At 54.9% G+C, this 57,231-nt stretch carries 56 protein-coding genes and 3 tRNA genes (1 of these 59 only partly in view); 25 read left to right on the plus strand and 34 right to left on the minus strand.

Going from position 1 to position 57,231, the window contains the following annotated elements; translation table 11 throughout:
• Positions 1–89 precede the first annotated feature (89 nt).
• Together ACTQ34_RS03695 and ACTQ34_RS03700 are read right to left on the minus strand one after the other, a co-directional pair.
• Positions 90–833, minus strand: coding sequence for an N-acyl homoserine lactonase family protein (locus ACTQ34_RS03695; protein WP_441362559.1), 744 nt, complete (start codon positions 831–833; stop codon positions 90–92).
• A gap of 47 nt (positions 834–880) precedes the next feature.
• Entirely contained in the window at positions 881–2,086 is a 1,206-nt protein-coding gene (locus ACTQ34_RS03700; RefSeq protein WP_441362560.1) for an ABC transporter substrate-binding protein, read from the minus strand.
• 439 nt (positions 2,087–2,525) lie between these two features.
• Here ACTQ34_RS03700 and ACTQ34_RS03705 point away from each other — a divergent pair, with 439 nt between their 5' ends.
• The 9 genes from ACTQ34_RS03705 (at position 2,526) to ACTQ34_RS03745 (ending at position 12,598) form a co-directional block, all read left to right on the plus strand.
• Positions 2,526–3,422, plus strand: coding sequence for a branched-chain amino acid ABC transporter permease (locus tag ACTQ34_RS03705; protein WP_441362561.1), 897 nt, complete (start codon positions 2,526–2,528; stop codon positions 3,420–3,422).
• Between the two features lie 11 nt (positions 3,423–3,433).
• Positions 3,434–4,453, plus strand: a complete 1,020-nt coding sequence (locus ACTQ34_RS03710; protein WP_441362562.1) for a branched-chain amino acid ABC transporter permease — start codon at positions 3,434–3,436, stop codon at positions 4,451–4,453.
• The gene (locus ACTQ34_RS03715) at positions 4,450–5,208 is read left to right on the plus strand and encodes an ABC transporter ATP-binding protein (RefSeq protein WP_441362563.1); all 759 of its coding nucleotides are present in this window, start codon (positions 4,450–4,452) and stop codon (positions 5,206–5,208) included. Before ACTQ34_RS03710 ends, ACTQ34_RS03715 begins: the two co-directional genes overlap by 4 nt.
• Entirely contained in the window at positions 5,201–5,938 is a 738-nt protein-coding gene (locus tag ACTQ34_RS03720) for an ABC transporter ATP-binding protein (RefSeq protein WP_441362564.1), read from the plus strand. Before ACTQ34_RS03715 ends, ACTQ34_RS03720 begins: the two co-directional genes overlap by 8 nt.
• A 74-nt stretch (positions 5,939–6,012) precedes the next feature.
• Positions 6,013–7,530 carry a UxaA family hydrolase gene (locus ACTQ34_RS03725; protein WP_441362565.1) on the plus strand — a complete coding sequence of 506 codons (1,518 nt, stop codon included), beginning with the start codon at positions 6,013–6,015 and terminating at the stop codon, positions 7,528–7,530.
• A gap of 148 nt (positions 7,531–7,678) precedes the next feature.
• Complete coding sequence (locus ACTQ34_RS03730) at positions 7,679–8,617, plus strand: 3-hydroxyacyl-CoA dehydrogenase family protein (protein WP_441362566.1); 939 nt, start codon at positions 7,679–7,681, stop codon at positions 8,615–8,617.
• Between the two features lie 21 nt (positions 8,618–8,638).
• Entirely contained in the window at positions 8,639–9,595 is a 957-nt protein-coding gene (locus ACTQ34_RS03735) for a D-2-hydroxyacid dehydrogenase (protein WP_441362567.1), read from the plus strand.
• Between the two features lie 18 nt (positions 9,596–9,613).
• Positions 9,614–10,846: a glycerate kinase type-2 family protein gene (locus ACTQ34_RS03740; protein ID WP_441362568.1), complete on the plus strand. Its 1,233-nt coding sequence runs from the start codon at positions 9,614–9,616 to the stop codon at positions 10,844–10,846.
• A gap of 204 nt (positions 10,847–11,050) precedes the next feature.
• Positions 11,051–12,598 carry a nitrite/sulfite reductase gene (locus ACTQ34_RS03745; RefSeq protein WP_441362569.1) on the plus strand — a complete coding sequence of 516 codons (1,548 nt, stop codon included), beginning with the start codon at positions 11,051–11,053 and terminating at the stop codon, positions 12,596–12,598.
• Positions 12,599–12,681: 83 nt separating this feature from the next.
• Here ACTQ34_RS03745 and ACTQ34_RS03750 read toward each other — a convergent pair whose 3' ends face one another.
• The 4 genes from ACTQ34_RS03750 to iolC form a co-directional block, all read right to left on the minus strand.
• A complete protein-coding gene (locus tag ACTQ34_RS03750) occupies positions 12,682–13,518 on the minus strand; it encodes a sugar phosphate isomerase/epimerase family protein (protein WP_441362570.1) in 837 nt (278 codons plus the stop codon).
• Positions 13,519–13,583: 65 nt separating this feature from the next.
• Positions 13,584–14,375: a 5-deoxy-glucuronate isomerase gene (locus tag ACTQ34_RS03755; protein WP_441362571.1), complete on the minus strand. Its 792-nt coding sequence runs from the start codon at positions 14,373–14,375 to the stop codon at positions 13,584–13,586.
• The gene (locus tag ACTQ34_RS03760) at positions 14,372–15,211 is read right to left on the minus strand and encodes a class II fructose-bisphosphate aldolase (RefSeq protein ID WP_441362572.1); all 840 of its coding nucleotides are present in this window, start codon (positions 15,209–15,211) and stop codon (positions 14,372–14,374) included. The genes ACTQ34_RS03755 and ACTQ34_RS03760 overlap by 4 nt, the downstream gene beginning before the upstream one ends.
• Positions 15,208–16,239: a 5-dehydro-2-deoxygluconokinase gene (gene iolC, locus ACTQ34_RS03765; RefSeq protein ID WP_441362573.1), complete on the minus strand. Its 1,032-nt coding sequence runs from the start codon at positions 16,237–16,239 to the stop codon at positions 15,208–15,210. Before iolC ends, ACTQ34_RS03760 begins: the two co-directional genes overlap by 4 nt.
• A 156-nt stretch (positions 16,240–16,395) precedes the next feature.
• Here iolC and ACTQ34_RS03770 point away from each other — a divergent pair, with 156 nt between their 5' ends.
• Positions 16,396–17,145, plus strand: a complete 750-nt coding sequence (locus ACTQ34_RS03770) for a DeoR/GlpR family DNA-binding transcription regulator (RefSeq protein WP_441362574.1) — start codon at positions 16,396–16,398, stop codon at positions 17,143–17,145.
• 66 nt (positions 17,146–17,211) lie between these two features.
• Here ACTQ34_RS03770 and ACTQ34_RS03775 read toward each other — a convergent pair whose 3' ends face one another.
• The 7 genes from ACTQ34_RS03775 to uxaC form a co-directional block, all read right to left on the minus strand.
• Positions 17,212–20,760: an S-layer homology domain-containing protein gene (locus tag ACTQ34_RS03775; protein ID WP_441362575.1), complete on the minus strand. Its 3,549-nt coding sequence runs from the start codon at positions 20,758–20,760 to the stop codon at positions 17,212–17,214.
• Between the two features lie 355 nt (positions 20,761–21,115).
• Complete coding sequence (locus ACTQ34_RS03780) at positions 21,116–22,732, minus strand: mannitol dehydrogenase family protein (RefSeq protein WP_441362576.1); 1,617 nt, start codon at positions 22,730–22,732, stop codon at positions 21,116–21,118.
• 105 nt (positions 22,733–22,837) lie between these two features.
• Positions 22,838–24,139, minus strand: a complete 1,302-nt coding sequence (locus ACTQ34_RS03785; protein ID WP_441362577.1) for a TRAP transporter large permease — start codon at positions 24,137–24,139, stop codon at positions 22,838–22,840.
• A 3-nt stretch (positions 24,140–24,142) separates the two neighbouring features.
• Positions 24,143–24,637 carry a TRAP transporter small permease gene (locus ACTQ34_RS03790; protein WP_441362578.1) on the minus strand — a complete coding sequence of 165 codons (495 nt, stop codon included), beginning with the start codon at positions 24,635–24,637 and terminating at the stop codon, positions 24,143–24,145.
• 15 nt (positions 24,638–24,652) lie between these two features.
• A complete protein-coding gene (locus ACTQ34_RS03795; RefSeq protein ID WP_441362579.1) occupies positions 24,653–25,681 on the minus strand; it encodes a TRAP transporter substrate-binding protein in 1,029 nt (342 codons plus the stop codon).
• 60 nt (positions 25,682–25,741) lie between these two features.
• Positions 25,742–26,791, minus strand: a complete 1,050-nt coding sequence (gene uxuA, locus ACTQ34_RS03800; RefSeq protein ID WP_441362580.1) for a mannonate dehydratase — start codon at positions 26,789–26,791, stop codon at positions 25,742–25,744.
• Positions 26,792–26,812: 21 nt separating this feature from the next.
• Entirely contained in the window at positions 26,813–28,219 is a 1,407-nt protein-coding gene (gene uxaC / locus ACTQ34_RS03805; RefSeq protein ID WP_441362581.1) for a glucuronate isomerase, read from the minus strand.
• Between the two features lie 185 nt (positions 28,220–28,404).
• Between uxaC and ACTQ34_RS03810 the strand changes: the two genes are divergently transcribed.
• Positions 28,405–29,265, plus strand: coding sequence for an AraC family transcriptional regulator (locus ACTQ34_RS03810; RefSeq protein WP_441362582.1), 861 nt, complete (start codon positions 28,405–28,407; stop codon positions 29,263–29,265).
• Between the two features lie 110 nt (positions 29,266–29,375).
• On the opposite strand, the gene moaC is transcribed toward ACTQ34_RS03810, so the two are convergent.
• From moaC to ACTQ34_RS03835, 5 genes are all read right to left on the minus strand, one after another.
• Positions 29,376–29,861: a cyclic pyranopterin monophosphate synthase MoaC gene (gene moaC / locus ACTQ34_RS03815; RefSeq protein ID WP_441362583.1), complete on the minus strand. Its 486-nt coding sequence runs from the start codon at positions 29,859–29,861 to the stop codon at positions 29,376–29,378.
• A 120-nt stretch (positions 29,862–29,981) separates the two neighbouring features.
• The gene (locus ACTQ34_RS03820; protein WP_441362584.1) at positions 29,982–30,536 is read right to left on the minus strand and encodes a sugar O-acetyltransferase; all 555 of its coding nucleotides are present in this window, start codon (positions 30,534–30,536) and stop codon (positions 29,982–29,984) included.
• A gap of 264 nt (positions 30,537–30,800) precedes the next feature.
• Positions 30,801–31,862: a hypothetical protein gene (locus ACTQ34_RS03825; RefSeq protein WP_441362585.1), complete on the minus strand. Its 1,062-nt coding sequence runs from the start codon at positions 31,860–31,862 to the stop codon at positions 30,801–30,803.
• 3 nt (positions 31,863–31,865) lie between these two features.
• Positions 31,866–32,678 carry a hypothetical protein gene (locus ACTQ34_RS03830; RefSeq protein WP_441362586.1) on the minus strand — a complete coding sequence of 271 codons (813 nt, stop codon included), beginning with the start codon at positions 32,676–32,678 and terminating at the stop codon, positions 31,866–31,868.
• Positions 32,679–32,684: 6 nt separating this feature from the next.
• On the minus strand, positions 32,685–33,293 hold the full coding sequence (locus tag ACTQ34_RS03835; protein ID WP_441362587.1) for a hypothetical protein: 609 nt from the start codon (positions 33,291–33,293) through the stop codon (positions 32,685–32,687).
• Between the two features lie 440 nt (positions 33,294–33,733).
• Between ACTQ34_RS03835 and ACTQ34_RS03840 the strand changes: the two genes are divergently transcribed.
• The gene (locus ACTQ34_RS03840; protein WP_441362588.1) at positions 33,734–34,066 is read left to right on the plus strand and encodes a cupin domain-containing protein; all 333 of its coding nucleotides are present in this window, start codon (positions 33,734–33,736) and stop codon (positions 34,064–34,066) included.
• A gap of 17 nt (positions 34,067–34,083) precedes the next feature.
• Positions 34,084–34,272 carry a ferredoxin gene (locus ACTQ34_RS03845; RefSeq protein ID WP_441362589.1) on the plus strand — a complete coding sequence of 63 codons (189 nt, stop codon included), beginning with the start codon at positions 34,084–34,086 and terminating at the stop codon, positions 34,270–34,272.
• Positions 34,273–34,461: 189 nt separating this feature from the next.
• Here the strand turns inward: ACTQ34_RS03845 and ACTQ34_RS03850 are convergent.
• The 13 genes from ACTQ34_RS03850 to ACTQ34_RS03910 all read right to left on the minus strand — a co-directional run bounded on the left by ACTQ34_RS03850 (position 34,462) and on the right by ACTQ34_RS03910 (position 44,903).
• A tRNA-Val gene (locus ACTQ34_RS03850) sits at positions 34,462–34,537 on the minus strand.
• A gap of 3 nt (positions 34,538–34,540) precedes the next feature.
• Positions 34,541–34,615 (minus strand) — tRNA-Glu (locus ACTQ34_RS03855).
• 8 nt (positions 34,616–34,623) lie between these two features.
• Positions 34,624–34,700: transfer RNA gene (locus tag ACTQ34_RS03860), tRNA-Met, on the minus strand.
• Between the two features lie 88 nt (positions 34,701–34,788).
• Positions 34,789–35,568, minus strand: coding sequence for a transglutaminase domain-containing protein (locus tag ACTQ34_RS03865; RefSeq protein ID WP_441362590.1), 780 nt, complete (start codon positions 35,566–35,568; stop codon positions 34,789–34,791).
• Between the two features lie 64 nt (positions 35,569–35,632).
• Positions 35,633–36,415: a hypothetical protein gene (locus ACTQ34_RS03870; protein ID WP_441362591.1), complete on the minus strand. Its 783-nt coding sequence runs from the start codon at positions 36,413–36,415 to the stop codon at positions 35,633–35,635.
• Positions 36,416–36,440: 25 nt separating this feature from the next.
• Positions 36,441–37,166, minus strand: coding sequence for a 16S rRNA (uracil(1498)-N(3))-methyltransferase (locus tag ACTQ34_RS03875; RefSeq protein WP_441362592.1), 726 nt, complete (start codon positions 37,164–37,166; stop codon positions 36,441–36,443).
• Positions 37,167–37,232: 66 nt separating this feature from the next.
• Entirely contained in the window at positions 37,233–38,195 is a 963-nt protein-coding gene (gene prmA / locus ACTQ34_RS03880; protein WP_441362593.1) for a 50S ribosomal protein L11 methyltransferase, read from the minus strand.
• Positions 38,196–38,250: 55 nt separating this feature from the next.
• Complete coding sequence (locus tag ACTQ34_RS03885) at positions 38,251–39,291, minus strand: hypothetical protein (protein ID WP_441362594.1); 1,041 nt, start codon at positions 39,289–39,291, stop codon at positions 38,251–38,253.
• 33 nt (positions 39,292–39,324) lie between these two features.
• Entirely contained in the window at positions 39,325–40,809 is a 1,485-nt protein-coding gene (locus tag ACTQ34_RS03890) for a S41 family peptidase (RefSeq protein WP_441362595.1), read from the minus strand.
• Positions 40,810–40,857: 48 nt separating this feature from the next.
• Positions 40,858–42,555: an arginine--tRNA ligase gene (argS, locus tag ACTQ34_RS03895; RefSeq protein WP_441362596.1), complete on the minus strand. Its 1,698-nt coding sequence runs from the start codon at positions 42,553–42,555 to the stop codon at positions 40,858–40,860.
• A gap of 24 nt (positions 42,556–42,579) precedes the next feature.
• Complete coding sequence (locus ACTQ34_RS03900; protein WP_373165934.1) at positions 42,580–43,017, minus strand: DUF1934 domain-containing protein; 438 nt, start codon at positions 43,015–43,017, stop codon at positions 42,580–42,582.
• 25 nt (positions 43,018–43,042) lie between these two features.
• A complete protein-coding gene (murI, locus tag ACTQ34_RS03905) occupies positions 43,043–43,840 on the minus strand; it encodes a glutamate racemase (protein ID WP_441362597.1) in 798 nt (265 codons plus the stop codon).
• Entirely contained in the window at positions 43,833–44,903 is a 1,071-nt protein-coding gene (locus ACTQ34_RS03910) for a D-alanine--D-alanine ligase family protein (protein ID WP_441362598.1), read from the minus strand. The genes murI and ACTQ34_RS03910 overlap by 8 nt, the downstream gene beginning before the upstream one ends.
• A gap of 216 nt (positions 44,904–45,119) precedes the next feature.
• On the opposite strand from ACTQ34_RS03910, the gene ACTQ34_RS03915 reads away from it, so the two are divergent.
• The 7 genes from ACTQ34_RS03915 to ACTQ34_RS03945 all read left to right on the plus strand — a co-directional run bounded on the left by ACTQ34_RS03915 (position 45,120) and on the right by ACTQ34_RS03945 (position 49,202).
• Entirely contained in the window at positions 45,120–45,437 is a 318-nt protein-coding gene (locus tag ACTQ34_RS03915; RefSeq protein ID WP_373165929.1) for a PadR family transcriptional regulator, read from the plus strand.
• On the plus strand, positions 45,434–46,093 hold the full coding sequence (locus ACTQ34_RS03920; protein ID WP_441362599.1) for a DUF1700 domain-containing protein: 660 nt from the start codon (positions 45,434–45,436) through the stop codon (positions 46,091–46,093). The genes ACTQ34_RS03915 and ACTQ34_RS03920 overlap by 4 nt, the downstream gene beginning before the upstream one ends.
• A complete protein-coding gene (locus ACTQ34_RS03925) occupies positions 46,090–47,124 on the plus strand; it encodes a hypothetical protein (protein WP_441362600.1) in 1,035 nt (344 codons plus the stop codon). The genes ACTQ34_RS03920 and ACTQ34_RS03925 overlap by 4 nt, the downstream gene beginning before the upstream one ends.
• Positions 47,125–47,204: 80 nt before the next feature.
• A complete protein-coding gene (locus ACTQ34_RS03930; RefSeq protein ID WP_441362601.1) occupies positions 47,205–47,402 on the plus strand; it encodes a PspC domain-containing protein in 198 nt (65 codons plus the stop codon).
• Positions 47,403–47,432: 30 nt separating this feature from the next.
• Positions 47,433–47,843, plus strand: coding sequence for a hypothetical protein (locus ACTQ34_RS03935; protein WP_441362602.1), 411 nt, complete (start codon positions 47,433–47,435; stop codon positions 47,841–47,843).
• Between the two features lie 103 nt (positions 47,844–47,946).
• Positions 47,947–48,363 (plus strand): flavodoxin family protein, encoded by a 417-nt coding sequence (locus tag ACTQ34_RS03940; protein ID WP_441362603.1) that lies wholly within the window; start codon positions 47,947–47,949, stop codon positions 48,361–48,363.
• Complete coding sequence (locus tag ACTQ34_RS03945; protein WP_441362604.1) at positions 48,360–49,202, plus strand: GIY-YIG nuclease family protein; 843 nt, start codon at positions 48,360–48,362, stop codon at positions 49,200–49,202. Before ACTQ34_RS03940 ends, ACTQ34_RS03945 begins: the two co-directional genes overlap by 4 nt.
• A gap of 113 nt (positions 49,203–49,315) precedes the next feature.
• Here the strand turns inward: ACTQ34_RS03945 and ACTQ34_RS03950 are convergent, their stop codons facing one another.
• Positions 49,316–50,032 carry a GntR family transcriptional regulator gene (locus ACTQ34_RS03950; RefSeq protein ID WP_441362605.1) on the minus strand — a complete coding sequence of 239 codons (717 nt, stop codon included), beginning with the start codon at positions 50,030–50,032 and terminating at the stop codon, positions 49,316–49,318.
• 387 nt (positions 50,033–50,419) lie between these two features.
• Between ACTQ34_RS03950 and ACTQ34_RS03955 the strand changes: the two genes are divergently transcribed.
• The 5 genes from ACTQ34_RS03955 (at position 50,420) to ACTQ34_RS03975 (ending at position 54,979) form a co-directional block, all read left to right on the plus strand.
• On the plus strand, positions 50,420–51,817 hold the full coding sequence (locus tag ACTQ34_RS03955) for a sodium:solute symporter family protein (protein ID WP_441362606.1): 1,398 nt from the start codon (positions 50,420–50,422) through the stop codon (positions 51,815–51,817).
• Between the two features lie 69 nt (positions 51,818–51,886).
• Positions 51,887–52,882: a ComEC/Rec2 family competence protein gene (locus ACTQ34_RS03960; RefSeq protein ID WP_441362607.1), complete on the plus strand. Its 996-nt coding sequence runs from the start codon at positions 51,887–51,889 to the stop codon at positions 52,880–52,882.
• A gap of 3 nt (positions 52,883–52,885) precedes the next feature.
• A complete protein-coding gene (locus ACTQ34_RS03965; protein ID WP_441362608.1) occupies positions 52,886–53,362 on the plus strand; it encodes a hypothetical protein in 477 nt (158 codons plus the stop codon).
• Complete coding sequence (locus tag ACTQ34_RS03970; RefSeq protein ID WP_441362609.1) at positions 53,343–54,314, plus strand: CehA/McbA family metallohydrolase; 972 nt, start codon at positions 53,343–53,345, stop codon at positions 54,312–54,314. Before ACTQ34_RS03965 ends, ACTQ34_RS03970 begins: the two co-directional genes overlap by 20 nt.
• Before the next feature lie 5 nt (positions 54,315–54,319).
• Positions 54,320–54,979 carry an MgtC/SapB family protein gene (locus ACTQ34_RS03975; RefSeq protein WP_441362610.1) on the plus strand — a complete coding sequence of 220 codons (660 nt, stop codon included), beginning with the start codon at positions 54,320–54,322 and terminating at the stop codon, positions 54,977–54,979.
• A 528-nt stretch (positions 54,980–55,507) separates the two neighbouring features.
• Here the strand turns inward: ACTQ34_RS03975 and ACTQ34_RS03980 are convergent.
• Positions 55,508–56,065, minus strand: a complete 558-nt coding sequence (locus ACTQ34_RS03980; protein ID WP_441362611.1) for an ECF transporter S component — start codon at positions 56,063–56,065, stop codon at positions 55,508–55,510.
• Between the two features lie 118 nt (positions 56,066–56,183).
• Positions 56,184–57,231 carry the 3' portion of a uridine kinase family protein gene (locus ACTQ34_RS03985; RefSeq protein ID WP_441362612.1) on the minus strand. 29 nt of this gene lie beyond the right edge of the window, so the window shows 1,048 of its 1,077 coding nt (coding positions 30–1,077); its start codon lies off the right edge, out of view; the stop codon is at positions 56,184–56,186.

Here is a 57,231-nt window from a genome sequence, read left to right on the forward strand (position 1 = left end):
CCCCCCGTTTTTTCAAGCAGAAGACGGCATACCAGATACCTTACGCAGTCTCGTGGGCTCGGAGATGTGTATAAGAGACAGCTTTTGTGTTACATCATATCACCGTATACCTGTCGGCGCAATACATAATCGTCGTGTCCCGGCAAAACATAGTCCGCCAGTTTCAGCACTTTCTTATGACTGTCGTACCATTGATACAAGCTGGTATGGCTTCCTGCAGGAATGCCTTTTTCGAAATTCTCGATCAGAGGATAATGATCGCTCGCCAGCATATACCGGCCTTCCGCCGTATCTACCAGCAGGCCGTGTAAACCTGGACTGTGGCCGGGCAGTGTCACGATTTGCAATCCATCCGCCAACTGAAAATCACCCTCCAGCTGCACCATTGCCTCGAAACCGGCCAGCCATTGCGGCAAACCGTTTCCATCCTTGACATTGTAATTATGCTCCTCACAGGGTATGGGCGTTAATGCCGCACGCACTTCTTCCGTCTGCACATAAATCGGCTTGTCCGGAAAGAGTTCCAAATTGTAAGAATGGTCCCAATGCAAATGGGATAATACCACCGCATCCACATCTGAAGGCTTTAAGCCATGCTGTTCCAGCTGCTGCTGCAGCGAAACATGCTCTGTAATCTGCCGATGCGTTTTCAACGGCGCCAGTTCCGGACTTTCCGGCCCACAGTCAAACAAAATGTTTTTTCCGCCGCCCTGCACCAAAAATGTAAACAATGGTGCGTTTAATCCAACGCCATAATCCTTCTTGTAGGTAAATGCCGATTTTTCATGTCCTACAAATCGTCCCATCAACATCGGCGTAATCGTATAATTCAACTTACAGCCTCCTTCTCGCCAACGCGGTCAATCACACAGAATCGCTTTTACTCGACTACACTAATCATAACAGCCAGACCGTCCTTATTCTGTACAAGCATCTGATTGGAGGCCAGGCAATGATTTTCATGATAATTATACGTGGTCATGACGCCTTCAAAATCCTTGATTTGCTTGAGCGCCTCATTGATGGCCTCGCGATCCGTCGTGGTATTGGCAATTTCACATGCTTCCTTAAACAGAAGGATCGCATCATAGCAGGTTGCGGAAATGTAATCCGACGGAGCGCCATACGCTTCGCGATAGGCATCCTCAAATGCTTTACCGTTCGGAGTTGAAACCTCGCTTGTCCAGTCTGCAATTGCATACCAGCCGTTAGCCGAACTGCCTGCATTGTCGCGGCAGACCGCCGTACAGAAAGAGTTGCCGCCAATCATCGGCAAATCCAAGCCGGCAGCATCCACTTGCTGACAGATCATCGCTGCCTGCAGCTGGCTCATAGAAACACCAATCAGTCCATCCACGTCCGAATTTTGAATCTGTGTAATGATCGGAGCAAAGTTCTTATCATCCGTAGTATAACCATACAGATTGCTTTCCGGCACCGTAATGCCAAGTTCTTTCAGGCCGGCAACAATCTGATCCTTCAGGCCTGTGCCAAAGCTTTCGGTCGAGAACATGATCGCCGGATTTTTCATGCCAAGCTCATTGACCGCAGCCTGCGCGATGCGCGCGCCCGACTTATCATCTGTTGTTCGCACCTGCCACATATAATCGTTTTTCTCGTCCGGAATATTGGCCGACGAGCCCGCTGCAAACATAGTTACCTTTTTCTCTGCCACGATAGGGGAAACGCCGATATCATTGGAAGACGATGAGGAACCAAAGAAGGCCATGATATCCGGATTGTTGACCAGCTTGGTCATTGCGTTGACCGATGCCTGCATATTGTCTACTTCATCTTCCGCCACCAGCACCAATTCTTTACCGAGAATGCCGCCCTCCGAATTGATCTTATCTGCCGCCAGATTCGCAGCATTCATAATATAATCACCATTCATTTTATTCGTGCCGGACAGTGGTGCCGTAATACCAAACGAAACCGTCCCCTCTGCGGACGTTGTAGTTTGCTCCTGTGTAGTCTGCGTGGTATCCTCTGTGGCATCCTCCGGCGCTTTCGTGCTCACGCAGGCAGTTGTCCCCAGCAGAATAGATCCCATACACAGAATTGCCAACATTTTCTTCTTGTTCATTATATAATGCCTCCTTTAAAATAAAAATACGGGTCTATGGCAGCCTTAACCACCCTCCGATGCAGGCTGTTGCCCTTGTATAAAGCAAGACCAATGCCATCTTGCAGCTTTTTTTGAAATTCGTTGTTTTTTACATAGAAAACCAAAAAAATACGGCAAAACGTCCATTCGTGACCAAATTTCCCGGACCGCCCTGCAATCACGCGCAAAGAATGTTTCGCGTTTCATTTCGATGTTTCATTCTTTTGAAGCATCTTTGGACTGATTCTCCAAATCCCCCATTTTCTTCAGCGTCTTCACTGCACAAAATCAACAAAAAACATCAGTCCAGCTGGAAAGCCTGTCGTAAAAAACAGGCACCTCCTATGGTGGCATGCTATTTGCTCTCCATACAAATTGGAAGCTGATAAAAATATGTAGAAAGGTAAAAGGTGAAACAATGAATGTAAATACGCTAATTTCCTTAACCGTGAACGGATTCGCCATGGGTATGATTTACGCACTTATGGCTATGGGCATCATCCTGCTGATCCGTGCCGTCGGAGTGATGAATTTTGCGCAAGGTGATCTTTTAATGATGGGCGCTTTCATCACCTGCTGGCTGACCATTGATTTGGAGCTTCCACTCTATATCATGGTTCCTTTTTCGCTGATCTGTTTTGCTGTGCTTGCACTGGTATTCATGTTTACCACTTACTGGCCGCTCCGCAACGCTTCCTATCCAGCTGCGACCATCATTTCAACCATGGGTGCATCTATGGCGCTCAAAGAACTGGCAACGCTGATTTGGGGCAGCTTACCCCGCAGCATGCCTCCGCTGATAACCAATGCCGAGACCGGCAAAGCCTCGGTTCTTCGCATCGGCTCCGTTTCGCTGCAATGGCAATATGTCCTTACTATTATTGTTGGCGCCGTGCTGATTGTGTTGGTTTTCATCCTGTTTGAACGTCTATACGCCGGACGCATGATGCAGGCTGCCGCACAGGACAGCTATGCTGCGGAACTGCTAGGCATCCCGACCATCCTGACCACCGCCGCCACCTATATCATCGTCGTTATTCTTTCCGGTGTAGGCGGTTATATGATTTCCCCTATTTTTATGGTCAGCAATACCCTTGGTTCCCTGCAACTCCGTTCTTTTGCCGGTGTTGTTCTGGGCGGTTTCGGCAATATCAAGGGCGCCATCATCGGCTCACTGTTCATCGGTCTGGTGGAGTCATACAGCTCTATCCAGTTTTCACAATATAAAGATGCAGTCGTCTTCTTGGTGCTGATCGCCGCGCTCCTGATTCGTCCTCAAGGGCTGTTTGGCGAAAAAATTTCGGACAAGGCATGAGGTGAAACTTTATGAAAGACAAAAATGCAAAAAGATTTACCATGAAGCCCTCTCTGCTTCTGCTGCTGATTGGGGTTATACTTTTTATCGTTCTTATCCCGCGTGCCACGACCGGCTACTCGATGATGATTGTAAATCTCGCGCTTATCTACTCCATTTCTACATACGGCGTTTCCGTCATGCTCGGTTTGGGTGGACAGCTCTCTTTTGCCGCAACAGCATTTATGGGCGTAGGTGCATACTTTGCAGCCAATCTGTGCTCTGGCCGCTGGGGCTTTTGGGTGGATTCCTTCGCTGTGCTTCTGCTCACACCGGTGTTTGCCGGTATCGTCGCTTTCGCCATCGGCATGGTATTGTTTCGCCTCAAAGGCACGTATTTCACCTTTGCAACCGTCGGCTTGGTTCAGGTTGCCTGGTGCTTCTTCCTCAACTATCGTCCTCTGTTCGGCGGCCCGGACGGTATCTCCGGCGTATCATCCATTCAGATTTTCGGTTGGACCCCTAAGGATTATAACGAATGGTTCTATTTGCTTGCCGTCATCGTTCTGCTGACCGCCATTCTGGTGGAGCGCATCCGCCGCACCCAGCTTGGCCGTTCTCTCGCTGCGGTGCGTGATAACGAAGTTGCCGCACAAACGCTTGGCATCAATGTATTTATGACCAAAGTTATTGCTTTTACCATTGCAGGTATTTTTGCCGCTGTAGCCGGTGCACTATACGCCATGCACAGCCAGTTTGTTTCTTCCGATATGTTCACGTTTGAACGTTCCACCACGTATATCATCATGGGCATGCTCGGCGGCATCAATAATACGGCCGGCGTCTTTGTTGGTTCGGTATTGGTAACCCTGCTGCCCGAATGGCTGCGCGGCATGCAACAGTATTTACAGCTGATTTACGGCATCGGCGTTATCCTGTTAATGATCTTCATGCCGATGGGTCTTGCCGGACTGTCATCCAGCATCTGTAAAAGCATCAAGCGTGCGCTGGGCAAAAAAACGTCTTCTGCACATAAGGAGGAGCAAAAATGAACCCTATTCTTCGTCTGGATCACGTCTGCAAGCGGTTTGGCGGCGTTGTCGCCGCAGAGGACGTCACCTTTTCCGTTATGCCCGGCACGGTTCATGGTCTGATAGGTCCTAACGGCGCCGGTAAATCCACACTGATGAATCTCATCAGCGGCATTTACACCGCCGATGAAGGCACTATCTTTCTGGATGAACAGGACATCACACAAAAGCCCTCCCACCAGCGTGCACGCATGGGAATTGGCCGCACCTTCCAAACCCCCCGTTTTCTTCAACGCTCCAACATCCGCGACAATCTGCTGCTGGGCACGGATCTGCATCGACAAGTCGGGTATTTGCGCAGCTTTTTCGGCCACGGCAACGCCTCATTCGATGAAGAACTCAACGAGCTGCTGCAATTCCTTGATTTCTCGTTTGACTGGGATGACGATATCAGCGCGCTCGCCTACGGTCAGCGCAAACAGCTTGAAATCGTTCGCGCCATGCTGGCGCATCCCCGCATAATGCTGGTTGACGAACCCGCAGCCGGCTTAAACAACAAGGAAATTGATGACATCATGGAATTGCTTCGGTTTGCCGCTCAAGAACGTAATATCGGAGTACTGTTAATCGAACACTCAATGGACATGATCATGAACATCTGCGAGGAAATCGTCGTGTTATGCTTCGGCAAAGTGATAGCGCAAGGCACGCCAATGGAAATCTCCTCCAACGAAGCGGTCATTGAAGCATACTTAGGGAGGGATAACAATGCTTGATATCAAAGGTCTTCACGCATACTATGGGCCCATCGAAGCACTGAAAGGGATCGATATGCAAGCGGCTGCCGGCGAAATCACCTGTCTCATCGGCGCAAACGGCGCCGGTAAAACCACCCTGCTCAAATCCATCTCCGGCATGATTCACCGCACAGGGGAGATTAACTTTGCCGACACCGGCTCCATTATCGGCAAGCGGCCAAGACAAATCGCGCACATGGGCATCATCCACGTGCCGGAAGGTCGTCATATCTTCCCCGGCTTGACGGTGCGGGACAATCTGGAAACCGGCACAATCAACTGGCACGGTTTTTTCGGCAGCAAATCTTACGCCAATGAGCTGGAAGAGGTTTTCACTCTGTTTCCGCGTCTGAAAGAACGCGAAAAGCAGCTTGGCTGGAGTTTATCCGGCGGCGAACAACAGATGCTGGCCATTGGCCGCGCATTGATGGCACGTCCCAAAATGCTCATGCTGGACGAACCCTCCATGGGTCTTGCTCCGTTGGTCATTGCCGAGCTGTTTGAAAAAATTGTGTCCATCAACCGCACACAGGGCATCCCCATTCTGCTGGTGGAGCAAAATGCCCGCCTTGCGCTTGAGATCTCACATCAGGCTTATATCATCGACGGCGGACGAGTTATTTTAGGCGGCAAAGCATCCGAATTGCGCAATGATGAGCGCGTTATTCACGCATATTTGGGTAAATTTGCCACCCAAAAAGCACAATAAGCCGCCACTTACATAGTATAACAGAAACAACGCGCCGGTCAAACCCGGCGCGTCTGTAATAAGGAGTGAAAAATATGCCGCACACTTGCATTCAAGTCAATCCCGCTGATAATGTCGCCATCGCCGTTCGCCCGCTTGCGCCAGGTGAGCTGCTTTTGGACGGTATCCCTGTACAGCAGCCGATTCCACAAGGACACAAAGCCGCACTGACCAACCTGCATCAGGGAGATGCCGTTATCCGATACGGCGTATGCATCGGTTATCTGCGATGCGATGTACCTGCCGGCGGATACATTGGTCAACACGAACTGGAACAGGCACCGCCCCCTGCACTGGAGAGCTTACGCTGGGGCACCAATCTTCTCTCGCTCAAAGCCTTGCCCACACCTCCCGTTGATACGTTTGACGGCTATGACTGCGGCAACGGCACTGCCGGCACGCGTAATCTGCTGGGTATTATCACCACCGTGCAATGCGCCGCCGGAGTAACCGAGCGTGCCGCCGAGTTTATCCGGCAAAATCTTTTGCCTCACTATCCTCATGTAGAGGATGTTGTCGTTCTGGTCCCTCCTTACGGATGCGGTGTTGCAATTGACGCGCCCGAGGCCGTCATTCCCATTCGCACAATCCGCAACTTGATTCACCACCCAAATTTTGGCGGACAAGCTCTGATTGTATCTCTCGGGTGTGAAAAATTGACGCCAGAGCGCGTGCTGGATGAAACGGAAATAACCGATGACGACCGCGTGGTATTGCAGGACTGCAAGGGCTATGACGGGATGATCCACGCCATCGCAGAGCGTGCCGAACGCAAACTAGCTCTACTGGAGCAGCGCCGCCGTCAGCCGCTTCCGCTTTCCTCCCTCGTTATCGGTCTGCAATGCGGCGGCAGCGACGCGTTTTCCGGACTGACCGGCAATCCCGCCGCCGGCTACGCCGCCGATATGCTGGTTCGGGCAGGTGCAACGGTGATGTTTTCCGAAAATTCAGAGGTAAGAGACGGCGCGGCTTTTCTTGCTGCGCGCACACCGGACGAGCAAACCTGCCATCGCCTATGCGAGGAGCTCGGCTGGTACGACCGATACCTGTCGGCAGGCGGCGTCGATCGCAGCGCCAACCCAACACCCGGTAATAAACAAGGTGGGTTGACCAATATCGTGGAAAAAGCCATGGGTTCCATCGCAAAATCCGGTCATGCCCCCATTGTCGAGGTGATTGCTACTGGTGCACGCCCCACCAAGCATGGTATGATATATGCAGCAACACCTGCCAACGATATGATCTGCGGCACCTCGCAAATGGCCTCCGGAATTGGTTTGCAGGTATTTATCACCGGACGCGGCACGCCGTATAATCTCAGGGCCATTCCGGTTATCAAAGTCGGTACGCGCAACGATCTATACCACCAGTGGCCCGACCTAATCGACATTAACGCCGGCACTATCGCATCCGGCGAAGAAGACGTTGCTGCCGTCGGCCTGAGGCTGTTTCATCGAGTGATTGATGTCGCATCCGGCCGGACGCAAACCTGTGCCGACCGCCATCAGATTTACAACGGCACCTATGTTTTTAATCCGGCCCCTATCACTTGAAGCAGCCCATTGGTATTTTCCATAAATTTTTAAGTCTTTTTTGTTCATACTGCTCCTTTCTTCTCGTCGTTCTCCTATTGGCAAACATCTTGCTTTTGTATAGGGGTGTAGCAACCATTGCATCCACGACTTGAAAGGAGAAACACAAATGCTCAATTACAAAACCGGCGTTGTCGGCGCGGGCCGCGTCGGCGCGGGTATGGCAACACTGATGGCGGGACACGGCTGCGAAGTCACGATCGTTGGACTGGATGAGGACGACCTCAAGCGCTGTCGCGGCATTCTGGAAGGCAATCTGGACGAACTGGTGCAACAGGGGCTGGCAACCGAGAAAAACCGTGCATCAATATTGCGGCGGTTCACGCTTACCACCGACACCGCAGCTCTGAAAGACTGCGTATTCGTTCTGGAAGCTGCATTTGAGGATGTGAACGTCAAAAAAGGCATTTACCGTCAGGTTGAAGCGGTCGTCGCACCGGATACGCTGATGGCATCCACCACCTCGGCCATCTCGGTTGAGCTGCTGACTGCCGAGATGGCGCACCCGGAACGTTTTGCCGTCACACATCCGTTCCAGCCCGCGCACATGTTACCGTTGGTCGAGCTGGTCGGCGGTCCGAACACTTCGCCCGCGACCATCGACCGCCTGCGTGTATTCATGGAAGAGCTGGACCGTGAAGTTGTCACACTGCGCAAGAGTGTCCCCGGCTTCATCATCAACCGTCTGGCGCAGGCATTGTTCCGCGAATCGCTTTATCTGGTTGAACAAGGCGTGGTTTCCGTCTCAGACATTGACAAAGCCATCAAATACGCAGTCGGCATGCGTTATGCATCCATTGGCCTGCTCGAATACTTTGACGATGTCGGCTTCAATCTGGAGCGCGATATTGCCCAGACCGTTTATCCCGATCTGTGCAGCACCCGTGCCATCCAACAGATCGTGCTGGATGGCCTAGCGTCTGGAAAGACCGGCCGCAGCGTGGGAAAAGGCCTGTACGACTGGTCAAAGAAGGACGATGCCGATTATCTGCGCCGCAAGGCTGCACCTTACTACGCTTGTTTCCACTGGGACATGCCGGAGGATTAACCAAGGAAAGAAGGACTTGTCATGAGCAAAATCGTCATTTTGGACGGCTATACCGAAAATCCGGGAGATCTATCCTGGGCGCCATTTGAAGCGCTGGGCGAGGTGACGGTTTTTGACCGCACCCCCGTTGATCAGATCATTCCACACATCGGCAGCGCGGAAATTGTTATCACCAACAAAACACCGCTGCGACGAGAAACACTCGACGCATGTCCCTCAATCCGCTATATCGGCGTGCTGGCAACCGGCTATGATGTCGTAGATGTGCAGGCTGCCCGCGAGCGAGGCATCCCGGTGACCAACGTTCCCGCCTACGGAACAGCTGCCGTCGGACAGTATGCGATCGCCATGCTGCTGGAAATCTGCCATCATGTTGCCCATCACGCGCAAGCCGTGCGCGATGGACGATGGCAGTCCTGCCCGGACTGGTGCTTCTGGGACTATCCGCTCATCGAACTGGACGGCAAAACAATGGGCGTTATCGGTTTCGGCCGCATCGGCCGGCAGACAGCGCGCATTGCCAAGGCCATGGGAATGCGTATTCTCGCGTATGATAACAATCTTTGCGACGAGGGGCGCGCCATCGGAGACTATGTTTCACTGGACGCACTATATGCACAAAGCGATGTGATTGCGCTGCACTGCCCGCTCTTTCCCGAAACGCGTGGCATGATTTGCAAGGAAAGCATTGCAAAAATGAAGGATGGCGTCATTCTGCTCAATAACTCCCGCGGGCCACTCATCAACGAACAGGATTTGGCAGACGCACTGGAAAGCGGCAAGGTCTATGCCGCCGGTCTGGACGTTGTCTCCACCGAGCCAATCGCGGGCGATAACCCGCTGCTGCATGCCAAAAACTGCTTCATCACCCCGCACATCAGTTGGGCCTCCCGCGAAAGCCGCGCACGTATCATGGACATGGCGGCAAACAATCTGTCCCAATGGCTTGCGGGCACCCCCATCCACATTGTGGACTAAACCAAAGGAGGAACCGCTATGAGTCTGCGCACCGATGCGGAAACCATCTATCAGACAGCCATTCGCGCCTCCCTGCCCGACCATGCCGTGCAGGAAGCACTGGCGGACTGGCAGCAGCCTGCCGGACGCACCATTCTGCTGGCGGTCGGCAAAGCTGCATGGCGCATGGCGCAGGCCGCGCAGCAGGTGCTCGGCGAGCAAATTTCCGCAGGCCTTGTTGTCACCAAATACCGACACAGCGAAGGCCCGCTTAACGGTCTGGAGATCATCGAGGCCGGCCATCCCGTGCCGGACGAAAATTCAGTGCGTGCCGCACGACGTGCGCTCAGCCTGACGCAAAACCTGACCGTGCAGGACACCGTACTGCTGCTGATTTCCGGCGGCGGCTCGGCGCTGCTCGAACTGCCGCTGATCGGGCTTGACGAGATGCAGCGCATCACGCAGGCCCTGCTTGCCTCGGGCGCGGATATCACGGAAATGAACGCTGTGCGCAAACGATTCAGCATGGTCAAGGGCGGTCGACTGGCCGAGCACTGCGCCCCTGCTCACGTGGAAGCATTGCTGCTCAGTAATGTTCTGGGGGATCGTCCGGACGTCATCGCCTCGGGCTTAAGCGCAGTGGATGAAACCGCCGCGGGCTCGGCGGTGCCCATTGCCGAGCGGTATGGGCTGTCACTTTCCGCAAAGGCGTGTAGCTTGCTTGCGCAGCCACTGCCGCAGGCGCTGCCCCATGTACGCAACCGCGTGATCGGAGGCATATCCGTATTGTGCCGTCATGCAGTCCAAGCCTGCATTTCTCTCGGCTACCGCACCGAAATTCTGACCGAGTCACTCTGCTGTACGGCGCGAGATGCCGGTGTTTTCCTGTCCAACATTGCGCAGCATCACGCAGGACGCGGCGAAAAGCGCGCCTTTCTCGCAGGTGGTGAAACTGTTGTACATCTGACTGGACACGGAAAAGGCGGCCGTAACCAGGAACTTGCACTCGCTGCAGCCGAGGGCCTGCGCGGGCATGGCAACGCAGCGGTGTTCTCAGTCGGCTCCGACGGAACCGACGGGCCAACCGACGCCGCCGGCGGTTATGTCGACGGAACCACGTATGATATGCTGCGCGCACAGGGCATTTCGGTGGCACAGGTGCTAGCGGATAACGACGCTTATCATGCGCTGTCTGCCTGCGGCGGTCTGATCGTCACCGGTGCTACCGGCACCAACGTCAACGACCTTTCGGTTGTACTAATCCAAAACTAGCCCCCTCTTCTCAAAGCCCCGACACACCAGTCTTATTCCCCGTGTGTCAGGGCTTTTTTACACGTCTGAAAAAAATCAATAATCAACGCGGATAAATTGTCATTCCGCGTGAAATATCGTATAATAAGGACAAGACGATCGGCACCCGCTGCATGCTGTCGCACGGGGTCGGTTTTTGCTTGGAATCAAACAAGGAGGATATCCATGAACACCATCAATCCCCAGAGCTGGAAAGCGGACCTGCCCGCCTTCCGCGAAAAGACCGCAGCATTTTATGCAGGAGAAATCAAAGTCGGCGAATACAAGGGTTTTTCCGGCTACTATGGCAGCTATGCTCAGAAAGGCGGCAAAGCCAGCATGCTGCGTTTGCGCATGCCTGCGGGCCGTGTAACCCGAGAAAAGCTGGCATTTGTCGCGCAGATGCTCCGCACCTATACCGTTCCGCGTGCGCATTTCACCACCTGCCAGACCATTCAGCTGCACGACCTCGACCAAGACACGGTATGCACCATTATGGAACAAGCGCTCGACGCCGGCATCGTGACCATGGGCGGCGGCGGCGACTTCCCCCGCAACGTTATGTGCTCGCCGCTCTCCGGCGTACAGAAAGACGAGTATTTCGATACCCTGCCGTGGGCGGAAGCCGCCGGCAACTACTTGCTGGGCTTTATCAAGGCCGAAAAGATGCCGCGCAAGCTCAAAGTCGGCTTTTCCAACTCTCCGGCTAACCAAACACATGCGACCTACCGCGACCTCGGCTTTGTCGCACGTGCGGACGGCAAATTCGACGTATACAGCGCAGGCGGTCTGGGCAACAATCCTCGTATGGGTGTACAGGTGGGCGAAGCCGTGGAACCCTCGCAAATCCTGTATTATATTAAGGCCATGTGGCTGACTTTCCGCGCCTATGGCAACTACGAAAACCGCGGCAAGGCCCGCACCCGCTATATGGTGGAAGCCCTTGGCGGCGAGCAGAACTATATCAAGGCGTTCCGCGAAAAGCTGGACGAGGTCTATGCCTCCGGCGAAGAATTAACGCTTTCGGTCGAGCCGCAGGTTATCGCCAAGTCCGGCGACGGCACAACGGTCAGCGGCCCGCGCATCATTGAGCAGAAACAACCCGGTCTGTACACGGTAATTTGGCATCCGATTGGCGGGCAGCCCGCTCCCGAAACGCTGTGTGCGCTCAGTGATTTGCTGGCAAACATGCAGGATGCGGAACTGCGCCTTGCGCCGGATGAAGCCGCCTATATCGTCAACCTGACTGGTGCAGAAGCAGAAAAAGTGCTGGCTGCAACCGCAGACAGCGCACGCACGCTGTTTGAAACCTCGGTCAGCTGCATCGGCGGCATGACCTGTCAGGTTGGCATGCGTGACTCGCAGGGCCTGCTCACCGCCTGCATTGCGGCGGTGCGCGAAGCAAATCTGCCGGACGGCGCGCTGCCCCAGATGCATATTTCCGGCTGCGCTTCCTCGTGTGGCACGCATCAGACCGGCTCTATCGGTTTCCGCGGTGCGTCCAAGCTGGTGGACGGCAAGCCGCAGTCCGCTTTCACGTTGTTTGTCGGTGGCTGCGGCCGCCAAGGCAGCGAAGCGATGGGCCGTGAGCTGGGCGCCATTCTCGAAAGCGAAATCCCCGCATTTCTGGTGGAGCTGGGCAAGACCGTTGCCGCTTCCGGAAAGACCTTTGCCGCATGGCGCGAGAGCGATCCCGAAGGCATCGATCGCATTGCGGCTCCCTATCTGGCCTAATTCCGTGCGCAAATCGAAAGCCACGATTTTCAGACAAAAAAGCAAGGCACCGCTGTAAGCGGCGCCTTGCTTTTTCTTTTCCCTTATGCCTTGTCAAACACATAGCAGTCCAGCAGACGACTGGTTTCCGCAGCCACTGTCGCCGTATCCGCCTGCCAGTGCTTCGCACTGACCAGTTCATAACTCCACCAGCCGTCATAGCCGGTGTCCTTGACCGCCTGCACCCACTCTGCCAACGGAATATCCCCCTCGCCTGCATAGCAGCCGCGCAGTACGGTTTCATCACAAACCGTCCCCGGCGCATTGCGGCGTCCGTCGCAAAAATGGATATGATAGATAAGCGATGGGTCCAATGCGCGCACATCGTCGGGTGTAGTCTCCGCACCGTACCACAAATGCCAGAAATCAATGACCGTGCCGAAATTATCGCGTCCGACCGCATCAATCAGCAATTTGGCTGCACGCAGCGAATGAATGGGCGACCATGCCACCGGTTCCAGCTGAAAACGCACGCCATGCCGCGCCCCAATGTCACAGATGCGGCGAATATTCTTTGCAGTCAGCTCAATGACCTCTTCCTCCGGGCGTCCTTCCAAAGCGCAGAGCGGCACCAGCTGAATACAGTCGCAGCCCACCTCGCGCGCAAATGCAGACAGCGTCTCGGTCTCGCGAAGCATGCGGGAGATGTTATCGTCATCCGTGCGCTCGACATGCGCGATATCATTGATGCTGATGAGGCGCATATCATATTGTGCCAGCGCTTCTTTCACCGTTTCCGGTGTGCAGCCGGCCTCCAGATAGTCCCACACCTTGGTTCCTGCCATCTCCAGTGCGCTGAAACCCGCCTGTCTGGCAATCCGGATATCGCTGAGAAGGTTGCTTTTCCAAATCGACTTTGTGTGCAGTGCTTTGCCTGCCATAATGATACATCCTTTCCCGCCCGTTTTCCGCTGCTGCGGACGGGCATTGCTGTTTTCGGGCAGATTTATGCTTCCGGCCAGTATTTTGCGCCCGGCTGCTCGACCCACAAATACTGCGGGTCAAAATCCGGCTTGACATAAGGATTGCCGTCCAGATGGCGAATCACCCAAAGATAATACATCGCGTACCCCGGTGCCGCCACTTGCGGATGCACCTTATTCGGCTCGATAAGCACCGTATCGTTATGCTCCAGCAGCACGCCCTCATCTCCCAGGCGCAGCAGGCCGAACCCGTTTTCCGGATAAAATTTATAGAAATAAATCTCTGGCTGGGCATGCGAGTGTGAAGGGAAACCCGACCATTTGCCGGGATAATGCATATCCTCGCCAAACATAATGTTGGACTCCGGCGACAGGCGGATATCCTGCGCTGTGCGGACAATACGTGTGCCCGCCTCGTTCATAAAGCCGCGGCCGCGCACCTCTTCGACCACATCATCTCCCGCGCGCACGACCGGCGCAAAGTCCTTGTCGTTTTCCGTGCGGATAACCGCCACCTCGCTGTCCTGCGCCACGCCGCGCAGTCTGACCGCCTTGTTTTTCGGCAGATTGATGCTCCAGATGGTGTCATTGGTATAGGTCGGCCGCGCTGCCTGAATCACTTTGCCGTCCAGCTCTACTTGGATTTCGCCATACAGCAGTACAAACACACGCTCAAGCGGCTTTTCGTCGGTAAACTCCATGCCCGCTGTCAGCTTTAAAATACCGAAATCCATCAGCATTTCGCTGTGCTTGCCATCCAATTCGGTGATCGCCTGATAGCCCGCTTCAAACGGTTTTCCCTGATGCAGTCTCATTGTTCTGTTTCCTCCCGCCATAACATGTCAACAATTTGATACGCCTGTTCTTCCACCTGCGCTGTCGGCTTATCAAACAATCTCAGCCGGTCAAATTCCGCCTGATACTGCTCCATCTGCTCCCGCAGCGCATAGCCGAACGCCTTGCGCAGCACCGTGCCGAAATTCATCTTGCCGACCCGTGTTTTTTTGAGTCGGAGTACGTCCTGCTCGACAATTCCGCTTGCACCGTGCACGACCAACGGCAGCGTACACGACCGCTCTATCTTCCGCAGTACCGGAAACCGAATTGGAACTTTTTGCGTTTCCAGCCGGTGGATATTCCCAACCGAAACCGCCAGCCAATCCACACCGGTTTTCTGCTGCATGCGGTGCGCCTCCTCCGGATCGGTTAAGCGGATTTCCGTCTCACCCAGATCGCTGTACGGCACCGTACCCAACTCCGCTTCCACCAACACCTGCCTTGCATGCGCCTGCTGCACAATTTCTCCCGTGATCTCCAAATTTTCCGCAATAGGCCGCTTGGATCCATCATACATCACCGAGGAAAAGCCGCTGTCGATGGCGCGCAAAACCGTATTGGTTTTCGAACAGTGATCCAAATGCACCCCAACCGGTACCGCCGCGGCGTTTGCCAGCGATCCCAGCAGCGCGCCCCAGTGCTCCACGGCCATCACTCTGCTGGCATCGCGGTTAACCATGAGCAGCACGGGCGCCCCCACCCGCTCGGCCGCACGGATGACCGCCTGCGCGTCTTCATGGCCGAACACATTAAATCCTGCCACGATGCGCCGCTCAGCCGCCGCCCGTGCGACATAGTCCTGCGTCCATCTCACGGCATCATCCCCTCTTCATGTGCGGCCCGATGCGCCTCCGCCGCTGTAAAATCCGGCATCGCGTCACCGCAGCTTATCGTTGTCAGCGCCAGCGACGCGCATGCCGTACCTAACTGCATGGCATAGGCCAATCCCTTTTCCCGCAGCAAGCCATACATCAGCCCCGCCGCATAAGCATCCCCCGAACCAAAAGTCTTGACCGCAGCGGTCGGGATGCTGCCGCATCGCACCATATCCCCCTCTGCCGTATAGCCAACCGAACCCTTGGCGCCATCCTTCACAATAACCAGTTGTACGCCCTGCTCGATAAGCGTCCGCGCAGATTTCTCATTATCGCGATTTTGCGGCATGGTCAGGTATTCGACTGCATCGAACTCCTCTCGATTGCCAATGACCATATCGCATTGCGCGATTGCCCGCGCGTAGCATTGCGCCGTTTCCTCCCGAGACTGCCAGCCAAACGGTCGATAATCGATATCCAGCACGGTCCATACGCCCAGCTCACGCGCCAGACGCAGGATTTCAAACATGGCTTCCCGCGACGGCGACTGCGAAAACGCCGTACCGGACAGCAGGACTGCTCTGGCCTGACCCAGCAACGTACGGTTGACTTCCTCAGGCGCATAGAGCAAATCCGCCGTGCCTGTGCGGTAAAGATAAGTACCATGATGGAACGCTTCTCCATCCGTCGTATACCCGCCGCTTTGCTCCGGACTGATAATCTCGGTCAGCGCAATGCAGTTGCGCGCACCTGTTTGGTCAACCACCATTCCCTCGGTCCGGATACCCGCTTTTCGAAAGGTTTCCAAAATGTATTCGCCCATTCCGTCGCGCGAGATTTTACCGAGGAACCCGGTTCTCAGTCCCAGACGGGCCGCTCCCTGCGCGATATTGGCCGGAGAACCGCCCACCGACTTGGTAAAAGACGGAATTTCCGAAAAAGTGCAGCCTGCACGGGTCGTATTCAAGTCGACCCCCGCGCGGCCCGCCAGCAGCAGGTCGATTTCTCGTTCCCGTATGATTTGCATGATAGATTCCTCCCGCAGCGTTTGTTTCCTTTTGTTGTCCTTATCATAACACCGCAATATTATGCTTTCAACTTTCGCTTTGTTTCGCTTTCGTTTTACAAAATTGACATTTCATTTTATTTCGTTTATACTCAAACCAGCAAGGAGGAAGCGTATATGACCAGCCGTTTGGAAGAAATCCGCAAGCTGCTATTCCAGCAGAAAAAAGTAACCGTCGATGCGCTGAGCAAGCAGTTTGGTGTCAGCACAGTGACCATCCGCAAGGATTTGGAGCATCTGGAACAGGAAGGAATTGCCCAGCGCATCTATGGCGGCGCATTGCTTGCAGAAAACGCCCTGCCGCCCGCACTCGCCCACGCGGATGATCGCGTCCGTGCTGCGCTGGCTGTGCGCGCCTGTGCGGAAATCCGCGACGGCGACAGCATTTTCCTCGGCTCCGGGCAGACCTGCTGCTATCTGGCCCGTCTGCTCGACCGCTTCCATAACCTATCGGTTGTCACCAACAACATCACCGCACTCAGCGACCTGCTGCGCAGCGACGCACGGGTATATCTGCTCGGCGGCGAGGTCACCTCCACCGATGCGCACACGCTGTTTTCCAGCCCGGAAAACCCCACCACCTTTACCAACAGCATTTTTGTTTCCAAAGCCTTCACCAGCATTTCCGGCATCGACCTGCAGGCCGGTCTGACCGTGCACTCAATTGTCTCTACCCATATTTACCGCAGCCTGCCCTCTCTCACACGCTCGTGGTATCTGATGGCGGACAGCACCAAATTCGGCAAGATTGCCATGTACTCTGTGGCGGAACTGCGCGCGGTCCAGTACCTTATTACAGACGCGCTGCCGGAGGCCTATCGCGGCGTGCTGCCAGAGACCTCCGTTCTGCTCACCGAAGCTGGATAAAACCAACGCATACGCAACAAGGCCGGGGCATTTTGCCCCGGCCTTTGCCTGTCTGTCATGGTTTGGTTATGCTGCCAGAATGCCCGACAGAAGCTGGAATGCCTCTGCACGGATAATCAGGTTGTTCATACGAAGCGTGCTGTCCTCATAGCCGTTCATCTTGCCCTGCGAAACCAGACCCGCAATCGAAGACTGCGCCCATCCCGGAATCGCACCGGCATCGGAGAACTTGTCCAGTACGGTCAGGTCATCCGACGAAATCTTAGCCGCTCGAGCAATCATGACTGCCACTTCTGCGCGCGTCGCGTTATCCAGACCGTTCATGTGGCCGTTTTCATCGCCCTGCATGATGCCGGCTTCCTTCGCTGCCTGCAGCACGCCCGCTGCCCACTTGGAGGAATTGTCGGCAGGGTCAACCGTCGCGTCTGCTGCCGGCTCGATATCCAACGCGCTAACCAGCAGAGAAGCAACTTCTTCGCGCGTGATGCGGTCTTCCGGCCGCACACTTCCGTCGCCGTCGCCCTTAATGATGCCATTATCAATCAGCTTCTGAATCGTCTCTGCCGCCCAATAGCCAGACGGAACATCCCAGCCAAGTTCGCCGCTCGGCTCGGTCGGTATGACCGGTGTGCCTTCGTCCGCCGTGCCCGAGTAATCGTCAAAATCAGAAGACAGCGCGCGATATACATCCGCAGACTGATGGCCTGCGCCGTCAGCAAAGGTGCCCTTCTTCCAGTCAGCCCAGGTGTTCCAAGAGGTCTCGTTGCCCGCCTTGAGCGTGTAGGTATTCAGAACCGGCAGATAGCTTGCATCCGTGCCCAAATCCGAGGTGAACTTGGTGACGATGCGCATGTAGGCACCCTCGCCCGCACCGGTCAGGTCAATTGTGCCCGTACCGTTCTCCAATGCATACTGCTTGGAAGTGGAAACCGTCTTGCCGTCCTGCGAGAATTCAACAGTTGCGTCAATCTTGGAATCGCCCTCGATAACAGCGTCATAGGCCAGCGATTCGGGCGCACCGGATACCGCAACCCATTCGGTGGTATGCGTGCCGGTCTGCACGATGTTGGACGGATCGAAGTCCAGCCAGAGCACCATATCGCTGCTCTTGGGACCCGCAGCCGTCGGGCTGTCATACACAGAAGCGACTTCGCTTTCGGTCAGCTTGCTCTGATACAGGCGAGCCTGCGAAATCTCACCTGCGAGCATGGTGCGATCGATACCACGGCCGCGGTTGGTCAGCAGTGCACCGGTGTACGAGAAGCCAATGTAGGTGGAAGCGCCCGGCCAGTTCTTAATCTCGGAATCGAACGCCGGAGCGTCAATATGGCCGGAATGGTACTTATTCTGGTACGAGTCGCCGCCGGTCGTGCGGTCAAAGCCGCCGACGTACTGCACCCACTCGCCCTTCTTGATGCCTGCATTATCATCCGCGTCATCATCGTTCCAGAAGAACTCACCGTTATCGTTGTCAAAGCCGATGCCGACCGTGACCTTACCGGTTGCACGCACGGCCATACGATACAGATAGTTGGTGCCCCAGCCAATCGACACACCCTTGGTCATGAGCGGGTTGTGGTCGCGGCCGGTCGGGGTCAGCGTGTCGATACCCGTGCCCGGGCTGTTCGGAAGCTTGGCCCAAACCATGCCGGTGATGCCGTCGTCAATCGTGAAGTTGCCGTTATCCGGAATCTCCACGTAGTCCTTGTCGCCGTCCAGGATGATTGTGCCCTTGCCGTTTTCATCCGTGCCGAGCGTGGGCGCGCCATGCAGATAGCCGTTGTTGCCCATGCCGGACTTGTCCTTGACCATCGGCATGCCTTGAATCGAGCCTTCGATGGACACGGTCTGCACGGCGGAATCACCGATGCGCACCTTGAAATCGCCGGCCTTTTCAAACTGATAGGTGAACTCACAGGTCTTGACGCCGCCAGCCTCGATGCTGTACTGCTTGCTCTCAATTGCCTTGTCGTCGATATAGAGCGTTGCGGTTGCCGTACCGGCCTCATTGCCGATGTTGGTCACATCCGCCTTGATGTGCAGCACATCGCTGTTGATATCGCTGATTTCCCCATCGCCCAGCTTGGTGCGGACGTTGGTATACGAGAAAGTCGCGGGGCGGAAATCAACCTGTACGGTCTGGGTCTTGCCGCCGACCTTTAAGGTATGTGTGCCGATCGTGGTCAGCTGCACCGTACCGCGCAGCTCAACAGATTCGCCGGGATCAATCGTCTTGACGCCGTTGGACTCGACGCGCACCGGCTCACCCGAGGTGGACACGCCGCTGTCGCTGACCAGTTCGCCGTAAATGTACTTCATGGTGCCGTTGTCGTCCACCGGGATGACCGCCGCTGCGAGACCCTTGCCGTCATTTTTCACGGTCGCAGAAATCTCAATTTCGCTGTTGCAGGGTACCGGGCCGGACTGGATAGACACATTCGAGTAGGACAGCTGCTGCTTGGCAACTGCGGTCACGGTCGTACCGACAACCTGACCCTCGGCCATGTTGGACGTGGTCAACACATCGCCCTGAATCGTATGGGTCATGTAGCTGCCCTTGGCGCTGACCGCACGGGAATCCTGATGGGTCAGGTAGATTGTGCCTGCGCCCACGGTCGGGTCATCGGACACTGCGCGGGCGTAGCTGTGCGTATGGCCCGCCAGCATCATATCGACATGACCCGCTTCCGCCACCGATGCGATATGCATCTTGGTGTACGGGTCGGAAATCGGGTGATGCATCACCAGAATGCGGAACTTTTTATCCTGATTCTTGGCCAGATCATCCTTCAGCCACTGTACGGACTTTTCAATTTTGTCCGCAGTTGCCGCGTCCATCTGTCCGCCAGAGGTTTCGGCGTTCATCTGGAACAGCGCCCACGGGTTACTGTCCATCAGGTCGAAATGGATGTCACCGTAGTCAAACGAGATGTTGCCCTCAACCACCGAGCCATATTCCTCGGTCTGGGTGTTGATGACATACATGTTAAAATAATCGCTGAAGTCATGGTTGCCGCAAGCGTAAACCACCGGATAATTGTGGATAAACTCGCCGCTGTTGAACCAGAACGCATACTGCTCCTTCTGCGTGCCGGTGCCTTCCACCATATCGCCGCCGTGGATGATGAAGGCAGGATCGTAATCAGCAACCGCCTTATCAAACGTACTCTTGGTGTCGAACTTGTGCGTATCTGTAATCGACATATAGCGCACTTCTTCCGGATTTTCCTCCAGCGTGCGGAAGGTGCCCTTGCAGCTTGCGCCCCCTGCCAGCGTCACCTCATAATAATACCGCGCGCCCGGCTCCAAATCGGCAAATTTGTACCGGAAAATGTTGGTCTGTGCGCCGCCGTATGCCGGTGCGGATGGGTCGCGCTCGATGGTGATGGCCTCACCCAGCGCATTGGCGTCCGTGCCCCAGCGGATGGTAGACGCATCGCCAGTGTCTGTCTCCCACACCGCAACCATGCTGTTCGTTTTGGGCGCGAGCAGATACGGCCCGATGACGAATTTTGCTTCCTGCGCTGCGAGCGCAGACGGCAGCAGCGCTGCAACCATCACAATGGCCAACAGCAGACTGAGCAGCCGTTTGGATAAGCTGAGTCGTCGCTTCATAATTCTCTCTCCTTTTCCTTCGTTTTTCTCTGGAGGGATGTCCTCCAGTCTAAATGATTTATTTATAATAACTGAAACAAAAGAGAGATGCAACTCGATTCTTGTGCAACTTTTTGCCGTGCATTTCCGAAAACATGCCGTTTGCACAGCCGCTTCGCCCCTAACATCTATTTAACGTTGTGCATTCCTGACAGCGCTTTGTGTCTGTTTTGTGTACTTTACAAAAATTTAACAATTCGGCAAAAGTTGTCTTCACCTAACCGTACAACTTCCAAATACTGAAAAAATGCGTCGCAGAGCATGTTCTGCGACGCATTTTGGGAGATTTTAGGCATTCAAAAAACAAGGTTAATATTTAACCGTGCAGGTATTCCTGCAGGGTGGCGCGTACCGCGCCCGGGCCGGCAATCAGCTTGCCGAACATGGTTTCAATCTTGTCTGCAAGGCCGTTTGCCACCAGATCGGCAGCAAAGACCGCCTCATTGGACAGAATCGGACGCAGCTTATCGCCCACGCTCTCGGGCTTGCCCAGCTCGATGCCGGACAGCTGCTGCTGCAAGGTTTCGAGCATCGGGTCGGAGGAAACCTCCATTGTCTCGCCCTTGTCGTCTACGCCGAGCAGATAGCGCAGCCAGCCCGCAATCGCCAGCGGAATAAATGTCAGGCTCTTGACATCCAGCTTGTCGGATGCGATATAGCTCTTGATCGTTTCACCGAAGCGAATCGGAATCTTCTGGGAGGTATCGGTGGCGATACGCTGCGGGGTGTCCGGAATGAACGGGTTCGGGAAGCGCTGGCCGACGACCTCAGCGATGAAGTCCGCGGGCTTGATGATGCCCGGGTCGGTGACCACCGGCATGCCCTCGTCATAGCCGATGTGCTCAATGAGGCCCTTCAGCTCGGTGTCCTGCATTTCGGCGGCGATGCTGGTGTAGCCTAGCAGGCAGCCGTAGACCGCAAGCGCAGTGTGCAGCGGATTCAAGCAGGTCGTGACCTTCATGCGCTCGGTCTTGTTGACCGTGTCGCGGTCGGTCATGTAGACGCCCGCTTTCTCCAGCGCCGGACGGCCGTTCGGGAAGTTATCCTCGACCACCAGATACTGCGGAATTTCCGCATTCACAAACGGCGCGATAAAGGTGTTGCGGCTGGTGACGATCGGCTCCATGTCCTCGATGCCGTCGGCCAGCAGAGCATTTTCCACTTCCTTGGCCGGCCGCGGGGTAATTTTGTCGATCATGCTCCACGGGAACGCAACGCGCTTCTCGTCCTGCATGTAAGCGACAAAGCCGTCGTCGACCAGACCGTTTTTATGCCATGCCTCGACAACTTCGAGCACACTGCCGCGCAGCTTTTCGCCGTTGTGCGAGCAGTTGTCCATGCTGGCCAGTGCAATCGGGTACGCACCTGCCTTATAGCGCTCGTACATGAGTGCTGCAACCATGCTCATCGCGTGACGCGCGCCCGACGGGCCGGCCTTCATGTCCTCAACCACCACCGGCATCAGCTCACCTTGAATGTTGCGCAGCGCGTAACCCTTTTCGGTGATCGTGAAGCTGACCAGCTGCAAAGACGGATTCACGAAAATCTTACGCAGCTTTTCCATCTCGGCTGCGTCCGTGCTGTCCGCGCAAACGCTGTCCGCGATAGAGGCCACGATTTCGCGCTCGGTCGATCCGTCCGGCTTGAGGCCGACCATCATGGTCAGCTCATCATGCGGCTTGTAAATCTTCTTGATGATATCGTAGTCAAAGGTGTCGCCTGCAATGATGCCGCAGGTTGCCTCCCCCTTGTTGAGCAGCTCCTGCTGCAGCATCGCCACAAAGCCGCGGAAAATGTTGCCCGCGCCGAAATGTACCCAAACCGGAGTTTCCGCGGTCTGCGCACGCATCTTCTGCACGTCAAACTGCGGCAGCTTGACGCCGACCGCCTGCCAGCCTTCCTTGTCCTGCAACGCTTCCAGACAGAGTTTCATACTACCATTCCTTTCGCAACTATCAAAGGGTTTTGCAACGGTACCCGCGGCTATCCTGTCCGTAGCGCAGAATAGCCGCAGCATACCAATTGTTTCTTTTTTGTCTTAGATCAGTCCAGCCGCCATCGGCAATCCAAGGCTGACCACCGGAACATAAGTGACCAGCAGCAGACCGATCAAAATCGCCACATAATACCAGAGCATATACGGCATCACCCTGGACAGGCTTGTTCGCCCAACCTTAATGGCCACAAACAGCGTATTGCCGACCGGCGGGGTAATGTTGCCGATGCACAGGTTGTACACCAGAATCAGTCCGAACTGCACGGGGTCCATGCCGAACGTCTTAACAACCGGCAGGAACAGGGGCGTGAAAATGAGAATCGCGGGGGTAACGTCCATAAACGTACCCGCAATCAGCAGGATGACGTTCATAATCAGCAAGATGATGATGGGGCTCTGCGTCAGACCGAGCAACGCCTCGGAAATCGCCTGCGGAATCTGCGTAAATGCCATCACCCAGCCGAGGATGTTGGACACGCCAATCAGGAACACGACCATGCCGCTCATCTTGGCACTTTCCACTATGATATTCCAGAAGGACTTAAGCGTAATATTCCGATAGCAGATGCCCAGAATCAGCGCGTAAACCACCGCGATGGCCGAGCCTTCGGTGGCGGTGAAGATGCCGCCGATGATGCCGCCGATGACAACCACAATCAGGGACAGGGACGGAATCGCCTTTAAGGTGCATACACCGAGGTTTTTCCAATCGAATTTACCGGGCATGCCCTTGTAGCCCTTTTTCTTGGCAATGATAATCGCCACTGCCATACAGCACAGCGCCCAGATGATGCCGGGAATATAACCGGCCATGAACAGCGCCGCAACCGAAGTACCGCCCGCTGCGAGCGAGTAGGTAATCAGTGCATTCGAAGGCGGAATCAGCAGGCCGGACGGGGCGGACGCGCCGTTGGTTGCCGCACAGAGCGCCTTGTCATAGCCCTGCTCCTCTTCGCCCTTTTCCACCATGCTGCCGACCGCTGCGGCCGCTGCGGAAGCCGAACCGGAAATCGCACCAAACAGCGCGTTTGCGCCGATGTTGGTCACCAGCAGCGCACCGGGCAGCTTGCCCAGAATCGCCATAACGAAATCCACCAACCGCTTGGCGATACCGCCCTGATTCATCAGGTTGCCCGCAAGGATAAAGAACGGGATGGCGGTCAGGCTGAACTTGCTCATGCCCACAAAGATGCGCTGCGCGCCAGTTACCACCGAGACATCCAGCGAAACCGTCTGCAAAATCGCAATCAGCGAGGAAATGCCAATGGAATACGAGATCGGCACACCAATGACCAGTAAAACGGCCAGCACGCCGATAATAATCAGCAAAGACTGCATTGCCATATGTTACGCCCCCTCCTTCTTTGCGTCCAAACCGGTACCTTTGCAGATATCCGCAATATTCAAGACGGTATAAATCATGTTCAGCACACCACACAGCGGCATGACAACATAGAATACGCCGACCGCAACGCCCAAGGAAGAGGTCATCTGACCCATCGCAAGCTGCGAAATCTGTACGCCGCCGTACACCAGAATAATCAGAGAGAATGCGAAGGCAATCAGCTCACCGAAAATGCCCAGTGCCTTCTGCATCCCAGGCTTCATCTTCTCTACCAGAATCGGAATGTTCATATGGCCGCGCTCACCGGTGACCAGCGACGCACCCAGCAGGCTTGCCCAGGCAAACAGGTAGGAAACCAGTTCCTCCGACCAGGAGGACGGGTTTTTCAGAACGTAACGGGTGAATACCTGCCAGCAGGTCAACACAACCATGGCGATAAAGCTCACACCGGCCAGTACATTGAGCAGCTTAGTCAGAACGTTTCTGAGTGTTTTCATTTGTTACGCACCTCCTCAGGATTCGGTCGACGGATACTGCTCGTTGTATGCCTGAATCGCGTCGTAAATCGGCGCAAGATCCGGATACTGCGCGAGCATGTCCTCGTGCATCGGTGCGCAAGCCTCCTGGAACGGCTTGGTATCGGGGTACAGGAACTGCACGCCTTGCTCATTCGCCGCACGGTCCTTCGCTGCCGCGACTGCGTCCGTCCATTCCGTCCGCTGCACCTGATTGACCAGCTGGAAGCCCTCTTCAAAGATGGCGCGCTCCTCCTCACTCAGACCATCGAGGAAGGCGATATTACCGATTAAGATGTCAGGGATCATCTGGTGCATGTCGTAAGAGTAATATTTGCACACGTCGCCATGCCCGTTATCGGTCAGGGCCAGCTCATTGTTTTCCGCACCGTCGATAATCTTACTCTGCAGCGCGGTATATACGTCGCCGAAGCCCATCGGCGTGGCCGATCCGCCCAGCAGGCTCATCATCTGCACGTTGGTCGGCGACTGCTGCACGCGAATCTTGAGGCCCTTGAGGTCGGCAGGCGTCTCAATCGGCGTGTCAACCGTATAGAAGTTTCGGGTACCGGCATCCAGCCATGTAACCGCTTCAAAGCCCGCCTCCTTGGTGGACTCGAAAATCGGGCCGGTGATCGCCTCATCGTCCATTGAAGCGTGATACGCCTCCGCGCTGGCAAACAGATACGGCAGATTAAACAAGGTGTAATTCGTGCTGAAGGTTTCAAGCAGCGAGTTGGATGCTACGCAGAAGTTGATTGCGCCGGTCTGTGTCAACTGCACCATCTCGTTCTGCGAACCGAGCAGTTCGCTCGGGAACACTTCAACGTCATACTTGTCGCCGAGCTTGCTTTCAATAAATTCTTCAAATGCTACCAGTGCAATATGGGTGGGGTGATTGGTCGACTGGTTATGCCCGATTCGGATGATCGTTCTACCATCCGAGCCCTGACCGCAGCCGGTCAGTACCGCCGCTGACATCACCGTTGCCAGCGCGAGCGCCAGCACTTTTTTGAAGGTTTTCATCGTGCAGACGTTCCTCCTGTCCATTCTCTTTTACACTTTCACGTTCTCTCCGCTGTCCGCTTACTTGGACAGCGCCTTTTCACAGGCCTCGAACAGGCCGTTGAGGTAAGTTGCGCCCAGCGCGCGGTCATACAGACCGTAGCCCGGCTTGCCGGTCTCACCCCAGATCATGCGGCCGTGGTCGGGACGGACATAGCCGTCAAACCCGGTCTCCACCAATGCCTTGACAATCTCATACATATCCAGACTGCCGCAGTTGGACAGGTGCGCGCGCTCCTCGAACGAGCCATCCTCCATGATCTTAACGTTGCGCATGTGCATGAAGCCGATGCGGTTCATGGAAGAATACTTGCGCACCATCTTGGGGATATCGTTAAACTTCGCGCAGCCCAGCGAGCCGGTGCACAGGCACAGCGTATTGGCCGGCGAATCGACAATAGACAGGTAACGATCGAGGTTCTTTTCGCAGGTGATAACGCGCGGCAGGCCGAAGATCGGGTACGGGGGATCGTCCGGATGCAGGGCCATCACAACGCCGCACTCTTCGGCAACCGGAATAACCTTCTTGAGGAAAATCTCAATATTCTTCCACAGGCCTTCCTCGCCCAGTTCGCCATACGCACGAATCAGGTCGCGCACCTGATCCTGCGTGTAGCTGGCATCCCAGCCCGGCAGGTTGATGTCGTCCGTCAGCGGGTCGAGGCCCTTCATCTGTTCCCAGTACATAACAAGGCTGGTCGATCCGTCCGGCGCCTTTTTGTCCAGCTGGGTGCGCGTCCAGTCAAAGACCGGCATAAAGTTATAGGTCACGCACTTGACGCCGTACTTCGCGCAGCGGCGGATGTTCTCGCAGTATACATCGATATGTGCGTCGCGCTTGTCCGTGCCGAGCTTGATATCCTCGGATACCGGAATCGATTCCACCACATCAAAAATCAGGCCGTTTTCCTCGCACTGGGCCTTCATCTTGGCAAGGCTTTCCTCCGGCCACACCTCGCCGGGTTTTACGTCATATACCGCCGAGACAATCGAGCGCATACCCGGAATCTGCCGGATGTACTCCAGCGTAACCGGGTCGGATTCTCCATACCAACGGAACGATAATTTCATATATAATCCTCCTCAAATAAATTACTGATTTAAACCAAGGAACGTTTCCACATTGCGGAAGCAAATATCCTCAATCATGCCGCCGAGCAGGTTATAATCGGCGGGCGCCATACCGTCTGCAACCCAACTGCCCACCAGATTGCACAGAATACGGCGAAAATATTCGTGACGGGGATAGGACAGGAACGAACGGGAGTCGGTCAGCATACCGATAAAGCGGCTGAGCACACCGATGTTGGCCAGACTCTTCATCTGGGCAATCATGCCGTCATAATGGTCGTTAAACCACCATGCCGAGCCGAACTGAATCTTTCCGGCTGCTGTTGCGTCCTGGAAGCAGCCCGCCGCAGCAATCAGCTTGTCGTTATCCGCCGCGTTGAGCGTATACAGCACGGTCTTGGGCAGCTTGTCCCGCACCGCCAGACGGTCCAGCAGCGCTGCCAGAGAAGCCGCAGCAATCGGGTCGCCGATGGCGTCGCCGCCGACATCCGCGCCAAGCGCACGGTACAACTTGGTATTCAGGTTGCGAATCGCGCCCATGTGCAGCTGCATCGCCCAGCCACGGTCCGCGTACTGCTCGCCGAGGAAGTCCATCATCAGCGACTGATAGGCCGCAACCTCATAGTCCAGCAGCGACTCGCCTGCCAGCGCCTTGCGCATGGCCTCCTCCGCCGCACTTTCGTCCCAAACCGTAAAGTCCGGCGAACCGAAGGAGTGGTCGGACAGCCGGCAGCCGGCCTGAGCGAAGTATTCCACACGCTGCGCCAGCGCCTGCTTGACATCGTCAATCGTGCGGATCAGGATGTTAGCCGCCGCGCCCAGCTTCTGCAAATACACCGGATAGCCGGGGTCGACGATGTTGAGCGCCTTTTCCGGTCGGAAGGTCGGCAGCACCTTGACCGAAAAGCCCGTATCCGCAGCCAGCTTTTTGTGCCACTGCAAATCATCAATCGGGTCATCCGTGGTGCAGAGCGCACGCACATTGCTCTCCATAATCAGCGAACGAGAGGAACCGGCCGGGCTTTGCAGCTTGGCGTTAGCCTTCTCCCAAATGGCGTCCGCCGTGGTCGGGTCGAGCAAATCGTCAATTCCGAAAAACCGGATAAGCTCCAAATGCGACCAGTGATAAATCGGATTGCCGATCAGGCGGGGCATCACCTCCGCATAACGGTCAAACTTTTCACGACCGGGCGCGTCGCCGGTGATGCAGCGCTCCGGAACCGCGTTGGCACGCATGACGCGCCACTTATAATGGTCGCCGCCCAGCCATGCATGAGCCAAATCGTCAAAACGGACATCCTCGTAAATCTCCTGTGGGTTGAGATGGCAGTGATAGTCGAAGATCGGCATTTTCTCTGCATGCTCGTGATAGAGAATACGTGCCGCCTCGCTGTTCAGCAAAAAGTCGTCTCCAATAAAAGTTTTCATGTTCCTTTCTCCTTTGCTGATTCGGATGGGTAACGTGCTTGGAAATGGATTCCATTTTTTGCGTTTCGTTGTTTCTGGTTTTAGTTTACAGTAAATATTGCGTTTTATCTTGGTGTTTCATGCTTGAAATATAGTGAAAATTGCTTTATAATATAATTGTACACAATATTGCGAGGTTGATTTTATTGAATGTACACAAAGAAGAATTTACACTGCGGCAGTTCATGGAAGAAAAAGATTTTGAATTCCATCACTACCTTGACCACATTCCGCCGAATGTGGAATTTCACGAGCATCCGTTCTATGAAATCTTCTTTTTCCTGTCCGGAAACGTCAATTACATCATTGAAGGCCGTACCTATCAGCTGCGTCCGGGTGATATTCTGCTGACCAGCAGCCGCGACATTCACCGTCCGGTCATCACTCCCGGCAAACCATATGAACGTTATGTCATCTGGATGGAGGATGACTTCTTCACGCGCTTTCAAGATTGGGGCGATGACCTTTCCGCCTGCTTTAACGACACCGCCCGCAAGAAATACCAGCTTATCCGACCGGACAGCCATTTGCTCGCCCGTCTCAAGCAGCATGGCGCCTATATGGCGCAAATCAAGGCCGAGCAGCATTTCGGCAGCCGGACCTTGCTGTATGCCTGCTTGCTGGAATTTCTGGTCTATCTCAACCGCGCGTATTTTGACACGCCGGACTCCATCCGGCATGACATTACAGAAAACGAAAAAATCAATCAGATTGTGGAATATATCAACGATAATCTGACCGAAAACCTGTCGCTCGACCACCTCGCGAACACCTTTTACATCAGCAAATATTATCTGAGCAATCAGTTCAAGCAGTATACCGGCCTGACGCTCTATCAATTCATTATGAAAAAACGTCTGACCGTCGCACGCAATATGCTACGTACCGGCGTGCCTGTCACCGACGCCTGTATGCGCTGTGGCTTTAACGATTATTCCAACTTCCTCAAGGCTTTCAAGCGTGAGTTCGGACATAACCCGAGCGACTATATCAAGCATCTGCAATAATCGTTTAAAATATTGCACATTCTTATCCGAAACACAAAAAAACAGCCGGATCGTATCCCAGTACGATCCGGCTTTTTTGCTGCAATTCGAAACTGCGGCATGCCACACGCCTATTCTGTTTTTTCCGCTTCTCTGACAAAATGCCCGGACTTACCGCCCGCTTTTTCCAGCAGGCAGATGTTCTGTATCACCATGCCGCGGTCAACTGCCTTGCACATATCATAAACCGCCAATGCGGCCACGCTTGCGGCTGTCAATGCCTCCATCTCAATCCCGGTTTTCCAATCGCATCGCAGCGTCGCTTTCACCAGCACACGCGCCGGTGCCTGAGTCTCAAACTCGATTGTTACCGCGTCTATCGGCAGCGGGTGACACATAGGAATTAATTCAAACGTCCGTTTTGCCGCCATAATGCCTGCAATACGCGCACAAGAAAAAACATCGCCTTTGGGTATTTTCCCATTGCATATCATGGCAAGCGTCTCCGGCTGCATGGCGATTTCCGCCTGCGCCACCGCCATGCGGGCTGTGATTGGCTTGTTTCCAACGTCAACCATATGCGCATTGCCCTTATCATCCAGATGCGATAGCTGCATGTTTTCTCTTCCCTTCTGTCAATCCATCCCTGCGGCTCAGCCGACGGTGTGGTATCTATTTTACCAAAGAGAACACGAATGCACAATAGTCCGGGGGCCAATCCATCCAATGGGATATTTTTATGCCTGCCGGCGGACCTTGCGGATTACCTTTGCCGGTACGCCGCCAACCATGGTATCCGGCGGCACATCCTTGGTCACCACCGCGCCCGCCGCAATAATGGCGCCGTCTCCTATCGTCACACCTGCCACGACGGTCACATTTGCGCCAATCCAAACATTTCTGCCAATCATGATCGGAGCAGGATGCAGGATATGCCGCAAATCCGGGTCCTCATCGTGGTTGAGCGTCGCCAAAACGACGTTATGACCAATGAGCGTTCCATCGCCGATTTCGATGCCGCCCTGATCCTGAAAATGACAGCCGGTATTGATAAATACATTTTTCCCCACGCGAATATTCTTTCCGTAATCCGTATGAAACGGCGGGAACAGACAGAAGGTTTCCTCCTCCGGCTGACAAATCAGTTCAAAAAAACGGCGGCGAACCTCTGCCGGTTCAAAATATCTGCCGTTCAATTCCATTGTCAGGCGCAGAGCGCGCTGCGATGCCGCGCGCATCGCCTCCGGGTCATCCAGTCCCTTTTCGATTTCGTTCCGATCCGCGATATTCATTTGCTCGCCCCTTATCTTTTTTCTTTTATTGTATGCCAGCCATATGCAAATAGCAAATACTTATGATATATGCACTTTTATGCTTCAAAAGCATACTGACCCAATTGCCGCAACCGACAATCGCTTAGAATTTAACGCAAATCTGAAATACTGTATTTTGCGTATAAAAACTGTTTGGGACTGTGAGATGCTGTTTTGTCAACCATTCCTCTGCGTCCAGCAGAAAACCACAGGCAGTGAACAAACATTGAACAAAGATATATTTCATTTTGCATAGGTGATGCCATAGCAGTACGCCTGACGAACGATACGCCCATCATCCGTGCGGTAGCCGTGATTCGGATACTTATCCGTAGACACCGACGCCTCATACAACTCCAGCACAGCGTTAAACTCGTCCTTTTTGAGCGGATAAGGCAAATCAAAACTCCGGGTTGGTATCTTTCCCGCTGCTACGCCGCCGCTGAGCACCTCAGAATACATCAAATCGAACAACGCCTGCTGCTCTTTGGACAAACCGGCATACCCCTCCACTTTATTACAGATGGGCACCGCCAAATCACCGTACAGCCAGCATCCCGTCGGCGCAGACAGCTCGGCTTCCGCCCCTCCGGTGCGCAGATTTCCGGCGGCGTCTGTGATGGTGAGGATCGTACCCGTTTCCGGCAGATAGGTCACGGTATAGGATTCCTGCATCAGCTGGGTCTGGGAAAGCAAGGTCACAGCGCACCGCAGAGAATCTTCCGCCGAATCGTAATACACAAACCGCTCGTCAGGGACCACTCTGACCCCATCGCGCAACTGGCGGTCCACCAGCTGAAGCGGCCCTTCATAAACCGCAGGCTGACCGGCGCGATATGCCTCCAAGTCCCGAGCGGTCTCCTCGATCTGCCGAGGCAGTGCCGCTCGAAGCACTCCGCTGCCAAACAGCAGGATAGACAGGCCGCACAAGGCGGCATAGACGATCCATGGTGTGCCTTGCCGCGCGTGTTTCTCGCGGTCCAACTCTTTGAGATAGAAGGCCTTGCGTTCCTCCTGTGTGGCAAACTCCGGCGGCCGGCTGTTTTTCCGCTGCCACCGCGCGCGACGAACGCCGGCCTGCTCCAAAATAAAGCATACGACCGGAACAACAGGGGCTGCGGTCAACAGCGCTGCACGGATAAGTCCTCCCACATGTTCGCCTTGAAGAACGGCTACTGCCGGATCGCTCGCAAACTGCCAGAACACAGACTTCATCACAGAGGGAGCAATCAAAGCGCAGACAGGCAGCACAACGGTCAAGACCAAAGCCGGCATCCACCATCTCCATTTTCGTTTTTTGTCCACGGATTAGCCCTCCCCGCAAGAGATCCACAACACCAGTTTGCTGTGGGGCAGATAATCCACCCGCACCGGATAGATATTGCTATCATAGTCCGTCAGGTCAAACTGAAGTCGCCCCATGCGGCAGGTGACATCGTCCACATGAATGTCGCACACCCAACGGTTATAAAGCCCCGGCATGATCGACATGAGCAGCTTGGGCCAGCGGGGGGTAGAGTACCACGGAACGGGATCGTATTCTCCCTCCGGCTCCCGTCCCATTTCCACCAGCACATTGTTCATGGCTGTGGCCTCCTGCTGCTCTCTGGTAACAATACCGGTACGCCACTCCCCTGCCGCCACCAAGGGGAAGTCCTGGATATAAGGAACCAGCGAATACACAGACCATCCCGCCAGCAGCAGAGTGAACGCCCAAGCGGTAACCGCTCTGCCCCAAAGCGGGCGCAGCCCGAACATGCGGAAGGTGAACACCAGCCGCTCATAACACTGAATGGCCAACAGGATCGCCAAAGCCAAGTTAACAAGGAGCGGAACCACCGAAGCCACATACATATAGGGCCGAAAGGATCTGCCGAGAAAAGAGAAGAAATCCTGAATCTGGTTGTCGAACAGGCCGGCAGCTGTCACTTGCAGCACCAGCGCGACCACCGCGAGCAGCACGGGGGCACGCCATAGCCGTCTGGACAAGACGGCACGAATCAGCCGCTGCTCCCGCCTGGAAAACCGGTTTTGGTGTTCCCGAAACCAAACATATGCATCCTCCCACCGCTTTTGGTGCATCAAATTTACCAGAGGGCTTAAAAACTCGTTTCTTTCCATGGCAAATCACACATTATACCGGGCGATGGCATTTTCCAGAATGTCGTCCTCATCAAAACTGAAGGTATAAGACACCTTTCCCTTAGTGTACGATATGGCGTTTACATCCTCGTTCTCGCTCGATTGATAGCCCTTCATCTGCTCGTCCATATAGGTTTTGATTTCTGTTTTGCTCTGGCTGTCTAACTCCAAACCAGCTACAGACACGGTAATATCATAGGTCCGCAATTCAGGCACTTCACAGGAGATAGCGCAGATCTTTCCGTCCCGAATTTCCACCGGCTCCGAAGTGGGATTATAGAGCCAGCAGGCGATTGGTGCGCCCACTCCGTCCTTCGGGCAGAAGGGAACCGCCATATTGTAATAGCTCTTGGCCTCCAGCTCCGCATCGTCGTAATTGTATGTATAAACAGACCTGCCCTCTACAGACGAGGTGGCAAGAACATAATTATCCCCCATAAACTCCTGCACGGTCATGGTACACATCTCACAGGGAACGCCGTTGATAGTGATTTCTGCTTTCTCAGCGCCGCCACGGAGAAAATACCATCCGGCGCCAATCAAGACCACCAGACAAATCACGCCTAATATGGGATTGCGCTTTTTCATCTTCATTCATCTTCTTTCTTTACATATGTGAAACAATCCTATAATTACCCCTCTTATCAGCCCCTTTGAGAAAAAGGAAGATATATCTTATTTTAGCAGAAAGCAATATAACCAGCAACACGCTTTTGTAAATATTATCCACAGGTACCCCATTTTGCTTGGCATCATACTCGTGCGGCAAGCGCCTACCGTTCTGCTCGATTTCTGCACAAAAACACCCACAGCATTCACGATTTGTTGTTTTGACAACATACATTCCAGGAAGGATGGTCTAATATAAAAACATAAGCCAGAGTAAGGCGAGCGGTTCTATGGAACGCAATCACAGATTGCAGAGCATTGAATTCCGATGGAACAACTATCAATTTCTGTCAAGCCATGTTTGACAGAATAAATTGCATGAAAAAGTATGACATTACTTGTATTATAAATTCGGAGGTCTTATTATGAGCATCAAAATGAAAAATATCAGCCAATCGGAAGTTCTGGTTCTGAAGGAGCAAATTTCCTATCAGGACGGACAGGTGGTCAGCAAAACGCTGGCACAGAACAGCGCCGTCAGTATCACACTGTTCTCCTTTGCCAAGGGTGAGGAAATCAGTACCCACGAATCAGGCGGAGACGCCTTTGTCACCTGCCTCGATGGCGTAGGCAAAATAACCATTGACGGCGTGGATTATCTGCTGCATGAAGGAGAATCCATCGTGATGCCCGCCGGACATCCCCATGCTGTATACGGAGAAGAAGCATTCAAGATGCTGCTTGTTGTTGTATTTTAAGAAAAGGAGTTTTTGATATGAAAGCATTTGTAGATCAGGATACCTGTATTGGCTGCGGCCTTTGCTGCGGAATGTGCGACGCCGTGTTCCAGATGAATGATGACGGGAAAGCCGAAGCATATCAGGAGGCAACCGCGGAAAATCAAAGCGAGGTGCAGAGCGCCATCGACTCCTGCCCGGTATCGGCAATCAGCTGGGAAAACTAAGCATCGGAACAGTAAGCGGAATACAATGTCAGCTCTTTGTCAGCCTATGCGACAGGCGTCCAAAGAGCTGACATCCACCGGACTTAACAAACAACCGAAATATTTAACCGCACACCACGAATGGATTTTCGATTCAAAAGAACGGCAGCAAAAAAAGAACGGCATCTGCTTTTGCAGATGCCGTTCTTTTGGTGGAAGTTAACGGGCTCGAACCGCTGACCCTCTGCTTGTAAGGCAGATGCTCTCCCAGCTGAGCTAAACTTCCATATGGTGACCCGTGCGGGAATCGAACCCGCGTTACCGCCGTGAAAGGGCGGTGTCTTGACCGCTTGACCAACGGGCCAAGGGAAATGGTAGCGGTAATTGGACTTGAACCAATGACCTTTCGGGTATGAACCGAACGCTCTAGCCAACTAAGCTATACCGCCGTACTCACTTTCCTGCGTCGCCCGTTCGCCGGCGACGATAGTTATTATAACTCATGTTCTATGTAGTGTCAAGGGTTTTTTCAAGATTTTATGAATTTTCTTTTTCCATGTTGTCGAGCACCTGTTCATAGAACGCCTCATCCCAAACATGGGTCTTGGACAGCTCTTCTGCGGTCAGCATGAAAAACTGATCGGAAACATATTCGCCGCGGTCGGGCACAGGATCGTCAAAGGTGCAGTCGATGAAATAGGTCTGTCCATCCAGCCGCACCGCATTCCAGCCGTGATTCATCTCTTCAGAAGCCACATAGATGGTTTTTATCCCTGCCGCTTCGCACAGCATCCCGTATGCGCGGCCATAACCCGCGCATACGGCTCGATGGTCCAGAAGCGCTCCATCCGCCGCAAAGGGAGCAGACGCACCATCCGGCACCGCCTGCGCCGCCGTATCGGTGTCATAGCTGCACAGGCGCACCAGCGTATTATGTAGCGCGCGCAGCTTCTGTTCCTCGGTCATATCGTCCGTGATGCTTTCCGCCGCGAGTGCCTGGGCATACGTCTCCGCCTGCTCCTGCCGTGCCCGACGGGATACCTCCACACGCAATTCCGTAGTTTGGTTTGGCCGAACGGTCGCATGCAGGGAAAACGCAAACGGATAGCGTGCCTCCAGCGCGCGATATACCTCGTCCGGGTCTACTTCCTCGGTGCGAAACAGCACACCGTCACCATCCGCTCTCGCATCCTGCTCCAGCAACGCAGCCGCCTGATACGGATTCTGTACATGCGGCGATACCACGCGCGGATACCACCATAACGCTGCTCCACCGGCCAGCAGCAAGACCAACCAAATTCCGGCCAGCCGCTTCATGCCTTCCCTCCTCACGAAAAAGCAAGCGGACGGTCAAGCCGTCCGCCCGCATCGCTATCCACAATTACATCAGCTTCACAGTATAGTATACCGCTGTGATAAACAGATATGCCGCTGCAACACCCATTGCAATCAAAATATGCGCCGGTGCAAACAAGACCGCCGCCACCAGCACTGCCATCAGCACCGGTGTGATTATCAGCATCATATAGGCATTCCGGCTGAACTGTGCGCTAACCTTCTTGCCGCGGGAAACGGTCTTTCCGCTTTTCCCACGCAGCGTTGCAACACAGATGAGCTGCACAATCGTCAACACGACCGCCGCGCCCAGCGCTGCATAAGCCATCCAGCCATAACTTGCGCTATCCAGCGCACGGCGCACCAACCACATCAGGCCAACGCCCAGGCCGGTATCCACTGCAATCAGGAAAAATTCCCGCGCATAAGAATGATATACCAGATAATATACCGCCAGAACCGGCAATGCCACATACAGCAGCTTAATCGGGCCGGTACCCAGATACATAATGGCAGCCATAGCCAGCACCAGCACAATGCTGGTAATCAACACATTGCGTCCGCACAGAATGCGGCGAGCAGTCGACCGCTTGCCGGAAAGCTCACGCACCAGCAAAGCAACACCGCAAATCACACCTAAAACGCCAATTCCCAGCAGGATTTTGGTCACCAGCATACCGGTTGCCCAAGTATTGCCGTAATCGATCAGGCGCTGTACAATCATCAGAACCAGTACGCCTAACAGGCAGACACTAAATACTGTCAACACCTTATTGGTGGTATATTCTTCTTCACTGATTGGCTTTTTGCCCACATTGCTTTTAGCCAATGCCTACACTCCCTCTTTTTTGTTCTTACATGTTTCCGCCTGCATACAGCACGGCGGCAAGCGCCGCAATCGGCGCCGTTTCGCACCGCAAAATGCGCGTGCCCAGTGATACGCTTGTCAGACCCGCTTCGGCAGCAAATGCAGCCTCCTCGGGCGCAAAACCGCCTTCCGGTCCAATCATCAAGGAAACCGTCTCGCCGACGCCATCCAACAATGCGTCATGCAGGCCGGTCTGCCGTTCATTTTCATAAAAGAACAGCGCGGTTTGACTCTGTGCCGCCTGCTCTGCTGCCTGCTCAAACGATACTACCGCACCGACCGCAGGCAGATATCCTCTGCCGCACTGTTTAGCGGCTTCCAACGCAATTTTCTGCCAGCGTTCTACTTTTTTATCGGTTTTATCCGGCCGCGATACACAGTTTTTGGACAGATACGGCACGATTTCCCGCGCTCCAAGCTCCACTGCCTTCTGCACGATAAAATCCATCTTATCGCTTTTCGGCAGCGCCATAAACAGCGTCAATTGCTGCCGTGGTTCGGTTTCAGCCGGATGACTGTCCAGCACATGGCAAAGAACCGCGTCCTTTTCGACCGTCTCAATCGAACAATCAAAATCCGTGCCCCTGCCGTTGCACAGGGTCACCGACTCACCCGGACGCAGCCGCAGCACACGTCCCGCGTGGTGCGCATCCTCTCCGCGCAGCGTCAACACACCGTTTTCCGGCTGCTCGGATACAAAGAATCTCGGCATAACAATCAAGTAACCTTTCCTATTCTATCAAAAAAAACGCACTATTGCAAGTGAACATTCCGTGAATTACTTTTTTGCGGTGAAAGCGGTCCAATCTTCGCTTTGTTCATGCGATAAAATCGCAAAACCGCTTTGTTCCAGCGCCGCACGCACCTCTTGCGCGCGCTCGTTGAGAATCCCCGAGCAAATCAGATGTCCGCCCGGCACCAGCTTGTCCGCAAACATCGACGCCATGCCGATGATAACGTCGGCCACGATATTGGCCACGATGATATCATAACCCGCACCGATTTCCTGCGCCAGCTGCGGATTGCGCAGCGCATCGCCACACAATCCCCTGCCGATAAAAACATGATTTTTCTCCGCGTTTTCCTGCGCGGTTTTCAGGCAATTCTCGTCGATATCCACCACGGTTTTGACATCTGCGCCCAGCATCGCCGCCGCAATTGCCAGAATCCCCGACCCAGTGCCCATATCGAGCAGCGTATCGCCCGGATGAACGAGTTTTTCCAGCGCAGCCATGCAAAGCTGCGTGGTGTCGTGACTGCCTGTGCCAAAGGAAGAGGCCGGGTCAATCTCCAGAATTTTTCTTCCCTGCGCATCGTCCACCGTCTCCCACGAGGGCTTAATCATGAAGGTTTCGCCTACCGGGAACGGCTTGAAATACTGCTTCCAGCCCCATTCCCAGTCCTCCTGACGGGTTAACGCGGTTTCGGTGCATAAGCGGCCCCACGCATGCGCATCATCTCGCGCCTTCAGATTTTCCAGCGCAGCACAAATGGCGGCATATTGCTTTGCACCGTCCTCATCGTCCGACAGATAGATTTTCAAGCAGGTTTCCTGTGCGCGTTTCTCGCGCACCAAATCCTCATCCACATAGTCCCAGTAGATTTCAGTATCCTGCAAGAATTCTTCAAAATCGGCAGCGTCTTCCAGCACATAGCCCTCTACGCCGTTATCCTCCAGAAGCGCCTCGACCGGGCCGATTCCGGCTGTGGTCGTGTAAATTGTGACTTCTTTCCAGTCCATTGCATTCCTCCACATATATTCAGCGCCGCAGCGCTCTTTCCCTCCGGCCCAAAGTTTATAAACGAATCAAACCGTATTTTTGTTCCAGATAGTGCACAACCTCTTCCGGCTGTTCCCACGTGCCGTCATAGAGTGCAAGGCCCGGATACACCTGCAATCCTTGCTCGAGCAGCTCGGCCGACTCCGCGCACAAGCACAGCGGCCGTGAAATCATATACCAGTATTCCTCCAGCGCAATCACATCATCCTCGGTTTCGAGCACCAGCTTGAGCGCACCGGCATCATCCTCCGCCGCAATAAGCGTCTCCTCCAGCCGGGGACCGCACTCGATCTCATCCGAAATATCAATCGTCGGATCGATGAAATGCGCATTTTTACCGTCCGGCGCCAGAATAAAATCATCATGGTCGCGCGCAACCACCGTGCCTTCCGTATGGGAGTCGATTGCCGCCAACAGCCGCGCAGTATCGTCGTGCTCGGCCGGCAGAAAGATTTCCGTATTATACAGGGTGGTCTGCGCACGCAGCCATGCAGAGTGTACACATACGCCAAGCGACAAACGGGCATACGGCGCCGTCATATCGAGCGCCTCAGTGATCGACTGCGGATCATGTGCGGTCAGAATGACCGTTGTCACACCGATGCGCTGCAATACACCTACCGCTGCACGAATATCCGTACCGTCGGATAGATGGCCTTCGTCATCGTCTACCAGCAGCTCCGCAATCACGGTACGGCCGCACAAATCCCCCAGCGCCAGCACTGCCGCGCGCAGCGCCGCAAAGGTTTGTGCGCCGCGCAGACAGTAAAATGCCGCGTCATCATGCAAAAGCGGACGAAACGTCTGCTTGCACCGCTTCATGTACGCCACCGTAACCGGCCGCCCGCATTCTTCTACATCCGGAACGGGCGGACAATCCAGCATCAACCCAACCGGCAAGGGCGCAAGACTTTGCGCCCATACTGCACAGGTTTCTCCATCCGGTGCAATCGCACCCGCAAAGCGCTCCGGCTGCTGCTGGCAGAGCGGCAAAGTTGCCGGATCGGTTAACAGAATTTGCGGTTTATGTTCCATCGGGCATAAAGGAATATCCAATGTTGTTTTCCTCCCAAGAAGAATACCATCCAATTAGTTTTTCTTCCAGCTGCCATCCGGCAGCGCGGTATATTGCTGCGGCTCCGCTGCCGCCAGCTTGCACATTTCCAGTGCGGTGAGCAGCTGCTCATCCAATTCGTAGGTCTGTCCGTCCAGCGTCTGCATCGCCGCATCCAGCGCCTGCAGCATTTCGGACGAAGCATACAGCTCCGGCTCCATATCATAGCTTGCAAGGAAGGACTGCACTGCACTGGTCACTTTCCCGTCAAACGTATTCGTAGCCTCGTCCAGCAAGCCCAGCAGCACCAGCCGCTCGGTCATGGCGTAAACATTGTCCGACTGCATACCGAAGCGCAGGTTTTCGGTCGTATCGAGCGGTGTCAACCGCTCGGCATTGACTGTCACCGTACGATTTTCAATCTGGAGGTCCGGTGTCAGTCCGACGCCCTCCCAGCAGCCCTGCTCAGGCAACTCCAGCTCCAATGTGGTGATGACCAGCTTGTCGCCATTGATTAAGTCGATATGATACTGCCCCTGACCCTTGCCATAGGTCTTTTCACCAACCAGCGTCGCCGCGCCGGTATCCTGCAGGCTGCCTGCAAGCAGCTCGGCTGCCGAAGCCGTTCCACCATCCACAAGCACAACAATTTTATTCAGCGGCAGGCCGCCTCCGGTGGAATAATGCTCTTCCAGACCGCCCATATCCTCCCGCCAGTGTACACCGGCCAGATATACATTTGCATTCTGCGTTATGGTGTCTGCCATTTTCAGCGCAATATCGATCACGCCGCCGCTGTTGCCGCGCAGATCCAGAATGACCGCGCGCGTATTCTTTTCATCCAGCCCTTCCCAGATTTCCGAAAAGGCATTCCAATCGTTCTGCGACCCTATTGCGCTGATCTTGATGTATTCCACACCGTCAGCCATGGTTTGACTGGATACATAAACCTGATTCACCTGCCGCCGCACACAGGTGACGGTCAGTTCGCGGCCTTGTCGGCGCACCGTGACATTCACGCTGGTGCCTTCTTTTCCGCGCAGCAGTTCGGCCACCTCAGTATTGGTCATCTGCGTAGCATCCTTACCGTCCACCGCAATGATGAGATCCCCGATTTGCAGCCCTGCCTCTTCCGCTGCGGAGTAGCGCATCACCTCACTGATCAGCACACCGCCGGAACCCTGCTGGATTCCCACGCCAATACCGACAAAGCCCTCCAGTGTGGAAAAGCCCTCCGAGTACTCCTCGCTTGACAGATACATGGAATGCGTATCGAGCAGCGACAGAATATCGTTGATGACGTTGTACATCTCCTCCGGATGTTCCTGCAAATACTTGTTGATATAGTTTTGCAGCACATACGGATTATTCTCCGCTTTCAAACCCAAACTGTCAATAAGCGACCAAACGCCGTCAAACCAGGTTTCGCTTTGTCCATCCTGTGTGATTGCGCCCGCAGGCACGGTCAGTGTCGCCGCTGCCAGCGTCAGGGCAACCAGCCTTTTTGCAATTTTTTTCATTGATTCTCTCCCTTGTCAGAGGGCAAAACACCGTTCCGTATCTTTATATTACATGCTCTCCGGTGCGTCCACGCCGATAAGTCCCAGTGCATTGGCAATGGTCTGACGGGCGGCAAAGCACAGCGTCAAACGTGCCGCACACAGCTTTTCATCATCGCACTTGATGCGGCAGGCATTATAGAAATGATGGAACTGCTGCGCCAGCGCCACGGCATACTTATTCAGTCGCGACGGGTCGCGGCTGACCGCCGCCTGCACAATTTCCTCCGGGAACTGCGCAATGGTCTTGACGAGCTGACGTTCATCCGCGCCGGTCAGAACGGAGAGATCGACGCTTGCCGTATCCGGCATGGCCACGCCGTCCTCGGTGCAGTTCTTGATAACCGAGCAGATACGCGCATGCGCATACTGCACATAATAAAGCGGGTTGTCCGAATCCTGCTTGACCGCAAGGTCGAGATCGAACTCCATCTGCGTCTCCGCCGCACGGGAATTAAAGAAGAAACGCGCCGCGTCGACCGGAATTTCGTCCAGCAGATCGGTTAAGGTCAGGCTCTTGCCCGTACGCTTGGACATACGGACGACCTCGCCGCCCTGCATCATGCGCACCAGCTGCATCAGCACGATTTCCAGACGGTGCGTTCCGTCCAAACCGAGCGCATCGAGCGCGCACTGCAAACGCTTGACGTGGCCGTGATGGTCCGCGCCCCAGATATTGATGACACGGTCAAAGCTGCGCTTTTCAAACTTGTTGCGGTGATAGGCAATATCCGCCGCAAAATAGGTGTAAAAACCGTTGGCACGGCGCAATACGTCGTCCTTATCGCAGCCGAACGCGGTCGAACGCAGCCAGAGCGCGCCGTCCTCGGTTTCGTAGGTCGCGCCTTTTTCTGTTAAAAGGTCCATGGTTTCCTTGACATAGCCGCTCTCATGCAGCTCGCTCTCGCGGAACCAAACATCATAATTGATTTTATAACGCTTGAGATCGCGCTCCATACGCGCGATGTTGGTCGGCAGGCCGTAACCCTCGATGATGGCAAAACGCTCTTCCGGCGTTTTGTCCATCAAGCTGTCACCGTACTGCTCGACAAGGTCGTGCGCCAACGCCTTGATGTCGTCGCCCTGATACCACGAGGGGTCGAACTCGATGGCGTCCTCGCCACGAATTTCCTGAATATAGCGGCCCTCGACCGAGTGAGCAAACTTATCGACCTGATTGCCCGCGTCGTTGATATAGAACTCGCGCGTCACATCATTGCCCGACCAGTCCAGCACGGATGCGAGACAGTCGCCCAGCACGCCACCACGCGCGTTACCCATATGCATCGGACCGGTAGGGTTGGCGGACACGAACTCGACCATCACTTTTTCCGGTGTTTTGGTCTGGCTGCGGCCGTAATTGTTGCCCATTTCAAACACACCACGCACCGCTTTTTCATACCAGCTCTGGCCGAGCGTAAAATTCATGAAACCGGGACCCGCGATGTCCACCGTGTCAAAGCAGCTGCCCGACAAATCAAGGTTGTCTACGATTGCCTCCGCAATCTTGCGGGGCGCCATGCGCAGGGGCTTGGCGCACTGCATGGCAAAGGTGGATGCCCAGTCACCGTTGGAAGCATCCTTGGGAGTCTCCACCGCAACGGGCGGAATATCGCCTTCGGGCAGCACACCCGCCGCCACTGCTTTATGATAAGCCGCCTCAACCACGCGGGTTGCTTCGGCGCGCGCAAATTCATATGCGTTCATCTGTTCACTCTCCGTTTATTTTTCTCAAACCTGTGCCGGCTGCGTGGACACCACCATTTCAAAATGGTGTTCGCCCATCAGCGAATGATCCACTTCCACCGTATAATCAATCACCAGCTCACCGCCGTTTTCCCCCACGGTATTGCGCACACGCGAGGTATGGGTGGAAACCGTCATCTCCGCGCCAATCGGTGTCTGATACAATCCAACATGCCGTTCATCCTCGGCAAACAGCATGTGCGAAGGGTATGCGCCTGTTCGGATGAGCGCGACCGTCTTGCCGTCCAGTTTGACCGTGGTTTTGGTACCTTCCAGCCCGGTCAGCTCGCTCTCCTCATAGGCGATATAATATTTCCCGCCGCGCTCATACAGCGTTGCGGCGGTCACTAAGTTAATCCGCTCCTCGTCGCAGTCAGCAAACTGCTGTTTGGAGGAAATCGAAAGCCAAACGTCCTTTTTCATTGCTCGTTCTCCGTCCATGCCTTTATCAATAGCTTGAAATGTCGACCAAGCCCGCGCCCACTTCAATCTGCTCCTGCAAAAACAGGCCCGCAAGCTGGTCAAACCCGTCCGGGTCATCCGAGACAAAATACCTTGTCTCGCCCGGCCCTCCGGCGGGGTCAAACTGCGTCGAGGCGAGGTTTGCCGCCTCCGCACCCGAGTCGATGAGCGTCACATCAGGTCCCATAAAGTCCCCGATTACGTCCTCGAGCAGCGGATAGTGCGTGCAGCCCAAAATCAATGTGTCCACGCCCGCGTCTTTGAGCGGCGCGAGATACTCCGCCACGACCGTTTCAATCACCACATCACCGCGCTGCACGCGGCCATTCTCGACCAGCGGCACAAACAGCGGGCAGGGCTGGTTATACAGTGTCAGGCTGCCGTCCGCATGGTGCAGATAACGCTCATACGCGCCCGACCGCACGGTCGCCGCCGTGCCGATGACACCGACCCTGCCGTTTTGCGTCATTGTCATCGCACGGCGGCAGGCAGGCTCGACCGTACCGATAATCGGAATGTCATTTTCCCGGTCGAGCAGGTCAAGCGCAACCGATGACACCGTGTTGCATGCAATGATAATGGCTTTTAGGTCAAACTGCCGCAGGAACGCAACGTCCTGACGCGCATATTTAATAATAGTATCCCGTCCGCGCGTACCATAAGGCACGCGTCCGGTATCGCCAAAATAAATGATGTTCTCCTGCGGCATCAGCGCGTGCAGCCGCCGCACCGCAGTCAGGCCGCCCAGACCGGAGTCAAACACGCCAATCGCGCGATTATCCATGATGCTCCTCCAGCGCCAGCTCAATCAGACGGTCCAGCAGGTCAGGATAATGCAGCCCCTCGTAATCAAACAGCTTGGGATACATGCTGATGGAGGTGAAGCCCGGAATGGAGTTCAGCTCATTGAACACAACCTCACCATCCTCATGGGTAACAAAGAAGTCTACGCGGGACAGGCCGCGGCAGCCGAGCGCGGCATAGACGCGCAGCGCATTCTGCCGCACGGTCTCCATCTGCGTCTCGGTGATATGGGCCGGGATGTACAGTTTGGAGCTTTCATCCTTATACTTGGCATCAAATGTATAAAACGCCTGCGTCGGCGCAATCTCGCCCACGGTAGAGGCCACCGGACGCTGATTGCCCAGCACTGCGCACTCGACCTCATGCCCATCGATAAACTCCTCGACCAGCACCTTGCTGTCCAGTTTGAACGCCTCGGTCAGACCCGCGGCAAGCTCAAGCATATCGCCCGCCTTGGCAACACCGACCGACGAGCCTTGCGAACAGGGCTTGACAAACACCGGGAAAGAACCGAGCGCCTCGGCCGCCGCACGGACCACGCCTTCCGCGCCGCGCTCAAAATCCTGCCGCAGTGCAAGGAAATATCTTGCCTGCCGCACACCGGCTGTCTCCACGATTGCCTTGGTGATGGATTTATCCATCGAATTGGCGCTTGCCGCTACGCCGCAGCCCACATACGGGATGCCCGCCAGCTCCAGCAGGCCCTGCATCGTGCCGTCCTCGCCGCCAACGCCGTGCAGCACCAGGAACACGCAGTCCAAGCGTACCGTCTCCGCCTTGTCCTCATGCAGCAGCATCAGACCATGTACACCACGATCCGGCGAGAGCACTGCTGGCACCTTATCCGCCATGCGCTCCCACGAACCGTTTTCAATGCGGTCGGGATCACAGGTCGGGCAGTAAAACCACTTGCCCTCCTGCGTGATGCCGACCGCGTAGATCTCATATTTGTTTTTGTCCAAATTGCGCAGAATGGACGCAGCGGACAGGCACGAAATATCGTGCTCGCTGGAAATGCCGCCAAATAATACAGCCAGTTTCATTTTCCTGTTTCGCCCCTTCTTGTTATTGCCTTCTACTCATACAGATAACATTATACGCTATTTGACGTGCAAATACAATGCAAAACTACGCTTTTCCGCGCACCATTCCTACAAAATTTACAATTCCTTCATACTATTTTTTTGAAATACCAGTTGACGGACTATATTATATATCATATAATATTATTGCAAACACAAAAAGAGAGGTGGTATTCCATGTCATACCCGATCGCCTCCTCCCTGCTCGACGGGATCGTGCTTGCAGTGGTCGAGCGGGAGAGCACCTATGGCTACCGCATCACACAGGATGTGCAAAAAGTGTTGGAAATTTCCGAATCGACACTGTATCCGGTACTTCGCCGCCTGCAAAAGGACGGCTGCCTGACAACCTACGACGAGGCCTTTGCCGGGCGCAACCGGCGGTATTACAAAATTACCGAGCACGGCCGCGCCCAGCTCCGGCAGCACCGTATCGACTGGCAAAATTACCGGAACGGCATCGACGCGATCTTTTTTGGAGGGGTTAGCCAATGAACAGAACTGAATATATGGCGGCGCTTCGGCGCGCGCTTTCCGTCCTGCCCGAGGAGGAACGCGCCAGCGCCCTGCGCTATTATGAGGAATATTTTGACGACGCGGGACCGGAAAACGAAGAGAAAGTGATTGCCGATCTGGGCACACCGGAAAAAGTAGCCGGACAAATCCTTGCGGATTATCGGGAAGTGACACCCGTGCAGCCTGCATCGAACAGTACAGCGCCGCAGCAGAAAAAGCGCCGCTGGCACGGCATCAATCCGTGGCTTCTGCTTGTGCTGGTGCTGCTGGCCATTCCGGTCGGTATCCCGCTCGCAGGCGTGCTGATAGGCCTGATCACCACCCTGTTCGGCATTCTGCTGTCCGTCGTGCTGGTGGTACTGGTGTTTGTCGTAGTCGTGCCGCTCTGCCTGCTGGCAGCAGGCGTTATCCTGTGCGGCATCTCCTTTGTCCTGTGGAGCATGCCTGCCAGCGCGGTGATGACCCTCGGCTGCGGTCTTGCGCTGTTCGCACTGGGCATTCTGCTGTCGCTTTTGGTAATTAAGCTGTGTATTTTGTTTGTGCCGCCGCTGTTTCGCGCGCTTGTGGCCTTGCTTCGCTGGCCAATTGACAAGTGGCGCGGCCGCACACGCAAAAACGGAGGTGAAACGAAATGAAAAAACTCATTATCGCCTGCTGCTCGATTCTGGTCATCGGCGGCTGCCTGATGCTGGGCGGCTGGGCCGCCGGCGGACAGCTGTACGGCTCCTATTATAACGGCGCGCTGCATCCAGTCAGCGAAAGCATCCGTGATATTGCGTATGGCATGCAAAACCGGTGGCATTATCATTCATGGGTAGATGACCACGGCTGGCACTCCGGCTGGTTTGACGACGATCTGGATGACTGGATCGATGATACGGTCGATCGTGCGGTCGATGATGCGCTGGACAACTTTGATACCGACTGGGTAGATGACTGGCTGGACACGCGGCATGAAACGATTGCCAGCGGCATTGATATCCCCCGCAGCATGGATGTCATCTCCTCGCTGAACTTTGACTTTTCCGGTGTCTCGGATAACAACGGCACAATTAACATTGTCAGCGGCACGGCGAGCTTTGATGTGTCCGGCGCAAACATCACCAGCAGCACAATCGACGGCTCCACCTGGTCGCTGTGTCTCACGCCCAGCGGGTCGGAGCAATGCGTCATCAATGTGCCGTACACAATATCGTATTCCAACATTTTTCTGAACGTCGGGGATCAAACCGTCGATATCACCGGCTCCGGACCGTTTGCCGCCGATAATCTGGAAATCCATATCGCAGACGGCACGCTGAACGCAGAAAAACTCTCCAGTGACAAATACAATATCACTGTGCAAAACGGAAAACTTTACGCAGATCAACTCAAAATCGGACAAATGAGCACCAGCGGCACACTGGATATCTCGCTTGGTGATGGTAGCATGACTGCGACCCTTGTTGGCGAATACCCGGATTCGTCTGCGCTCAGCTACCAGCTCGATTCAGACGGCGGCGCAATCCTGCTCGACGGGCACGCCATCTCCGGAACCACCTCCGACACGCACCATGCCTCCCAAAAAGGCAGCAGCAACGCCTGTCCGCTGCTGCGCGCGCAGGTCGGCAGCGGTACGCTCGATCTGCTTTTGGAAGATACCGGCCGGGCGCCCATAGGATTTTAAGCTTAACTGTGTGCTTTATCCTCCTTCCCCTTGACGAACCCCCCAAAACAACGTATGATAGAAGAAAAGGAGTTTTTACTATGAATGGCAAGAAACTGTACCGCAGTGAATCCGACCGCATGCTGTGCGGCGTATGCGCGGGCATTGCTGAATATTTCGGTCTCGACCCGACGCTTATTCGCCTTGCCTGGGCTTTTCTCTGCTGTTTCGGCGGAACCGGCTTTTTAGCCTATATCCTTGCCGCCATCATCATCCCGACGCAGAGCACCGTCCAGTAAAACCCCTCCCCAATGAGAGGATGTGCCCTTATGAGCGAAAACCAGAAGCCGCTGGCTGAAGAACAGACCGAATCGGTGCAAGCCGCTCCGGAATCGCCGCAAACGGAAGAATCCGTTTTGTCTGCGGAAGCTGACAGCGATGAAATCGTCGAAACGACGGATGACGGCGCCGAAGAAGAACCGGTCGAAGAAGAAGATATCGACCCCGCCGATGTGCGAATTTTCGGCATGCCGCGCGTATGCTTCCACTATACCGCATTCGGTGTGGCGGTCGGCTACCTTGTTTCCGGCATTATCGGTATAGCAGGCTACAATCCGCCGAATGCGAACATCTGCGCTGTCGTATGCGCTGCGATTGGCTACGTTATCGGCAGCCGCCTGTACAAAAAGCGGAAAGCCGCGCGCGACGCCGCAAAGCAAAGTCCGGAAAGCGCAGAATAATAGGCAAAAAAGCAGCGGATTATCCATCCGCTGCTTTCTCTTTTGTGGTATACTAAGAATAGTTCTTAATGATTCACCGATAGCAGCAAGGAGAGTGCATCGCATGAAAACCGCCGTTGTTTATTTCTCGCAAGGCGGCGCAACACGGTCCTTTGCCCGCGCGGAAGCCAACGCGCGCGGCGCCGACCTGCTGGAAGCCGTACCCGTAAAAAAATATAACCCGCTGACCGCTTTTACGCGCGGCTGTCCCGCTGCCATCCGGCAGAAAAGCGTGCCGCTGCAGCAAGCGCCCGACCTGTCCGCCTACGAGCGAATTGTTCTGATGGCACCGGTCTGGGCCGGCTTCCCCGCCCCGCCGTTCAACACCATGGTCAACCTGCTGCCCTCCGGCAAGGAGGTAGAGGTGCTGCTTGTTTCGGCCAGCGGCAGCAGCGAAAAAAGTCACGATAAGGTACGCGCCCTGATTCGCAGCAAAGGCTGCAAGGTCGTCGCCCAGCGGGATATCCGCTCACACCAATGAGCAATTACACCTATATTCTGCGCTGCGCGGACGATACGCTGTACTGCGGCTGGACCAACGACCTGACCGCCCGTTTGGCGGCGCACAACAGCGGCAAGGGAGCCAAATACACTCGTGGCCGCAGTCCGGTCACACTGGTGTACAGTGAAATTTTTCCCACGCAAAGTGAGGCGATGCGGCGCGAGGCGCAAATCAAACGTCTCCCTCGCACACAAAAGCAGGCGCTGATTGCAGCACAAAACAGCGGCGAACTGCTGACCGTTTACGATGCAGACGGACGAGCCTGCGGCGAGCGGCCGCGCGCAGTCGTGCATGCGCAAGGGCTATATCACCATGTCTGTCACCTTTGGACCATCGGCATACGGGACGGTATCCCCGGTCTGTGGCTGCAACAGCGTCAGTTTGACCGCCCGCTTTATCCCGGCGGTTTCGACTTGTCCGCCACCGGACATATCGACCCCGGCGAAACGCCGGAAACCGCCATGCTGCGCGAAGCACGGGAAGAAAGCGGGCTTATCCTGCGCCCCGGCGATATTCTTCCGGCAGGCAGTTACCGCCAACAGTATGCACGGGGCGAGGACGGCGGTTTTGACGATGAGCTTGCCTTTGCTTTTCTCACCCGCATGGACGGAATCCCCCCGTTTTCTCCCGGCTGTGAGGTCGCGGACATGGTTTTCGTCGCGTTGTCCGATTTTGCCGACGCACATGACGCTCCACACGACCTGACTGCCCGCTGCATGGACGGCAGCACCCGAACCGTTCCGCACGAAAGTCTGTGCTGTCTGCATCAGAGCGAATGGGAGGGTGTGCGGTCTTTGCTGGAACAACAACTCCAATAAGAACAGGTTTCTCATATGAAAAATGCCGCCGCGCAGTCTTTTCCGACCGCGCGGCGGCTGTTTTTATTTGTTCCGCTTCCGCGCTCGTCCCTTCCGAGGGACTTTGCCGCCCATCACGGCCGAATCCGCATGATGGTAAAGTGGAACAAATCGCTGCGCAAATAATCAAGCGAGTACAGCAGAGGATTCCCGCGCGAGTCATAATGATACTGGCGGAATCCAAAAGCATCGCAGCCTTCCGGAAACTGCAACGAGGCCCGCAACGGGTCATCCTGTGGCGGGATGAACAGCTCGGTCAACGCACGGCTAATTCGAATACCGTGCGTCTGCTCCAAATAAGAAAACAACGAGGCCGGTATATGTTCCTGCAAATCCGGTGCATATTTGCACGGCAGATAGCTCAAGCTGGCCGAAATGATGCCGCAATCCGCGTGGCGAATCCGTCGCAGGATAAAGAATTCCTCGTCCTCCGGCGCTTCAAAGAAATGGCGGACATCCGCAGGCACACAGCCCACCGAACACTCTACATGCGACTCCTCTTCGCGAATCCCCGCCGCCGCAATCATTTTGCTCATGCTCTGCAGCTGAGACAAATCGTTAGCAATCCGGCGGGGCCGCTCCAGCAGATAAGTGCCCGAACCATGCTTGGACACCAGCAGCCCATCGCTGCGCAGCAGGCTCAGCGCCTTACGCCATGTTTCCCGGCTGACCCCCAGCCGCTCCGCCATATGTACTTCAGACGGTAGCTTACTGCCGGGCGCAAACTCCCCCGCCTGATACAAATCCAAAAAGGCCTCTTTTGCGCGTAAGGCAGAGGACTTTTGCTGCATATGTGGTTCCTCCTTCTGTCGCGCGCACGTCCGGTCAAGACCGTGCCGCCATTTTAATATGTACTATTATATATAGTTTTGTCAAAAGTGCAACCTCTCTCTTGTCAATATCGTAATCCATCTGGTCACATTATCTAATTTCGTTATCCAAAAAACGTCAATTTGACAAAATTCTACAAGAGGTATTTACAACTTTTCATCTATATGATATAAAAAAGTACGTGTGTTGTCTATACCACTTATCAAGGGGTTGAAAGGAGAAATCATATAGTATCAGGACAATATGCGGTACTTTTCGTCATAGGCTATTTCGTATACATCGCGCTGATGATACTGATTGCCTATCTGACCAGCAAAAAGGGGACCACACAAGGAGAAGACTATTTGATGGGCGGCCGAAACGTCGGCCTGCTGCTGCTGATCTGCACTGCGGCTGCGACGGCAGTTGGCACAGGCACCTCGGTTGGTGCAACGGCAAACGGCTTCCGTGACGGTTGGCTCGGCGCGGTTTATCCGCTGGCCAATGCAATCGGTCTGGTTACGGTTGCATTCTGCTTCTCTCATGTGCGCAAGCACAAATTCCGCACGCTCTGCAAAGAGCTGCAATTCTATTATGACGGCAGCCCGTACATGCGCAAATTCATGTCGGTCGTCATCTTCATCGTTTCAATCGTTTGGGTTGGCAGTGCCATCAACGGCGGCGCCAACTATCTGGCCTACCTCATTGGTATGGACATGATCCCGGCCAAGATTATCACCGTTCTTGCCTTCGGCGTGTATGTATTCGTCGGCGGCTACATGGCGGTTGTCTGGACGGACGCCATTCAGGCAGTTCTTTTGTTCGGCGGCTTCGTGCTGATTGCTATTCTGGCCATCCCTGCGGCGGGCGGCTTTGACAACATCCGTGCGGCATACGAAGCGGCCGGCAACCCGGGCGCCATGACCGCGTTCGGCCTCGGCTCCAAGGGTGTGCTCGGCGTACTGGCAGTTGCTCTTGCTTCCTACTACGGCGCAATGGCAGGCCCGACCGCTCACATGCGCGTCTATACGGCCAAGACTCCTGCAACCGCCCGCAAGGCGATTCTGATTGCGGCAGCAGTGGTTGGCTGCTTCTCAATTCTGCCGGCTATCGTCGGCATGTCTGGCTTCACCATTGCAACCAGCACCGGTGCGGAAAGCGTACTGGCAAACCCGGACTTTACCTTTGCCTACATGGCGACCACCGTACTCCCGCCTGCCATCGGCCTTGTATGCCTGATTGCCGGCCTGTCCGCCATCATGTCCTCGGCGGACTCGGATGCCATCGCAGGTGTTACCACCTTCCTGACTGACGTTTATGCACTCATTTTCAAAAAGCCGGTTGCGGATGATGATATCCCGAAGTACTCCCGTATCATTCTGGTCATCATGTTGGTTGGTGCGTTTGGCATGACCATCTTCGCAAACGACATCATGAGCTACATCAACAATGTTATCGGCTCGTTCACGCCCGGTATGGCGGTGGCACTGCTGGTTGGCCGTTTCTGGAAGCGTGCAACCTGGCAGGGCGGCGTCGCTACCATGGCCAGCGGTATTGTATTCGGCGTTATTTATCTGGTTTACCAGCCGTTTAACGCTTGGATCACGGAAACCTTCAAAGGCCCGGCGCTTCCGGTAACCATCGTAACCTTTATTTTCTGCATCGTGGTCAGCCTGCTGACGCCTCCCTCCACACATACTGAGGAAGAGCGCGTAGCACTGGTCATGGCGGAACGCAATCAGGAAAAAACGGCATCGGTCCGTTAAGCAAGCTATCACATGGGGGGTTCGGCAACCGAACCGCCCATGTGTCCGTTTTTCTACGGAGGACCCTTTATGGAACTGTACTTTCTAAATGTCGGCTACGGCGAAGCAATCGTCCTGCTGGATGGCGCACACTGTCTGGTCATTGACGGCGGCCCAGGCAGCGGCGACGAAACCTATGACCAGCCCGGCACCATCCGTCTGGCGGATTTTCTGCATCAAAAGGGCGTAACACAAATCGACTGCATGCTTTGCACCCATCTGCACAACGACCATTTGAGCGGTTTGGTGGATGCGACCGAGCAATTCCCTGTCCGGGAATTCTGGATCAACTGCCGGCCGACAACCAGCGCAGAACATGCAATATCCGCTGCTCTGCCCGAGTGTCCCGACGACCTGAGTCTGCGCCTGTTTACCACCGGCTTACAGCATTTTGAAACGCTGCGCCAAATTCTGACTAAACGCGGCATTCCTGTACGCGAGCGTACGGCTACCGCCGATTATGAGTCCCTGTGGCCGGGCTGCAATATCCGTCTGTTCGGCATGGATGAACAGCGGGCTGCCGACCGGCGTGCAGAATACGAGGCCTTCTGCCGCATGTCCGATCCTGTCGCTCAACGGGATGCGATGCGCGCGTTTGACAAGGTGGAAAACACTTGCAGTTTGGCTTGCAGTCTGCAGTGCGGTGATTGGCGCGTCATGTTGACGGGCGATTTGTGCAGCGGCTGGGACGCGCGCTGTGCCGCGCCGGATTTCCCGCGCGCACAGGTGCTCAAGCTGACCCACCATGGTCAACGCGACGGCATGCCGCAAAGTCTGGTGGAAGCCTGCGACCCGCAGGTATTCCTGATGTGTGCAGACGAAGCACGCACCTTCTGCAGCGCCTGCGACGAAGTACAGGCACGGGCGGAACAATATCTCACCGAACATGGCCGGCCGACACAGGTCTACACAACCGGTCGTCTGGCGGCATCCTTCGGGCTGCAAAACGGCAATCCGCCCTGTGCACTCTGCTGTGTTGCACAGGAACCAACACACTGTATCCCATATTACGCAAAGGAGGTCTGACCCATGGTACTTTTTGAGCAGGACTACTGCTGGACGCCGCAGGATGCACAGCACGACGTACCATTTTCCTTCACCTGCCCGGACGGAGCCGTAGAAGCGCGTCTGTACTTCACATTTTCTCCCGGTCGGGAAACCTCGGAGGAAATCTGCCGTCCGGAGGTGGAAAAAGCGCTCACACGCTACTACGACTGTTATCCCCATGAGCTGCAGCCCATGCGGGCGGAGCAGTTTCTCCCGGTCAAAAACCTGATCACGATCTCCTTGGACAAAGACGGAACATACATCGGCAACGCCCACCGCTGGGCGACCGAACAGGAGCATATTCTGACCACTGAAACTGCCTCACGGGGCTTCAATCCCCCGGCCCGGCTGGAGGGATCATGGGCTGGTATGCTGCATCTGCACGAAGTTATTTCACCGGTGTGCCGCGGCACACTGCGCATTGAAGGGAGGCTGCCCGATGAAGTGGTATCCGGTTGAACTGCATACCCACACGGAGCACAGCGACGGTGATTTCACTGTATCCGGTCTGGTCGAAGCGGCCCATGCACGGGGCTTTGTCGCCGTAGCTCTGACCGACCACAACACTGCTTCCGGCCTGCGGGAATTCTACCCCGCACTTGAGCGTGAAGGATTGATCGGCGTGGCAGGTATCGAATGGACGACGTATTTCGGCCATATGCTGGTACTGGGTGAGCAGGGCTACACCGACTGGCGCGGTGTGCAGCCGCCCGAAATCGACCGTGCAATCGCCTCCATCCATCAGAACGGCGGCATTGTTGGCATCGCGCATCCCTTCGCGCTGTCCAATCCGGTGAACACCGGCTATCACTGGGAATTTCAGGTGGCAGACTGGACGGCGGTCGACTATCTTGAGGTTTGGTCGCGCGATGATGCGCCGCGCAAAATCCAGAGCCTGCGCGCGTTTGCGCTGTGGGAGCAGCTGCTGGACCGCGGCTGCCGCATCACGGCGACGAGCGGCCGCGACTGGCACCGCGAGGATACCTTTGCCTACGCGCACACCTATGTCGGCGTAGACGGTGCATTGACGCAGGACGCAATTTTAAACGCAATTCGTGCCGGTCACGTTTGTCTGGCGGCCGGACCGCTGCTGACCATGTGCGGCACAGATGCGCAAGGTGTCAGCTGGGAGATTGGCGACGAGGTGAAAGCCGGACCGCTCGAAATCGAGTTAACAGTCGACCCGGACACCCTGCCCAACGACTGGGACCGCAGCCAGGTGCAGCTGCAAGAGCTGCGGCTTGTGCAAAATGGCCGCATATTGGCCGTTTGTCCGGCACAGACGCACCAGCGTCTGCATCTGTCAGCCGCACCGGGCTGGCTGCGTGCCGATTTAATCGGCACTTACTACGGTCGCACGGGTCAACATCTTGCCTTTACCAACCCGCTCTTTATCCGTCAAAGGGGGTAAACAGCATGGAACATCTTATCCTGCTTGGTCATACCACTCTTCGGCTGCTGCTGGCTATCTGCATCGGCGGCGGCATTGGCTGGGAACGCGCCCGCAGTCACCATCCTGCCGGCGTGCGCACACACATGCTGGTGACCATCGGCGCGGCTGTTATTATGCTGCTAGGCAGTCAGACCGTAGGAGAGTTTGTCGGCACCGCCAATTCCGACCCCGCCCGACTGGGTGCGCAGGTCATCTCCGGCATCGGTTTCCTCGGCGCCGGTACCATTATGAAAGAGGGCCGCTCGGTGCGCGGATTGACCACCGCGGCTACCCTCTGGGTTTCCGCCTGCCTCGGATTGGCTGTCGGTGCCGGGCAATATATCATTTCGCTCTGCGGTTTTGCGATTGCCATGCTGGCTCTGCGGCTGTTCAAGTTCCCGCGCTTCGAAATTTCTTTCCTTTGCAGTCAACAAGGCGATTGTTTTCATACCATCTGCAAGACACTGGATTTGCAGGAGGCTAATATCAGCAATTTTTCCAGTCGGGATGTCGATGGAGAACACTCCCGCGTGCGGTTTGAATTATATCTAGGCATCCATCAGCGCGATGTATCAACCTCGGATCTGCTGTTGCAGCTGTCCACAATCCCGAACGTTTCCTCCATCAACGTTGATGCGCTGTAAGCGCTCCCTCGACCTTTGGTAACTCTGATCCGATAGCCGTGTTTTTACTATCCCCTGCCTGTTATCTTCTTTTCTTCTTTTCTTTTCTTGTGAAAAAGCGTGTCGCTTTGCGGCACGCTTTTTCCTCTTCCGCACAAAAGCAGTGCCGCCCTCATTGTTTTTTTGAAAACGGGTATCTCACATTCTGCACAAGAATATTTTGGTAATTTTGGGTAATTGGATTGTTGACTTCAAATCCCCCCTCAAAAGCGTAGCTGTTTGATGGAGAATTCACTGATCATCTGTTTTCCAAATTTCAGAAACTTTGGTTTCCTTGCAGCTATTATCAATCTTGATTTCAATTTGCATGTTTCTACCTTCGGCTCCAAACATCATAGTATAAGAAAAATGAATCTGGATTTCTACCGTTTGTCGATAGATAGTCATTTTTTACGGCATAAGTGGCGCAATGCTGCTCTAGTGAAAAAAGCGGTGCTTTCTTCATGAAAGCACCGCTTCTCTTTTTCATTGATTTTTTCTACCAAATCATTACGCTGCATCCGCCGCAGTTTTTTTCGAAAAACGAACCAAACCAGTGCGATCCAATGCAATCATCAGCGCCGGAATGAACACCAGCTGCAAAACAATACCGGGGATCGCCGTCAACAATGCACCGCTCAGGAACAGCTGCCAGGTAAATGCCTGACCGCCTAAGCCCAGCAGCACAATCTCCGCCACACCCCATACGATGCGGCCCACCACCATTGCGATAAGCAGCGACCGGTAAAGCGCAAAGATGCACTTCCAGCGGGAGTGCGCATAGAGCGCACCAACAACCAGACCATAGGTTGCCAATTCAAACGCCATTGCAATGCCGGTCGGGAAGATCGGCGGCATACCGAAGAGGACATAGCGCAGCAGCGGCAGGATAAAGCCGATGAGCGCGCCATACTGCCAGCCGCAGATCAGACCGCAGATGAGCACCGGAATATGCATTGGCAGCAGCATGCTCCCGATTTGCGGGATCTGCCCGGTAAAGAACGGAAGAATCAGCCCCAGCGCAAAAAACAGCGCCGCCAGAACCAAGTTGTGAATAGATTTTCGCATGATAAAAGCTCCTTTAAAAGTCTTTTCAAGCCGTTTCTTCTGAAACCGCACAGCCTTCATGGCTTTTTTCAGGAGTTGCCGGAGGGAGTCCAACTGCCTTCTTGGCAGCAAAGTCCATTTATATACAAAGCGAATCGAATGATTCGCAAAAAAACGAGCTGGTATCCACCACCATCGGATGATATGAAAGCGGAGCACATTCAGCATAATACCGCTTTTCCATCGGGATCCAGACGCGCTCGAACATTTCAAAATACGCGCCCTCCCGCGCTTGTAGACGCGTTTTCTGCTCCTGCTCCGAGCAGGTGAGGAAAATACGCATATCATAGGCGTCGGCCAGCATCGGATGCAGAGAATAGCTGCCCTCCACTATGCTCAGCGGAGCCGGAACTACAGCCTGCGCTTGTCCCAATTGCTGCGCCGCGCAATCGAATATGCGCTGATATACCGTTATATCTGACTGTGCCGGCTGTATGACCTCGGTCCACAGCCGTTCCAAATCCATATTGCCGGCAGGTCGCTGCTGCCAGTCCGTCGCACGTCTCGCAATCGGCAGATAGTAATGATCCGTGTGAAACACCCAGCACGGGAATAACGCCTGCAAAAGCGCGGCCAGCTGCGTTTTACCGCTGCCGCAGCAACCGTCAATGGCGATGAGCAGCGGACGCTTTTTCTGCATTTGCTGTGCAATCCGCAGCAAGACTGAAAAATATCCGGCATATTCCCGCCGCAGCAGCCGGTAATGCGGCTGATACGCTGCACGAAACCGCGCACTGTGCCGAACTGGTGAAGCATAATCCCATACTGTTTCCGACAGCCAATGCTGTAACTCCGGTTCTGTTGCACTCAGCTGTTCCATGCGCTCCCGCAAACGTTCCGGATTACCTTGACGATGCAGCATGGTTTGCTGCATCAATCCGGCAAGCAGCCGCGCCGCCTCCGGACCAAATACCTCAGGGCGAAGCGGAAACCGACATAAACCGCCGCCAATTCTTTCCGGTTCAACCGGTAAAGCGGTTTTCGGCACCGTTTTCCATTCCTCTGCAATGCTGTTCATCAGCATTTCTTTATTTTCACCCAAATGCATCGGGCCAAACTCACTTTGATAGAGCAGCTTGACGCAATCCTGCGCTTGCATCAGCGGATACCGCGCGCGATGTGCACGC

Origin of the sequence: Agathobaculum sp. LCP25S3_E8, from assembly GCF_052117165.1 — a bacterium.
GTDB lineage: Bacteria > Bacillota > Clostridia > Oscillospirales > Butyricicoccaceae > Agathobaculum.

Bases quoted from the DNA above. Each gene is read 5' to 3' on its own strand.
- ACTQ34_RS03700 (WP_441362560.1), bottom strand. From the start codon at position 2,086: ATGAACAAGAAGAAAATGTTGGCAATTCTGTGTATGGGATCTATTCTG.
- ACTQ34_RS03705 (WP_441362561.1), top strand. From the start codon at position 2,526: ATGAATGTAAATACGCTAATTTCCTTAACCGTGAACGGATTCGCCATG.
- ACTQ34_RS03710 (WP_441362562.1), top strand. From the start codon at position 3,434: ATGAAAGACAAAAATGCAAAAAGATTTACCATGAAGCCCTCTCTGCTT.
- ACTQ34_RS03715 (WP_441362563.1), top strand. From the start codon at position 4,450: ATGAACCCTATTCTTCGTCTGGATCACGTCTGCAAGCGGTTTGGCGGC.
- ACTQ34_RS03720 (WP_441362564.1), top strand. From the start codon at position 5,201: ATGCTTGATATCAAAGGTCTTCACGCATACTATGGGCCCATCGAAGCA.
- ACTQ34_RS03725 (WP_441362565.1), top strand. From the start codon at position 6,013: ATGCCGCACACTTGCATTCAAGTCAATCCCGCTGATAATGTCGCCATC.
- ACTQ34_RS03730 (WP_441362566.1), top strand. From the start codon at position 7,679: ATGCTCAATTACAAAACCGGCGTTGTCGGCGCGGGCCGCGTCGGCGCG.
- ACTQ34_RS03735 (WP_441362567.1), top strand. From the start codon at position 8,639: ATGAGCAAAATCGTCATTTTGGACGGCTATACCGAAAATCCGGGAGAT.
- ACTQ34_RS03740 (WP_441362568.1), top strand. From the start codon at position 9,614: ATGAGTCTGCGCACCGATGCGGAAACCATCTATCAGACAGCCATTCGC.
- ACTQ34_RS03745 (WP_441362569.1), top strand. From the start codon at position 11,051: ATGAACACCATCAATCCCCAGAGCTGGAAAGCGGACCTGCCCGCCTTC.
- ACTQ34_RS03750 (WP_441362570.1), bottom strand. From the start codon at position 13,518: ATGGCAGGCAAAGCACTGCACACAAAGTCGATTTGGAAAAGCAACCTT.
- ACTQ34_RS03755 (WP_441362571.1), bottom strand. From the start codon at position 14,375: ATGAGACTGCATCAGGGAAAACCGTTTGAAGCGGGCTATCAGGCGATC.
- iolC (WP_441362573.1), bottom strand. From the start codon at position 16,239: ATGCAAATCATACGGGAACGAGAAATCGACCTGCTGCTGGCGGGCCGC.
- ACTQ34_RS03770 (WP_441362574.1), top strand. From the start codon at position 16,396: ATGACCAGCCGTTTGGAAGAAATCCGCAAGCTGCTATTCCAGCAGAAA.
- ACTQ34_RS03775 (WP_441362575.1), bottom strand. From the start codon at position 20,760: ATGAAGCGACGACTCAGCTTATCCAAACGGCTGCTCAGTCTGCTGTTG.
- ACTQ34_RS03780 (WP_441362576.1), bottom strand. From the start codon at position 22,732: ATGAAACTCTGTCTGGAAGCGTTGCAGGACAAGGAAGGCTGGCAGGCG.
- ACTQ34_RS03785 (WP_441362577.1), bottom strand. From the start codon at position 24,139: ATGGCAATGCAGTCTTTGCTGATTATTATCGGCGTGCTGGCCGTTTTA.
- ACTQ34_RS03790 (WP_441362578.1), bottom strand. From the start codon at position 24,637: ATGAAAACACTCAGAAACGTTCTGACTAAGCTGCTCAATGTACTGGCC.
- ACTQ34_RS03795 (WP_441362579.1), bottom strand. From the start codon at position 25,681: ATGAAAACCTTCAAAAAAGTGCTGGCGCTCGCGCTGGCAACGGTGATG.
- uxuA (WP_441362580.1), bottom strand. From the start codon at position 26,791: ATGAAATTATCGTTCCGTTGGTATGGAGAATCCGACCCGGTTACGCTG.
- uxaC (WP_441362581.1), bottom strand. From the start codon at position 28,219: ATGAAAACTTTTATTGGAGACGACTTTTTGCTGAACAGCGAGGCGGCA.
- moaC (WP_441362583.1), bottom strand. From the start codon at position 29,861: ATGCAGCTATCGCATCTGGATGATAAGGGCAATGCGCATATGGTTGAC.
- ACTQ34_RS03820 (WP_441362584.1), bottom strand. From the start codon at position 30,536: ATGAATATCGCGGATCGGAACGAAATCGAAAAGGGACTGGATGACCCG.
- ACTQ34_RS03830 (WP_441362586.1), bottom strand. From the start codon at position 32,678: ATGGAAAGAAACGAGTTTTTAAGCCCTCTGGTAAATTTGATGCACCAA.
- ACTQ34_RS03835 (WP_441362587.1), bottom strand. From the start codon at position 33,293: ATGAAGATGAAAAAGCGCAATCCCATATTAGGCGTGATTTGTCTGGTG.
- ACTQ34_RS03840 (WP_441362588.1), top strand. From the start codon at position 33,734: ATGAGCATCAAAATGAAAAATATCAGCCAATCGGAAGTTCTGGTTCTG.
- ACTQ34_RS03845 (WP_441362589.1), top strand. From the start codon at position 34,084: ATGAAAGCATTTGTAGATCAGGATACCTGTATTGGCTGCGGCCTTTGC.
- ACTQ34_RS03865 (WP_441362590.1), bottom strand. From the start codon at position 35,568: ATGAAGCGGCTGGCCGGAATTTGGTTGGTCTTGCTGCTGGCCGGTGGA.
- ACTQ34_RS03875 (WP_441362592.1), bottom strand. From the start codon at position 37,166: ATGCCGAGATTCTTTGTATCCGAGCAGCCGGAAAACGGTGTGTTGACG.
- prmA (WP_441362593.1), bottom strand. From the start codon at position 38,195: ATGGACTGGAAAGAAGTCACAATTTACACGACCACAGCCGGAATCGGC.
- ACTQ34_RS03890 (WP_441362595.1), bottom strand. From the start codon at position 40,809: ATGAAAAAAATTGCAAAAAGGCTGGTTGCCCTGACGCTGGCAGCGGCG.
- argS (WP_441362596.1), bottom strand. From the start codon at position 42,555: ATGAACGCATATGAATTTGCGCGCGCCGAAGCAACCCGCGTGGTTGAG.
- ACTQ34_RS03900 (WP_373165934.1), bottom strand. From the start codon at position 43,017: ATGAAAAAGGACGTTTGGCTTTCGATTTCCTCCAAACAGCAGTTTGCT.
- murI (WP_441362597.1), bottom strand. From the start codon at position 43,840: ATGGATAATCGCGCGATTGGCGTGTTTGACTCCGGTCTGGGCGGCCTG.
- ACTQ34_RS03910 (WP_441362598.1), bottom strand. From the start codon at position 44,903: ATGAAACTGGCTGTATTATTTGGCGGCATTTCCAGCGAGCACGATATT.
- ACTQ34_RS03915 (WP_373165929.1), top strand. From the start codon at position 45,120: ATGTCATACCCGATCGCCTCCTCCCTGCTCGACGGGATCGTGCTTGCA.
- ACTQ34_RS03920 (WP_441362599.1), top strand. From the start codon at position 45,434: ATGAACAGAACTGAATATATGGCGGCGCTTCGGCGCGCGCTTTCCGTC.
- ACTQ34_RS03925 (WP_441362600.1), top strand. From the start codon at position 46,090: ATGAAAAAACTCATTATCGCCTGCTGCTCGATTCTGGTCATCGGCGGC.
- ACTQ34_RS03930 (WP_441362601.1), top strand. From the start codon at position 47,205: ATGAATGGCAAGAAACTGTACCGCAGTGAATCCGACCGCATGCTGTGC.
- ACTQ34_RS03935 (WP_441362602.1), top strand. From the start codon at position 47,433: ATGAGCGAAAACCAGAAGCCGCTGGCTGAAGAACAGACCGAATCGGTG.
- ACTQ34_RS03940 (WP_441362603.1), top strand. From the start codon at position 47,947: ATGAAAACCGCCGTTGTTTATTTCTCGCAAGGCGGCGCAACACGGTCC.
- ACTQ34_RS03945 (WP_441362604.1), top strand. From the start codon at position 48,360: ATGAGCAATTACACCTATATTCTGCGCTGCGCGGACGATACGCTGTAC.
- ACTQ34_RS03950 (WP_441362605.1), bottom strand. From the start codon at position 50,032: ATGCAGCAAAAGTCCTCTGCCTTACGCGCAAAAGAGGCCTTTTTGGAT.
- ACTQ34_RS03955 (WP_441362606.1), top strand. From the start codon at position 50,420: ATGGGCGGCCGAAACGTCGGCCTGCTGCTGCTGATCTGCACTGCGGCT.
- ACTQ34_RS03960 (WP_441362607.1), top strand. From the start codon at position 51,887: ATGGAACTGTACTTTCTAAATGTCGGCTACGGCGAAGCAATCGTCCTG.
- ACTQ34_RS03965 (WP_441362608.1), top strand. From the start codon at position 52,886: ATGGTACTTTTTGAGCAGGACTACTGCTGGACGCCGCAGGATGCACAG.
- ACTQ34_RS03970 (WP_441362609.1), top strand. From the start codon at position 53,343: ATGAAGTGGTATCCGGTTGAACTGCATACCCACACGGAGCACAGCGAC.
- ACTQ34_RS03975 (WP_441362610.1), top strand. From the start codon at position 54,320: ATGGAACATCTTATCCTGCTTGGTCATACCACTCTTCGGCTGCTGCTG.
- ACTQ34_RS03980 (WP_441362611.1), bottom strand. From the start codon at position 56,065: ATGCGAAAATCTATTCACAACTTGGTTCTGGCGGCGCTGTTTTTTGCG.